At 61.4% G+C, this 56,423-nt stretch carries 55 protein-coding genes (2 of these 55 running past the window's edge); 21 read left to right on the forward strand and 34 right to left on the reverse strand.

Features of this window, described 5'->3' with window-relative positions; translation table 11 throughout:
* Together EPZ47_RS26410 and EPZ47_RS26415 are read right to left on the reverse strand one after the other, a co-directional pair.
* Positions 1–95 carry the 5' end (the start) of a DUF2138 domain-containing protein gene (locus EPZ47_RS26410; RefSeq protein WP_135847388.1) on the reverse strand. Its footprint begins 1,615 nt before the window's first position, so the window shows 95 of its 1,710 coding nt (coding positions 1–95); the start codon lies at positions 93–95; the stop codon falls past the left edge of the window.
* A gap of 35 nt (positions 96–130) precedes the next feature.
* On the reverse strand, positions 131–919 hold the full coding sequence (locus tag EPZ47_RS26415; RefSeq protein ID WP_135847389.1) for a YfaP family protein: 789 nt from the start codon (positions 917–919) through the stop codon (positions 131–133).
* Between the two features lie 524 nt (positions 920–1,443).
* Here EPZ47_RS26415 and EPZ47_RS26420 point away from each other — a divergent pair.
* The 4 genes from EPZ47_RS26420 (at position 1,444) to EPZ47_RS26435 (ending at position 6,609) form a co-directional block, all read left to right on the forward strand.
* Positions 1,444–1,686, forward strand: a complete 243-nt coding sequence (locus EPZ47_RS26420; protein ID WP_003185917.1) for an exodeoxyribonuclease VII small subunit — start codon at positions 1,444–1,446, stop codon at positions 1,684–1,686.
* Complete coding sequence (ispA, locus tag EPZ47_RS26425; protein WP_135847390.1) at positions 1,683–2,570, forward strand: (2E,6E)-farnesyl diphosphate synthase; 888 nt, start codon at positions 1,683–1,685, stop codon at positions 2,568–2,570. Before EPZ47_RS26420 ends, ispA begins: the two co-directional genes overlap by 4 nt.
* A 114-nt stretch (positions 2,571–2,684) precedes the next feature.
* Positions 2,685–4,583 carry a 1-deoxy-D-xylulose-5-phosphate synthase gene (gene dxs, locus EPZ47_RS26430; protein WP_135847391.1) on the forward strand — a complete coding sequence of 633 codons (1,899 nt, stop codon included), beginning with the start codon at positions 2,685–2,687 and terminating at the stop codon, positions 4,581–4,583.
* Positions 4,584–4,728: 145 nt separating this feature from the next.
* Complete coding sequence (locus tag EPZ47_RS26435; RefSeq protein ID WP_135847392.1) at positions 4,729–6,609, forward strand: TonB-dependent receptor domain-containing protein; 1,881 nt, start codon at positions 4,729–4,731, stop codon at positions 6,607–6,609.
* Positions 6,610–6,717: 108 nt separating this feature from the next.
* On the opposite strand, the gene EPZ47_RS26440 is transcribed toward EPZ47_RS26435, so the two are convergent.
* The 12 genes from EPZ47_RS26440 to nrdR form a co-directional block, all read right to left on the reverse strand.
* A complete protein-coding gene (locus tag EPZ47_RS26440) occupies positions 6,718–7,515 on the reverse strand; it encodes a cobalamin-binding protein (protein WP_135847393.1) in 798 nt (265 codons plus the stop codon).
* On the reverse strand, positions 7,515–7,934 hold the full coding sequence (locus tag EPZ47_RS26445) for an MFS transporter (RefSeq protein ID WP_135847394.1): 420 nt from the start codon (positions 7,932–7,934) through the stop codon (positions 7,515–7,517). The genes EPZ47_RS26440 and EPZ47_RS26445 overlap by 1 nt, the downstream gene beginning before the upstream one ends.
* Positions 7,931–8,548, reverse strand: coding sequence for a GTP cyclohydrolase II (gene ribA / locus EPZ47_RS26450; RefSeq protein WP_135847395.1), 618 nt, complete (start codon positions 8,546–8,548; stop codon positions 7,931–7,933). Before ribA ends, EPZ47_RS26445 begins: the two co-directional genes overlap by 4 nt.
* A gap of 109 nt (positions 8,549–8,657) precedes the next feature.
* Positions 8,658–9,416 (reverse strand): substrate-binding periplasmic protein, encoded by a 759-nt coding sequence (locus EPZ47_RS26455; protein WP_135847396.1) that lies wholly within the window; start codon positions 9,414–9,416, stop codon positions 8,658–8,660.
* Between the two features lie 11 nt (positions 9,417–9,427).
* Positions 9,428–9,931 carry a phosphatidylglycerophosphatase A family protein gene (locus tag EPZ47_RS26460; RefSeq protein WP_003206020.1) on the reverse strand — a complete coding sequence of 168 codons (504 nt, stop codon included), beginning with the start codon at positions 9,929–9,931 and terminating at the stop codon, positions 9,428–9,430.
* The gene (gene thiL / locus EPZ47_RS26465) at positions 9,928–10,893 is read right to left on the reverse strand and encodes a thiamine-phosphate kinase (protein ID WP_135847397.1); all 966 of its coding nucleotides are present in this window, start codon (positions 10,891–10,893) and stop codon (positions 9,928–9,930) included. Before thiL ends, EPZ47_RS26460 begins: the two co-directional genes overlap by 4 nt.
* 16 nt (positions 10,894–10,909) lie before the next feature.
* Positions 10,910–11,410 (reverse strand): transcription antitermination factor NusB, encoded by a 501-nt coding sequence (gene nusB / locus EPZ47_RS26470; protein WP_135847398.1) that lies wholly within the window; start codon positions 11,408–11,410, stop codon positions 10,910–10,912.
* Positions 11,407–11,883, reverse strand: coding sequence for a 6,7-dimethyl-8-ribityllumazine synthase (gene ribH, locus EPZ47_RS26475; RefSeq protein ID WP_047229743.1), 477 nt, complete (start codon positions 11,881–11,883; stop codon positions 11,407–11,409). The genes nusB and ribH overlap by 4 nt, the downstream gene beginning before the upstream one ends.
* A gap of 90 nt (positions 11,884–11,973) precedes the next feature.
* On the reverse strand, positions 11,974–13,065 hold the full coding sequence (gene ribBA, locus EPZ47_RS26480) for a bifunctional 3,4-dihydroxy-2-butanone-4-phosphate synthase/GTP cyclohydrolase II (RefSeq protein WP_135847399.1): 1,092 nt from the start codon (positions 13,063–13,065) through the stop codon (positions 11,974–11,976).
* Positions 13,066–13,081: 16 nt separating this feature from the next.
* Positions 13,082–13,756: a riboflavin synthase gene (locus EPZ47_RS26485; RefSeq protein ID WP_135847400.1), complete on the reverse strand. Its 675-nt coding sequence runs from the start codon at positions 13,754–13,756 to the stop codon at positions 13,082–13,084.
* 45 nt (positions 13,757–13,801) lie between these two features.
* Positions 13,802–14,935 (reverse strand): bifunctional diaminohydroxyphosphoribosylaminopyrimidine deaminase/5-amino-6-(5-phosphoribosylamino)uracil reductase RibD, encoded by a 1,134-nt coding sequence (gene ribD, locus EPZ47_RS26490; protein WP_135847401.1) that lies wholly within the window; start codon positions 14,933–14,935, stop codon positions 13,802–13,804.
* Positions 14,932–15,396, reverse strand: a complete 465-nt coding sequence (nrdR, locus tag EPZ47_RS26495) for a transcriptional regulator NrdR (protein ID WP_024778359.1) — start codon at positions 15,394–15,396, stop codon at positions 14,932–14,934. The genes ribD and nrdR overlap by 4 nt, the downstream gene beginning before the upstream one ends.
* 127 nt (positions 15,397–15,523) lie before the next feature.
* Here nrdR and EPZ47_RS26500 point away from each other — a divergent pair, with 127 nt between their 5' ends.
* From EPZ47_RS26500 to trxA, 3 genes are all read left to right on the forward strand, one after another.
* Positions 15,524–15,988 carry a YbaY family lipoprotein gene (locus tag EPZ47_RS26500; RefSeq protein WP_135847403.1) on the forward strand — a complete coding sequence of 155 codons (465 nt, stop codon included), beginning with the start codon at positions 15,524–15,526 and terminating at the stop codon, positions 15,986–15,988.
* The gene (locus tag EPZ47_RS26505) at positions 15,985–16,641 is read left to right on the forward strand and encodes a class I SAM-dependent methyltransferase (RefSeq protein WP_135847404.1); all 657 of its coding nucleotides are present in this window, start codon (positions 15,985–15,987) and stop codon (positions 16,639–16,641) included. Before EPZ47_RS26500 ends, EPZ47_RS26505 begins: the two co-directional genes overlap by 4 nt.
* 200 nt (positions 16,642–16,841) lie before the next feature.
* Positions 16,842–17,714, forward strand: a complete 873-nt coding sequence (trxA, locus tag EPZ47_RS26510; protein WP_135847405.1) for a thioredoxin — start codon at positions 16,842–16,844, stop codon at positions 17,712–17,714.
* On the opposite strand, the gene EPZ47_RS26515 is transcribed toward trxA, so the two are convergent.
* Complete coding sequence (locus EPZ47_RS26515; protein WP_135847406.1) at positions 17,711–18,064, reverse strand: hypothetical protein; 354 nt, start codon at positions 18,062–18,064, stop codon at positions 17,711–17,713. The two genes, trxA and EPZ47_RS26515, sit on opposite strands and share 4 nt — an antisense overlap.
* Positions 18,065–18,194: 130 nt before the next feature.
* Between EPZ47_RS26515 and EPZ47_RS26520 the strand changes: the two genes are divergently transcribed.
* The 5 genes from EPZ47_RS26520 to EPZ47_RS26540 all read left to right on the forward strand — a co-directional run bounded on the left by EPZ47_RS26520 (position 18,195) and on the right by EPZ47_RS26540 (position 22,369).
* Positions 18,195–18,776, forward strand: coding sequence for a DUF2796 domain-containing protein (locus tag EPZ47_RS26520; RefSeq protein WP_135847407.1), 582 nt, complete (start codon positions 18,195–18,197; stop codon positions 18,774–18,776).
* Positions 18,777–18,938: 162 nt separating this feature from the next.
* Positions 18,939–19,649: an ABC transporter ATP-binding protein gene (locus tag EPZ47_RS26525; protein WP_053187667.1), complete on the forward strand. Its 711-nt coding sequence runs from the start codon at positions 18,939–18,941 to the stop codon at positions 19,647–19,649.
* A gap of 1 nt (position 19,650) precedes the next feature.
* Positions 19,651–20,916: an ABC transporter permease gene (locus EPZ47_RS26530; RefSeq protein ID WP_135847408.1), complete on the forward strand. Its 1,266-nt coding sequence runs from the start codon at positions 19,651–19,653 to the stop codon at positions 20,914–20,916.
* Positions 20,917–20,927: 11 nt separating this feature from the next.
* The gene (locus EPZ47_RS26535) at positions 20,928–21,446 is read left to right on the forward strand and encodes a DUF3299 domain-containing protein (RefSeq protein ID WP_135847409.1); all 519 of its coding nucleotides are present in this window, start codon (positions 20,928–20,930) and stop codon (positions 21,444–21,446) included.
* A 224-nt stretch (positions 21,447–21,670) separates the two neighbouring features.
* On the forward strand, positions 21,671–22,369 hold the full coding sequence (locus tag EPZ47_RS26540; RefSeq protein WP_135847410.1) for an OmpW/AlkL family protein: 699 nt from the start codon (positions 21,671–21,673) through the stop codon (positions 22,367–22,369).
* A 67-nt stretch (positions 22,370–22,436) separates the two neighbouring features.
* Here the strand turns inward: EPZ47_RS26540 and EPZ47_RS26545 are convergent, their stop codons facing one another.
* Both EPZ47_RS26545 and EPZ47_RS26550 read right to left on the reverse strand, forming a co-directional pair.
* Complete coding sequence (locus EPZ47_RS26545) at positions 22,437–23,366, reverse strand: NAD-dependent epimerase/dehydratase family protein (protein WP_135847411.1); 930 nt, start codon at positions 23,364–23,366, stop codon at positions 22,437–22,439.
* A complete protein-coding gene (locus EPZ47_RS26550) occupies positions 23,359–24,243 on the reverse strand; it encodes a sugar nucleotide-binding protein (RefSeq protein WP_135847412.1) in 885 nt (294 codons plus the stop codon). The genes EPZ47_RS26545 and EPZ47_RS26550 overlap by 8 nt, the downstream gene beginning before the upstream one ends.
* 282 nt (positions 24,244–24,525) lie before the next feature.
* Between EPZ47_RS26550 and EPZ47_RS26555 the strand changes: the two genes are divergently transcribed.
* Positions 24,526–28,839 carry a DEAD/DEAH box helicase gene (locus EPZ47_RS26555; RefSeq protein ID WP_135847413.1) on the forward strand — a complete coding sequence of 1,438 codons (4,314 nt, stop codon included), beginning with the start codon at positions 24,526–24,528 and terminating at the stop codon, positions 28,837–28,839.
* A gap of 55 nt (positions 28,840–28,894) precedes the next feature.
* On the opposite strand, the gene EPZ47_RS26560 is transcribed toward EPZ47_RS26555, so the two are convergent.
* Positions 28,895–30,985, reverse strand: a complete 2,091-nt coding sequence (locus EPZ47_RS26560) for a mechanosensitive ion channel family protein (protein ID WP_135847414.1) — start codon at positions 30,983–30,985, stop codon at positions 28,895–28,897.
* A 222-nt stretch (positions 30,986–31,207) separates the two neighbouring features.
* Here EPZ47_RS26560 and EPZ47_RS26565 point away from each other — a divergent pair, with 222 nt between their 5' ends.
* From EPZ47_RS26565 to EPZ47_RS26580, 4 genes are read left to right on the forward strand one after another with little or no spacing between them, the layout of a single operon-like run.
* Positions 31,208–32,134, forward strand: coding sequence for a DUF72 domain-containing protein (locus tag EPZ47_RS26565; protein WP_135847415.1), 927 nt, complete (start codon positions 31,208–31,210; stop codon positions 32,132–32,134).
* Positions 32,131–32,943, forward strand: coding sequence for an endonuclease/exonuclease/phosphatase family protein (locus tag EPZ47_RS26570; protein WP_135847416.1), 813 nt, complete (start codon positions 32,131–32,133; stop codon positions 32,941–32,943). Before EPZ47_RS26565 ends, EPZ47_RS26570 begins: the two co-directional genes overlap by 4 nt.
* The gene (gene clsB, locus EPZ47_RS26575; protein WP_135847417.1) at positions 32,940–34,238 is read left to right on the forward strand and encodes a cardiolipin synthase ClsB; all 1,299 of its coding nucleotides are present in this window, start codon (positions 32,940–32,942) and stop codon (positions 34,236–34,238) included. Before EPZ47_RS26570 ends, clsB begins: the two co-directional genes overlap by 4 nt.
* Positions 34,225–35,226: a lysylphosphatidylglycerol synthase domain-containing protein gene (locus EPZ47_RS26580; protein ID WP_135847418.1), complete on the forward strand. Its 1,002-nt coding sequence runs from the start codon at positions 34,225–34,227 to the stop codon at positions 35,224–35,226. Before clsB ends, EPZ47_RS26580 begins: the two co-directional genes overlap by 14 nt.
* Before the next feature lie 132 nt (positions 35,227–35,358).
* Here the strand turns inward: EPZ47_RS26580 and EPZ47_RS26585 are convergent, their stop codons facing one another.
* From EPZ47_RS26585 to EPZ47_RS26595, 3 genes are all read right to left on the reverse strand, one after another.
* Entirely contained in the window at positions 35,359–36,117 is a 759-nt protein-coding gene (locus EPZ47_RS26585) for an alpha/beta hydrolase family protein (RefSeq protein ID WP_135847419.1), read from the reverse strand.
* Complete coding sequence (locus tag EPZ47_RS26590) at positions 36,107–37,216, reverse strand: DUF3182 family protein (protein WP_135847420.1); 1,110 nt, start codon at positions 37,214–37,216, stop codon at positions 36,107–36,109. The genes EPZ47_RS26585 and EPZ47_RS26590 overlap by 11 nt, the downstream gene beginning before the upstream one ends.
* A 223-nt stretch (positions 37,217–37,439) precedes the next feature.
* A complete protein-coding gene (locus EPZ47_RS26595) occupies positions 37,440–38,438 on the reverse strand; it encodes a GlxA family transcriptional regulator (RefSeq protein WP_135847421.1) in 999 nt (332 codons plus the stop codon).
* A 98-nt stretch (positions 38,439–38,536) separates the two neighbouring features.
* On the opposite strand from EPZ47_RS26595, the gene EPZ47_RS26600 reads away from it, so the two are divergent.
* Both EPZ47_RS26600 and EPZ47_RS26605 read left to right on the forward strand, forming a co-directional pair.
* Positions 38,537–39,091, forward strand: coding sequence for a cysteine hydrolase family protein (locus EPZ47_RS26600; protein WP_135847422.1), 555 nt, complete (start codon positions 38,537–38,539; stop codon positions 39,089–39,091).
* A gap of 150 nt (positions 39,092–39,241) precedes the next feature.
* Positions 39,242–39,865 carry a hypothetical protein gene (locus EPZ47_RS26605; RefSeq protein WP_178084286.1) on the forward strand — a complete coding sequence of 208 codons (624 nt, stop codon included), beginning with the start codon at positions 39,242–39,244 and terminating at the stop codon, positions 39,863–39,865.
* Positions 39,866–39,970: 105 nt separating this feature from the next.
* Here the strand turns inward: EPZ47_RS26605 and EPZ47_RS26610 are convergent, their stop codons facing one another.
* Both EPZ47_RS26610 and EPZ47_RS26615 read right to left on the reverse strand, forming a co-directional pair.
* Positions 39,971–42,355, reverse strand: a complete 2,385-nt coding sequence (locus EPZ47_RS26610; RefSeq protein WP_135847423.1) for a glycoside hydrolase family 31 protein — start codon at positions 42,353–42,355, stop codon at positions 39,971–39,973.
* Positions 42,352–43,668 (reverse strand): MFS transporter, encoded by a 1,317-nt coding sequence (locus EPZ47_RS26615; protein WP_135847424.1) that lies wholly within the window; start codon positions 43,666–43,668, stop codon positions 42,352–42,354. Before EPZ47_RS26615 ends, EPZ47_RS26610 begins: the two co-directional genes overlap by 4 nt.
* 211 nt (positions 43,669–43,879) lie before the next feature.
* Here EPZ47_RS26615 and EPZ47_RS26620 point away from each other — a divergent pair, with 211 nt between their 5' ends.
* Positions 43,880–44,947 carry a LacI family DNA-binding transcriptional regulator gene (locus EPZ47_RS26620; protein WP_135847425.1) on the forward strand — a complete coding sequence of 356 codons (1,068 nt, stop codon included), beginning with the start codon at positions 43,880–43,882 and terminating at the stop codon, positions 44,945–44,947.
* A gap of 77 nt (positions 44,948–45,024) precedes the next feature.
* Here the strand turns inward: EPZ47_RS26620 and EPZ47_RS26625 are convergent, their stop codons facing one another.
* Complete coding sequence (locus EPZ47_RS26625; protein ID WP_003206078.1) at positions 45,025–45,546, reverse strand: single-stranded DNA-binding protein; 522 nt, start codon at positions 45,544–45,546, stop codon at positions 45,025–45,027.
* A gap of 9 nt (positions 45,547–45,555) precedes the next feature.
* On the reverse strand, positions 45,556–46,953 hold the full coding sequence (locus tag EPZ47_RS26630) for an MFS transporter (protein ID WP_135847426.1): 1,398 nt from the start codon (positions 46,951–46,953) through the stop codon (positions 45,556–45,558).
* A gap of 179 nt (positions 46,954–47,132) precedes the next feature.
* Between EPZ47_RS26630 and uvrA the strand changes: the two genes are divergently transcribed.
* Entirely contained in the window at positions 47,133–49,967 is a 2,835-nt protein-coding gene (gene uvrA / locus EPZ47_RS26635; protein ID WP_135847427.1) for an excinuclease ABC subunit UvrA, read from the forward strand.
* Between the two features lie 72 nt (positions 49,968–50,039).
* Here the strand turns inward: uvrA and bfr are convergent, their stop codons facing one another.
* The 9 genes from bfr to secY form a co-directional block, all read right to left on the reverse strand.
* The gene (gene bfr, locus EPZ47_RS26640; protein ID WP_135847428.1) at positions 50,040–50,504 is read right to left on the reverse strand and encodes a bacterioferritin; all 465 of its coding nucleotides are present in this window, start codon (positions 50,502–50,504) and stop codon (positions 50,040–50,042) included.
* 158 nt (positions 50,505–50,662) lie between these two features.
* Entirely contained in the window at positions 50,663–52,111 is a 1,449-nt protein-coding gene (locus EPZ47_RS26645) for a catalase (protein ID WP_135847429.1), read from the reverse strand.
* Between the two features lie 237 nt (positions 52,112–52,348).
* Positions 52,349–52,735, reverse strand: a complete 387-nt coding sequence (gene rplQ, locus EPZ47_RS26650) for a 50S ribosomal protein L17 (RefSeq protein WP_003176402.1) — start codon at positions 52,733–52,735, stop codon at positions 52,349–52,351.
* Positions 52,736–52,777: 42 nt separating this feature from the next.
* Entirely contained in the window at positions 52,778–53,779 is a 1,002-nt protein-coding gene (locus tag EPZ47_RS26655) for a DNA-directed RNA polymerase subunit alpha (RefSeq protein WP_003186012.1), read from the reverse strand.
* Between the two features lie 22 nt (positions 53,780–53,801).
* Positions 53,802–54,422 carry a 30S ribosomal protein S4 gene (gene rpsD, locus EPZ47_RS26660; RefSeq protein WP_003176404.1) on the reverse strand — a complete coding sequence of 207 codons (621 nt, stop codon included), beginning with the start codon at positions 54,420–54,422 and terminating at the stop codon, positions 53,802–53,804.
* An 18-nt stretch (positions 54,423–54,440) separates the two neighbouring features.
* Complete coding sequence (rpsK, locus tag EPZ47_RS26665; protein ID WP_002555466.1) at positions 54,441–54,830, reverse strand: 30S ribosomal protein S11; 390 nt, start codon at positions 54,828–54,830, stop codon at positions 54,441–54,443.
* 30 nt (positions 54,831–54,860) lie between these two features.
* A complete protein-coding gene (rpsM, locus tag EPZ47_RS26670) occupies positions 54,861–55,217 on the reverse strand; it encodes a 30S ribosomal protein S13 (protein ID WP_003186020.1) in 357 nt (118 codons plus the stop codon).
* A 130-nt stretch (positions 55,218–55,347) separates the two neighbouring features.
* Positions 55,348–55,464: a 50S ribosomal protein L36 gene (rpmJ, locus tag EPZ47_RS26675; protein ID WP_002555468.1), complete on the reverse strand. Its 117-nt coding sequence runs from the start codon at positions 55,462–55,464 to the stop codon at positions 55,348–55,350.
* 30 nt (positions 55,465–55,494) lie between these two features.
* Positions 55,495–56,423, reverse strand: the 3' portion of a protein-coding gene (secY, locus tag EPZ47_RS26680) for a preprotein translocase subunit SecY (RefSeq protein ID WP_015097035.1). It continues 400 nt past the right edge of the window; 929 of the gene's 1,329 nt are visible here — the last part of the coding sequence; the start codon falls outside the window, past its right edge; its stop codon occupies positions 55,495–55,497.

Raw genomic sequence — 56,423 nt, forward strand, 5'->3', positions numbered from 1 at the left:
ACCACCAGGCACAGCCCGATCAGCAGCGCCGGCCAACGGCGTACAGGTTTGGCGAGAGGTGTCGGCGTGGTCGGGGAAGCAGTGTTGTCGCTCATATTCACAAGGGCCTGTTCATCCGTGGAGCGGATACTTAGTAGTTGAAAGTCTTGACCAGCAACAGATCGCCAATGGCGCGCAGGGGCACGACAAAGGTTTCGCGTTTTTCATCGACGGTGTTTTCGTTGAGCACCAGGTTGATCTGCGAGGTGATCACCTCCTTCTCGTTACTGGTTTCCTCGAAGTTGTAGCCGCCGCTGCCGTAGTTGCCCCAATAGTTCACGTAGACCAGATAGGTGCCGTGCATAGGCGCGGTCATGGTGAACATTTCCGGGCCGGGGCCATCGACCCCATCCGGGTCGAGGCCGCCGCCGTTGGTCAGCGCCGGCTGGCCGAAAAACGCATGTTGGCCGTCGGGTGTGACGATATGCAGATCGAGTTCGGCCTTGGGATCGTCCCAGCCCAGCACCACGCGGATCTGCGCGGGGGTGCGCAGGTTGTTGGCCTCATAGAACTGCACGCGCTTGAGGGACTGGCCCTCGGAGCTGCGCACCTCGACGCTGTTGGAACCGGCGCCGAACGCATACGGCCGGGCGAAACGCCCTTCGTCGTCGGTATAGAGATTCAATGGATTGCCGTTGACCGCCAGGCTGTGGGGCGGACGGGCCGTGCCCATGGCCTTGAGCCGACCCTCGATCATCGTGCGATTGCGCTGCACGCCACGGTCGATGGGCGGTGTGGGATAGGCGACCCGAGGGTTTTCAGTACGATCGAGCAAGCCGCTGTAGCGCCAGCCGCCCACCGGCTCCGACATCTCAGCCGAAGGCTGCGCCCACGCCAGCGGCGCACCGAGCAACACGATCAATAAAGAAAGAAAACGCACGTATGCCTCCTGCCATGCATGACGCAACCCGGCGCCCTTCCTCGGCGCTGCTTGTCATTATTCGGGTTTCGTCTGAAGGCCCCGTCGCAAGGGGGCCGTAGATGGCGCGAAGAGTATCGATTTGACGGTTTTTTCACAATCGGGGAACGCGCGATTCTGTGTGGGAAATCACGTACTGAGGGGTGCGTGAGCCGAATAGACGATTTATTCGGCTCACCAAATGAGCCGAATATGAAAAACGATCCCAATTGCTCCCGTGTGGCGAGGGAACTTGCTTCCGCTCGACTGCGCCCTGTAGGCGCTGCCGGAGGCTGCGATCTTTTGATCTTTCGCTTGGGACTCAAATGCCTGGAGAAAGATCGCAGCCTCGTTGCACTCGACAGTCCCTACACAGCCCAGCGGGAGCAAGCTCCCTCGCCACAAAAGCAGTGGGTCACGGGCCGCGTTTGCCCTGCCCTGATTTGCCCCAAAACCCCATGTCTGCTAGTGTCGCGCCGGTTTAACAGTCAACCGGAATAGCCGCCATGGCCCGCAAAAAAGCTGCACTGGATTTCGAACAATCTCTGGCCGACCTGCAAACGCTGGTCGAACGGCTGGAGAACGGCGAATTGTCGCTGGAAGACTCGCTGACCGCCTTCGAGCAGGGTATCGGCTTGACTCGCGACTGCCAGGCGGCGCTGGCCCAGGCCGAGCAGAAGGTGCAATTGCTGCTCGAGCGTGACGGTGAACTGACCGAAGAGCCTTTCGACGCGGAACAGCCTGAATGATCGGCGCCTATCAGGCCAGCAGTCAGGCCCGGGTCAATGCTGCACTGGACACTTTGTTCACCGCGCCAAGCCCGGAGCTGGCGCGCCTGTACGAAGCCATGCGCTACAGCGTGATGAACGGCGGCAAGCGCGTGCGCCCACTGCTGGCCTACGCCGCGTGCGAAGCCTTGGGCGGCCAGGCCGAACAGGCCAACGGCGCGGCGTGCGCGGTGGAGCTGATTCACGCTTATTCGCTGGTTCACGATGATTTGCCGGCCATGGACGACGACGACCTGCGTCGCGGCCAGCCCACCACCCACAAGCAATTCGACGAAGCCTGCGCGATCCTCGCCGGCGACGGCTTGCAGAGCCTGGCCTTCAGCGCCCTGCTGGACCCGACCCTGAGCGATTGCCCGGCGCAAATTCGCCTGGACATGGTCAGTGCCCTGGCGCTGGCGGCGGGCCCCGCCGGGATGGTCGGTGGCCAGGCCATCGACCTCGGTTCGGTGGGCCTGAAGCTGAACCAGAGCGCCCTGGAATACATGCACCGGCACAAGACCGGCGCCTTGATCGAGGCCAGCGTCAAACTCGGCGCCCTCGCCAGCGGCCGGGCGACACCCGCACAAATACAAGCCTTGCAAACCTATGCCCGGGCTATTGGCCTGGCATTCCAGGTGCAGGACGACATCCTCGACGTCGAAAGCGATACCCAGACCCTGGGCAAACGCCAGGGCGCCGACATCGCCCGGGATAAACCGACCTACCCGGCCCTGCTCGGCCTCGACGCCGCCAAGGCTTATGCCCTGGAGTTGCGCGACCAGGCCCTGGCCGCGCTGCGACCCTTTGACGCGCCGGCCGAGCCGTTGCGCGACTTGGCGCGCTATATCGTCGAACGACGCAGTTGATACGGGGTCAACCCCTTTAGACTGCGTATCGGCCAAGTTCCGGCCAACGCGTGGGCAGCTTGCGATGCATAAGGTAAACTGCCGCCTCTTTCTATACCTATAACGATTCGCCTGATGCCCACGACGTTTCAAGAGATTCCCCGCAAGCGCCCGACCACGCCCCTGCTGGACCGCGCCAACACGCCGGACGGCCTGCGTCGCCTGGGTGAAGCCGAGCTGGAAACCCTGGCCGATGAGTTGCGCCTAGAACTGCTCTACACGGTCGGCCAGACCGGTGGGCACTTCGGCGCGGGCCTGGGCGTCATCGAGCTGACGATCGCGCTGCATTACGTGTTCGATACTCCAGACGACCGCCTGGTGTGGGACGTCGGGCATCAGGCCTATCCGCACAAGATCCTCACCGGCCGTCGCGAGCGCATGGGCACCCTGCGCCAGAAGGACGGCATCGCGGCCTTCCCACGTCGTTCCGAGAGCGAGTACGACACCTTTGGCGTCGGTCACTCCAGCACGTCCATCAGCGCCGCCCTGGGCATGGCGATTGCCGCCCGCCTGCAAAACAGCGAGCGCAAGGCCATTGCCGTGATCGGCGACGGCGCACTGACCGCGGGCATGGCCTTCGAGGCGTTGAACCACGCGCCGGAAGTCGACGCCAACATGCTGGTGATCCTCAACGACAACGACATGTCGATCTCGCGCAACGTTGGCGGGCTGTCCAACTACCTGGCGAAAATCCTCTCCAGCCGCACTTACGCGAGCATGCGCGAAGGCAGCAAGAAAGTGCTGTCACGCCTGCCCGGCGCCTGGGAAATCGCCCGCCGCACCGAAGAATACGCCAAGGGCATGCTGGTGCCCGGCACGCTGTTCGAAGAATTGGGCTGGAATTACATTGGCCCCATCGACGGCCATGACCTGCCCACGTTGATCGCCACCCTGCGCAACATGCGCGATCTCAAGGGCCCGCAGTTCCTGCACGTGGTCACCAAGAAAGGCAAAGGCTTCGCCCCGGCGGAAGTCGACCCGATCGGCTACCACGCCATCACCAAGCTCGAGCCCCTGGACGCTCCGGCTGCCACGCCAAAAAAGGCCGGTGGACCGAAGTATTCCGGCGTGTTCGGCCAATGGCTGTGCGACATGGCCGCCGCTGACCCGCGCCTGGTGGGCATCACCCCGGCAATGAAGGAAGGCTCGGACCTGGTGGCCTTCAGCGAGCGCTACCCACAGCGCTATTTCGACGTGGCGATTGCCGAGCAGCACGCTGTGACCCTCGCGGCCGGCATGGCCTGCGAAGGCGCAAAACCGGTGGTGGCGATCTATTCGACGTTCCTGCAACGCGCCTATGACCAGTTGATCCATGACGTCGCGGTGCAGAACCTCGACGTGTTGTTCGCCATCGACCGCGCCGGTTTGGTCGGCGAAGACGGCCCGACCCACGCCGGCAGCTTTGACCTGTCGTTCCTGCGCTGCATCCCCGGCATGCTGGTGATGACCCCGAGCGATGAAAACGAGCTGCGCAAAATGCTCACCACCGGCCACCTGTTCAATGGTCCGGCGGCGGTGCGTTATCCCCGCGGCACGGGTCCGAACGCCCCCATCGAAGCCAACCTCGAGCCGATCGAAATCGGCAAGGGCGTGATCCGCCGCCAAGGCAAGCAGACCGCCCTGCTGGTGTTCGGCGTGCAACTGGCCGAGGCCCTGAAAGTCGCCGAGACCCTGGACGCCACCGTGGTGGACATGCGTTTCGTCAAACCCCTGGACGAAGCCCTGGTGCGCGAGATGGCCGGCAGCCACGAACTGCTGGTGACCATCGAGGAGAACGCCATCATGGGCGGCGCCGGTGCGGCGGTCAGCGAATTCCTGGCCCGGGAGAACATCCTCAAGTCGGTGCTGCACCTGGGCCTGCCGGACAGCTACGTCGAACACGCCAAGCCAGCACAGATGCTGGCTGAGTGTGGGTTGGATGAGGTCGGGATCGAAGCGTCGGTGCGCCAGCGGTTGCAGCTGCTGGGCCGCTGATCCAGACAACACCCAACCCTGTGGGAGCGAGCTAGCTCGCGATGGCAGCAGATCAGTCAGTAAATTATTGGCTGACACACCGCTATCGCGAGCAAGCGCGCCCCCACAGGGGGTTCTGTACGAACCAGAAATTTGCGGAACGCCCATGAAACTGCGCCTCACCCTCGCCCTTTCCCTACTCCCCGCCACCCACCTGCTCGCCGACACCTTCGAACGCGACCAAGCCCTGAAGCTGCCCGACATCGTGATCAGCGCCAACCGCCAGGTCGAGGCCCGCAACGACAGCAGCGCGGCCAATACCGTGTTCACCCGCGACGACATCGAGCGCCTGCAACCGGCCAGCGTCACCGACCTGCTCAGCCGCGTGCCGGGGGTGCAGGTGGCGCCGTTGGGCGGTCGCGGCAGCTTGCCGGGAATTTACATTCGCGGCACCAAATCGGCCCAGAGCCTGGTGCTGGTGGACGGCCAGCGTATTGGCAACGCCACCTCCGGCGACAGCAACCTGCAACGCCTGAACATCAACCAGATCGAACGAGTGGAAGTGCTGCGCGGTTCGCGTTCGGTGATCTACGGCGCCGACGCGGTGGGCGGGGTGATCCAGATTTTCACCCGTCGCGCTAGCCAACCAGGCCTGCAACCGCGCCTGCACCTGGGTTTCGGCAGCCACCAGACCTGGGAGCGCAGCCTGAGCCTGTCCGGTGGCGACGAGCAGACGCGCTTCAACCTCGGCGCCAGCCTGGACGAAAGCGCCGGGGCCAATCGAACCCAGGAGTCCTACGCCAGTGACCGGGACAACGATGCCAACCGCAACCAGTCCGTCAGCTTGAGCGCAAGTCATGCCATCAACGATGACCTGGAGGTTGGCCTGAACCTGCTGGATAACCGTGGCAAGAGCGAATACGACAACCCGTTCGGCCGCTTCGACCCGAGCACGTTCGAATCACTGCCCCAGCAGCCCTACAGCGACTTTGCGGTGAGCAGTTTCAGCACTTATGTAGACGGCCGGATCAACGATACCTGGAAATCCCGTCTCGAACTGGGCCACAGCGAAAACCGCGAGAAGACCTTCGACAAGCTCAGCGATGTCCGCGAAGTGTTCAACACCTACCGCGACTCGCTGACCTGGCAGAACGATGTGAAACTGGACGAGCGCAACAGCCTGATCGTCGGCGGCGACTGGTACCAGGATCGGGTCAACAGCAGCACACCGTTCGACGAAGGCAGCCGCTGGAACCGCGCAGCGTTTATCCAGCACCGCTTCCAGGCCGAAACGTTCTCCACCGAACTGGGCCTGCGCCGCGACCAGAACCAGCAATTCGGCGGCCAGAACAGTTGGAGCGGCACCCTCACCCTGCCGGTGAACGCCGACAACGACCTGCTGCTGACCTACAGCGAAAGCTTTCGCGCCCCCACCTTCAACGACCTGTACTACCCGGACTTCAGCAACCCGGACCTGAAACCCGAAACCGCCAAAAGCTACGAACTGCAATGGCGCAGCCAATTGAGCGACAACGCCCGCCTGGAGACCTCGCTGTACCGCACGGACCTGGAAGACGCGATCATTTTTGGCAGCCACTCACGTCCGCAGAACGTCGCCTCGGCGCGGATCAACGGTTTTGAGATGGCCCTCATGCAGGATATGTTCGGCTGGCAGAGCAACCTGGGCCTGGCCATCATCGACCCGCGTGACCGTGACAGCGGCCACACCCTGGCCCGCCGCGCGCGCCGGACCGTGAGCATGGACCTGGACCGGCAATTCGACCGCCTTGGCCTGGGCGCCACCTGGCAAGCAGTGAGCGGCAGCTACGACGATGAAAACAACCGCAATGCCCTGGGCGGCTATGCCCTGCTCGGGTTGCGCGGCAGTTGGGCGCTGACCCGCGAGGTGAAGCTAGAAATGAAGGTGGATAACCTGCTGGACAAGGGGTACAGCCGGGCGCTGTATAGCCATGATGGTCAGCAGTATGGGTATCGGGAAGAGGGGCGGAGCTGGGTGTTTGGGGTGACTTGGACACCGGATATCTGATGCAGGATGTGTGATGTTTGAGCGGGCCTCTTCGCGAGCAAGCCCGCTTCCACAGTAGGAATGCGTACCCTGTGGGAGCGGGCTTGCTCGCGAAGGGCGCACCGCGGTCTACCTGTCCGGCGCAATCAACCCACACAACCCAGCCGTCGCCTCGATCATCTGCCCACTGGGCCGCTCCAGCCCCTTGTCACGCACTAACAACAACCGGCCCTGCGCCACTGCCGGCAACTGCGGCCAGGCTTTCCAGGCGTCGAGCTGGGCCTGCTCGGTGGCGAGGATGACCTGCGGATTGCGCTGCAACACTGACTCCACGCTCACCTGCGGCGCCGGCAGACTCAGGTCGGCAAAGACGTTCCGCGCCCCGCACACCGCCAGCGCATCGCTGATGATCTGCCCGCCACCGACGGTGTACAACGGCCGGTCCCAGACCTGATAGAACACCGGCAACGGCGTGTCACGCCGGTAACGCTGGCGCAGCTCTTCCAGACGCACGCGCAACTGCGCCGCTCGCTGCACGCCTCGCGCCGGGCGACCGAGTTGTGCGGCGATGTCTTCGATTTGGCTGATGAGTGGGTCGAGGCCATGGGGCTCGGCGACGTAGGTGGGGATGTTCAAGCCCTTGAGCTGTTCGCGCTGGGCCGGCCCAACACTGCCGGGCCAGAGCAGCAGCAGATCAGGCCGCAGGCTGAGCAAGCGCTCCATGTCCAGTTGCCCGTAACGGCCTACCGAGGGCAGCTCTTTGAGCCCCTGCGGACGATCACCGGCATCCAGCACGCCCACCAGCAGGTCGGCGGAGTCCAGCTCAACAACAATTTCCGTAAGCGACGGCGCCAGACTGACGACCCGCGGGGCCGCCGTCGTCGAGGCGCTGAGGGCCAGCAGCAGGACCGCCAGCCAGCGGTTCATCAGCCGAGCTGACGCGGGATGCGATACAGGTAGAACAACACCGTGGAGGATAAGGCCAGCAACATCAGCGGCACCGCCTCCAGGCCCACGAACACCCCCAGGGCGCCGATCCAGGCCGGCAGCCCGGCGACCAGGAACGCCACACGACGGCGGGCCGCCAGGGCGATCCAGGCCTGGGGCTCTTCCGGGGTGTCGAGGGCGTTCTGGGTGGCGATCAAGGCGTGTTTATAAGGCCCGAAGAATCGCAGGCTGACAAACATCGACGCCACGCCCGCGATAAACAGCGGCATCGCCAGCACCGGCAGAATCGCTTCGCCCTGGCCAAACACCGCGTTGATCACGAACAGCGGCACCAAGGCCAGCGCCAGGTACTGCCACCAACTGACGGCCAGTCGCCGCCGAACCTGGCCACGCGTCACGCCCGGTCAACCTCGCCCTGGTGCTCGTTGCCCATCATGTGGTCGAGCTTGCTGGCCTTGGTCGCCAGATAGAGTTTGTTATGCGGATTATGGCCGGTGTGCAGCGGCACCCGCTCAGCAACCACGATACCCATGTCGGTCAGCGCCTTGACCTTGCGTGGGTTGTTGGTCATCAGCCGCAGGGACTTGATACCCAGGTGTTCGAGCATCGGCAAGCAAATGCTGTAGTCACGCAGGTCGGCGGCAAAGCCCAGGCGTTCGTTGGCTTCCACGGTATCGGCGCCGCCATCTTGCAGTTCGTAGGCGCGGATCTTGTTCAACAAGCCAATCCCACGCCCTTCCTGGCGCAGGTACAGCAACACACCACGGCCTTCGCGGGCGATGGCTTGCAGCGCGGCCTCAAGTTGCGAACCGCAATCGCAGCGTTGGCTGAACAGGGCGTCGCCCGTCAGGCATTCGGAGTGCAGGCGGCCGAGTACCGGGCTACCGTCGGCGAAATCACCCAGGCTCAGCACGACGTGCTCGCGACCGGTGGCTTCATCGAGAAAACCATGCATGGTGAATTGCGCAAAAGGCGTTGGCAGCTTGGAAGCGGCAACAAAAACGACAGGCACCGGTGTGCTCCTGATCTAGTACTGGAGTTTCGCAGAGGCGGGCATTGTAACAGCACGTCCCGACAGACGCTTAGGCTGAATTGTCGGCTATAACCATCGAAAAGTTTGATTACGGCTTCGGTGGCTTGCCATGCTCGTCGAAGGGATAGGGTTGCTTCCAGCGTTCGAAAATCGGTTTGAGCTGGCCAGTTTTCACCAGTACCTCCATGCGCCGGTCAAACAGATCAAGTAGCGCCTTTCCATTTGCAGTGTTGGCAAAGCCCAGGTACAGCGGCAAATTGATCAGCGGCGAGAGTTTGAACTGCTTGGGATTATCGGCCTTGGCCAGTAGCTCTTCGATTTCCATCGACGCATCGATGTAATAATCCGCACGCTCATGGATCAGCATCGGCAAGATACCCACCGAACGATGGACTTCATTGAAACGGCGAATGTTGGGCAGGTAGTTGTTGTATTCGTATCCGCGCATCCATACCAGGCGGTAATTGCCAATCGTCGCCAGCGTCGGCGTCGGTTTGGAGGTCAGTCCCAAGGCATAGATGTGATCGACGTCGTAGTGCCACTCGGGGTAAAGCACGCCTTCGGACTCATCCCGATAGGCACCGACCTGCACGTCGACTTCGCCGCGCTGCACCAATCCGATCGAACGGGTGTACGGCACGCTGCGGATCTCCAGCTTGACGCCTTCGGGTTCGAACACCTCACGCAAGATGTCCCAGCCCATGCCCTCGCCATTGGCCTGGGTGTAATCGGCCCACTCCTCACTGGCCGCGCGGACCTTGCCCGGCAGCTGCGCCGGGTCGGCCGCCCGTACGCCGAGACAGGCCCCTAGACACAGCAACAGCAGTAGTGCACGGCTTACGCCCATTCCTGGCTCCCTCAGGTGAAACACCACACTAATCCTTGCATTGCCAACCAGGCAAAGACCCCGGCCAATACATCGTCGAGCATGATCCCGACGCCTCCATGCACGTGCCGATCGATCCAGCGAATCGGCCACGGCTTGAGAATATCGAAGAAGCGGAACACCAGGAAACCCGCCAACAGCCAGTACCAGCCTTCTGGCACCAGCCACAGGGTGATCCACATGCCGACCATTTCGTCCCAGACGATACCTTCATGATCGTGCACCCGCAGGTCATCCGCCACTTTGCCGCACAGCCAGAAGCCGAACAGCATGGTGATGCCCAGCATCAGCCAATAGCCCCAATCCGGCAACATCTGCCACAACGGTATAAAGGGTAGCGCAACCAGCGAGCCCCATGTGCCCGGTGCTTTAGGCAAAGTACCCGAACCGAAGCCAAATGCCAGGAAATGCCAGGGATTACGCCAGACCGAGGGCGGAACGAATTCTGCCGGGACCTGGTTGGGATGATCTGTCACGGTGTCTCCCGAAAATGTTGATAGCCCCGGATTTGCGGGGTGATGTCGCGTCCTTCACTGTCGAGCAGCGTGACGCCTTGCCCGGTCATGACGGAGCCGATCACGTGGACAGGCCAGCCGTCGGCCTGCAACGTCGCCAGTCGAGTCGGTGGCACGGTGAATAACAACACATAATCGTCGCCACCACTCAGGGCGGCGTGTGCGGCACCCGACGGGCCGAGGAACGTTACTAGAGCGTTGGACAGCGGCAGTCGGTCCCGTTCAACGTGTAATGCCACGCCAGACGCCAGAGCGATATGCCCGCAATCGGCCAGTAGCCCATCGGAAATGTCCATCGCCGCACTGGCCTTGCCCCGCAATGCCAGGCCCAAGTCGATCTGCGGCTGGGGTGACCAGTAGTGGGCCAGCAGTGGCTCGGCGACCGCAGGTTCGGCGTCGCGCTGGCCGAGCACCAGCGGCAATGCGCCGGCGGCATTGCCTAGCTCGCCGCCAACACACAGCAAATCGCCAGGCTGCGCGCCGCCTCGGGTCAGGGCCTGGCCGGATGGCACACTTGCGAACACGGTCATGGTCAGGCTCAGTGGGCCACGGGTGGTATCCCCTCCCACCAGTGCTACACCGCAAGCCTGGGCCATCTGATTCAAACCACGGGCATAGGCTTGCAGCCAATCGGCGGTCACCGTCGGCAAGGTCAGGGCAAGGGTAAATGCAACAGGGGTGGCGCCCATGGCAGCCAAGTCACTGACCGCCACGGCCAGCGAGCGCTGGCCGAGCAGGAACGGGTCGCACGGGTCTGGAAAATGCACACCGGCCACGAGGGTGTCGGTGGACACCGCCAGCTGTTCCCCGGGAGGAACGGCCAGCAAGGCGCAGTCGTCGCCGATCCCCAGCACAACGCCCTCGCCGCCTTGGGCGCAAGGCGCGGCGGCGAAGTAATTACGGATCAGCTCAAACTCACCCATGGGATTTCAAGCGCAATCAGCGCTTGAACGCCTTCACTTCAGCTTCACGCAGACGCGGGGCCAGCTTGTCGAGCACGCCGTTGACGAACTTGTGGCCATCGGTGGAACCGAAGACTTTCGCCAGCTCGATCCCTTCGTTGATCACCACGCGGTACGGCACGTCGGCGCGCTGCATCAGTTCCCAGGTAGACAGGCGCAACACCGCCAGTTCAACCGGGTCCAGCTCTTCGATGGTCAGGTCCAGGCAAGGGGCCAGGGCGATGTCGATCTCGGTCTTGTGGGCCGGCACGCCGTGGAGGATCTCGCGGAAATACGCGCCATCGACATCGCTGAAATCGTTGTCGACCCGAAACTGCGCTTCGATCTCGTTCAGCGATTGCTTGGCCATGTGCCATTGATACAGCGCTTGGGTCGCGAGCTGGCGGGCTTCGCGACGCTTGACGCTTTTCGAAGGCTTGCCGGCATCGGCAGGCTTGGGATCGCGCGGGTTGAAACGATCGCTTTCGTCGCTAATCACTTGGCCTCCAACTGCGCCAGCAGGCTGACCATTTCCAGGGCGGACAGGGCAGCTTCGGCGCCTTTGTTACCGGCCTTGGTGCCGGAACGTTCGATGGCTTGCTCGATGGAATCAACGGTCAGCACGCCGAAGGCGACCGGAACGCCGAACTCCATGGACACCTGGGCCAGGCCCTTGGTGCATTCGCCGGCCACGTATTCGAAGTGCGGAGTACCGCCACGAATGACCGCGCCCAGGGCGATGATCGCCGCATACTCGCCCTTTTGAGCGACTTTCTGCGCAACCAGTGGAATTTCGAAGGCGCCAGGCGCACGGATGATGGTGATGTCGCTTTCGCTCACGCCATGGCGAACCAGGGCATCGACCGCACCGCCGACCAGGCTCTCAACCACGAAGCTGTTGAAACGGCCCACTACCAGAGCGTAGCGGCCTTGAGGGGCGATGAAGGTACCTTCGATGGTCTTCAGGGTCATTCGTCAGATCTCTTAAAGAGCCAGAGCGCGTTCAATACGCGCTCCTTAGTGATATTAGCCACGAATACAGGGCCGGAAAATCCCGGGTGATTATTCGGAGGGCACGTATTCTACAACTTCCAGATCGAAACCGGATATCGCATTAAATTTCATCGGTGCGCTCATCAGGCGCATTTTACGCACGCCCAGGTCGCGAAGGATCTGCGAACCGGCACCGACGATGCTGTAGGTGGTCGGTTTTTTCACCACGGCCTGATCGCCGGTTTCGCGGATGTGCGCCAGCAGCACGTCGCCGTCGAGCGGGTGACCGAGCAGCAGCACCACGCCGCTGCCAGCCGCGGCCACCGCGACCATGGCGGCCCGCAGGCTCCAGCGGCCGGGCTGCTTGACCATCAACAGGTCGCGCAGCGGGTCCATGTTGTGTACGCGCACCAGGGTCGGTTCCTCGGCGCACACGGTGCCCAGGGTCAGCGCCATGTGCACGTCGCCTTCCACCGAGTCGCGGTAGGTCACCAGGTTGAACTGGCCCAATTCGCTGTCCAGCGGCTGCTCGGCAATCCGCTGAACGGTACGTTCGTGGATCATCCGGTAGTGAATCAGGTCGGCGATGGTGCCGATCTTGATGTTGTGTTCGGCGGCGAACGTTTCCAGTTCCGCGCGACGGGACATGGTGCCGTCGTCGTTCATCACCTCGCAGATCACCCCACTGGGTTCGAAACCGGCCATGCGCGCCAGGTCGCACGCCGCTTCGGTGTGGCCGGCACGGGCCAGGGTGCCACCGGCCTGGGCCATCAACGGGAAGATGTGGCCGGGGCTGACAATGTCTTCGGCCTTGGCGTCTTTCGCCGCGGCGGCTTGCACGGTGCGCGCACGGTCAGCGGCGGAGATACCGGTGGTCACGCCCTCGGCAGCCTCGATGGACACGGTGAACTTGGTGCCGAAACCGGAGCCGTTGCGCGGCGCCATCAGCGGCAGCTTCAGCAGCTCGCAGCGCTCGCGGGTCATCGGCATGCAGATCAGGCCACGGGCGTGCTTGGCCATGAAGTTGATGTGTTCGGCCTTGCAGCACTCGGCGGCCATGATCAGGTCGCCTTCGTTCTCGCGGTCTTCGTCATCCATAAGGATGACCATCTTGCCTTGGCGGATGTCTTCAACCAGTTCTTCGATGCTATTGAGCGCCACGCGGCACCCCCTTGGGTCAGGATTTGAGGTAGCCGTTGGCGGCCAGAAAGCTTTCAGTGATGTTACCCGGCTTTTGTGGGGAGCCAGGCTCTGCGGCCTTGTCTCCCATAAGCAGGCGCTCCAGGTAACGGGCCAGCAAGTCGACTTCCAGGTTGACCCGGCGACCCGGCCGATACGAGGCCATGATGGTTTCGCTCAGGGTGTGCGGGATGATGGTCAGCAGGAATTCGGCGCCATCCACCGCATTGACCGTCAGGCTGGTGCCGTCGACGGTGATCGAGCCTTTATGGGCGATGTACTTGGCCAGTTCCTTCGGCGCACGGATGCGAAACTCCACGGCCCGGGCGTTATCGCTGCGCGAGACCACTTCGCCGACGCCGTCGACATGGCCGCTGACCAGGTGTCCGCCCAGGCGAGTGGTGGGGGTCAGGGCTTTTTCCAGGTTGACCGGGCTGCCGCTCTTGAGATCGTTCATGGCGGTGCAGTCGAGGGTTTCGCGGCTGACGTCGGCCAGGAAACCGTTGCCCGGCAGCTCCACCGCGGTCAGGCACACGCCGTTGACCGCAATGCTGTCGCCCAGTTTGACGTCGCTCAGGTCGAGCTTGCCGGTTTCGACATAAACCCGCACATCGCCGCCCTTGGGGGTGAGTGCGCGGATGCTGCCGATGGATTCGATGATGCCGGTAAACATGGAGTCCTCCTCGAGAACAGGCCGCCGCTTAGCGAAAGCCGGGAATTATACGCTCGCCGGCGAAACGGGGACGGCGATGACTCGCCAGTCATCGCCCACGGCGCGGATTTCGGTAATTTTCAGCGCTGGGGCATCTTTCATCTGCGCCAGCGGCCAATCCAGCAACGGTCGCGCCGTAGAACCGAGAAACTTGCCGGCGATGAAAATCTGGAATTCGTCCACCAGACCTTGCCGGGCAAATGCCCCCGCCAGGCGCGGACCGGCCTCCACCAACACCTCGTTGACGCCACGGCCCGCCAGCTCCACCAGCAGGCGACGCAGATCGACCTGGCCGTCATCGCCCGCCACAATCATGCATTCAGGGCCGTTGGCGTACTGTTCTTCCACCGCCATGCAGGTAGCGACCAACGCCGGGCCGGCCTTGAAGAACGCTGCATCCAGCGGCACCCGCAGGCGCCCGTCCACCAGCACCCGCAGCGGTGGACGGCTCATGACCAGCGCGGTCTGCTCCGGGTCCAGCCCGAGTTCATCGGCGCGCACGGTCAGCCGGGCGTTGTCCGCCAGCACCGTATCGGCGCCGGTCAGCACCACGCTGGCCTGGGCCCGCAGGCGTTGCACCGCCGAGCGTGCGGCCGGGCCGGTGATCCATTGGCTTTCGCCACTTTCCATGGCGGTGCGACCATCCAGGCTCATGGCGAGCTTGACCCGCACGAACGGCAGGCCGTGTTCCATGCGCTTGAGGAAGCCCTGGTTGAGCTGGCGCGCCTCGCCTTCCAGCACGCCGCTTTCAGTGGCGATGCCAGCCTGGGCCAGCCGTTGCAGACCCCGACCGGCAACTTCCGGGTTCGGGTCCTGCATTGCCGCCACCACCCGCGCCACGCCGGCGTTGACCAGCGCGTCGGCACACGGCGGCGTGCGCCCGTGATGGCTGCAGGGCTCGAGGGTCACGTAGGCCGTGGCGCCCCGGGCCTGTTCACCGGCGGCGCGCAGGGCATGGACTTCGGCATGGGGTTCGCCGGCGCGGATGTGCCAGCCTTCGCCGACAATCTGTCCGTCACGCACGATCACGCAACCGACCCGGGGATTGGGGTGGGTGGTGTAGTGACCGCGCCGCGCCAATTCCAGGGCACGGGCCATGTAGTGGGCGTCGAGGACGGCCTGCTGCGCCGAAACGGTCATTCTTTCACCGGTTCGCGGGCCAGGCGGTCGATTTCTTCGCGGAATTCGTTCAAGTCCTGGAAGCGCCGGTACACCGAGGCGAAACGGATGTAGGCGACTTCATCGAGCTTCTGCAGCTCGGCCATCACCAGCTCACCGACCACCAGGGATTTGACCTCACGCTCGCCGGTCGCCCGCAGCTTGTGCTTGATGTGCACCAGCGCCGCTTCCAGGCGCTCGACACTCACCGGGCGTTTTTCCAGGGCGCGCTGCATGCCGGCGCGCAGTTTGTCTTCGTCGAACGGCTGGCGGCTGCCGTCGGTTTTGATCAGGCGCGGCAACACCAGTTCAGCGGTCTCGAACGTGGTGAAACGCTCGCCGCAGGCCAGGCATTCGCGGCGGCGGCGGACCTGTTCGCCCTCGGCGACCAGTCGCGAGTCGATGACCTTGGTGTCGTTGGCACCGCAGAAGGGACAGTGCATGGTGGCAGGCAACAAAAAAAGGGAGGGCCATGGTAGCGCATCCCACTGGCAAGACAAGCCATAGGGTTTACGGTATACAGACGGGCATACCGTCAGATCCATGGAATTCACCTTGCTGGAGCCACACATGCCGTTACGATCACTCGTTTTGCTCAGTCTTTTCAGCCTGCTGATGGCGTGCAGCAGTGACGCTCCCAAGCCCGCCGCCCCCGCACCGGCCTCGGCGCCGAAACAGGCCCAGGAAAAAGCCCGCCAGGCCGCCGAACTGGGGCCACTGCCGGCGTACCAGCGGGAATTGAGCGGCACCTTGCAAGGCGTACCGGTTGGGGCCGAGGTCGAATTGGCGCTGCTGGTGATCGATGACAAGGACCGCCCGCAGCAACTGCTCGCCAGTTCCAGCCTGATCGGCACCAACCAGGTCCTGCCCTTCCGCCTGCGTTTCAACCCCGATGCCTTCCCGGTCGGCGCCCGGGTAGAGCTGCGCGGTCGTGCCAGCCAGTCCGGCCAGTTGATCCTGCACCTGCCGGAACAACGTATCAGCCAACCGACCACCCAGGCGTTGGGCGCCCTGCAATTCGTCAAAGCGCCATGAATGCACCGCAAGACCTGCAACACGCGTTGGCCGAGTTGCTGGGCGACGCGCGCCTGGTGGCCTGTCCGCTGCCCGACACCGAGCTGAAACTATGGCTGATCGACGGCGACAACATGGACCGCGCCTTCAGCCCGGAAGAAACCCGGCGCATCCTCCACGAACCGCCTTACTGGAGCTTCTGCTGGGCCAGCGGCCTGGCGATGGCCCGCTACCTGGCCGAACGGCCGCAATGGGTCGAGGGTAAGCGGGTGCTGGATTTCGGTGCCGGCTCGGGTGTCGCTGGCATTGCAGCGGTCAAGGCCGGCGCGCTGGAAGTGGTGGCTTGCGACCTCGATCCGCTGGCGATTGCCGCATGCCGGGCCAATGCCTTGCTCAATGACGTGGCGCTGAGCTATTCGACGGATTTTTTCGCCGAGGCCGATCGCTTCGACCTGATCCTGGTCGCCGATGTGCTCTACGACCGCGCCAACCTGCCGCTGCTCGACCACTTCCTCAGCCGCGGCCGCGAGGCCCTGGTGGCCGATTCCCGAGTGCGGGATTTCCAGCATCCGCTGTACCGGCGCATCGAAATGCTGGAAGCCATGACGTTGCCGGACTTGGCTGAGCCTGAAGAGTTTCGGCATGTGAGCCTGTACCACGCGCGGCGCGACTAGATAAAAGCTTCGCGAGCAAGCCCGCTCCCACAGTCGATCTCCAGTGGATACAAAATGCATGTTCACCGCAGACCCCATGTGGGAGCGGGCTTGCTCGCGAAGGCGTCCCATCAGACACCACAAGACGAAAGCCCCCCCGCTTTCAGCCACCCCCACCAAGCCGTATAGTTGCCCCATTCAAGCGCTCTACGAGATCCCCCATGACCCAGGACACGCCCTACATTTTCGACGCCACCACCGCCGATTTCGACCAATCGGTGATCGCCAACTCTTTCCACAAACCGGTGCTGGTGGATTTCTGGGCCGAGTGGTGCGCGCCATGCAAGGCGCTGATGCCGATGCTGCAAACCATTGCCGAGAGTTATCAGGGCGAACTGCTGCTGGCCAAGGTCAACTGCGACATTGAGCAGGACATCGTCGCCCGCTTCGGCATCCGCAGCCTGCCCACCGTGGTGCTGTTCAAGGACGGCCAGCCGGTTGACGGTTTCGCCGGGGCCCAGCCGGAATCGGCGGTGCGCACGATGCTCGAGCCCCATGTGCAAATGCCGCCACCGGCCGCGGCCGACCCGTTCGAACAGGCCCAGGCGCTGTTCGATGACGGTCGTTTCGCCGACGCCGAAGCCGTGCTCACGGTGTTGCTGGGCGAAGACAATACCAACGCCAAGGCCCTGATCCTGTACGCCCGCTGCCTGACCGAACGCGGCGAACTGGGCGAAGCGCAAACCGTGCTCGACGCGGTGAAAAGCGACGAGCACAAGGCCGCGCTCGCTGGAGCCAAGGCGCAGATCCAGTTCCTCGGCCTGGCCAAAAACCTGCCGGATGCCGCCGATCTCAAGGCCCGCCTGGCGAAAGACCCGCAGGACGATGAAGCGGTGTATCAACTGGCGATCCAGCAACTGGCCCGCCAGCAGTACGAAGCGGCCCTCGACGCACTGCTCAAGCTGTTCGTGCGTAACCGCAGCTACAGCGAAGGCCTGCCCCACAAGACCTTGCTGCAGGTGTTCGAACTGCTGGGCAACGATCATCCGCTGGTGACGACCTATCGCCGCAAGCTGTTCGCCGCGCTGTATTAAGCCTCGGGCCCGACCCAGCTATAGAGCGGCGTGTCGCCGCCGCTCAACACCTTGACCTCGGCGCTATGGCGCAAGCGCACCAACAACCGCTTGCCCGCCGAGGCGCTGCCGGTGAGGCCTTCGAGCTGCTCCAGCAAATCCGGGCCGCTCAACTGCCCGGCCTTGCGCAGCAGTTCCTTGGCGATCTGCCACGGGGCATCGTCCTGATTCGCCGGTTTGGCCACCGGTGCCGCCACGCCCTCGGACTTGGCCACTTGTAACTGCGCGCCGAGCTGCGCCCAGTCGCCTTCATCCATTTCGATCGACAAGTCCACCGGCCAATCGCCGACGGTTCCGCGTATCCGCAACATTACTGTGCTCCTGAAGATTTCATGTCCCCATGCTCCCATGGGCCTTGCGCGACGCCAAGCAGACGGTCAAACTCTGCGCACTTTCGTTATAAGATTACATAACACAACTCGTACTTTCTGGAGACTCGTCATGCGTCGTCTGCTTCTTGCCCTGCCGTTCGCCCTGCTGCCATTGGCTGTCGCTCATGCGGCGGTCGAACACGATCATGACCACGAGCACGGCAGCCTCGGCGCCCACGAACACGGGGTTGGCCGATTGAACGCTGCGTTGGACGGCCAGACCCTGGAGCTGGAACTGGAAAGCCCGGCGATGAACCTGGTGGGCTTCGAACACGCCGCCACCAGCGATGCCGACAAAGCCAAGGTCGCCGCCGTACGGGCACAGTTGGACAAGCCGCTGGCACTGTTCAACTTGCCGGCCGCGGCCCAATGCACCGTGGCCCAGCAGGAACTGGAAAGCCCGTTGTTCGGCGACGAACCGGACCACGAAGACCATGATGAAGATGCCGACGGTGACGAACACCACGAGCACAGTGAGATCCACGCCCACTACCAGTTCACTTGCGCCGCCCCAGGTGCGCTGAAGAACCTGGACCTGGCAACACTGTTCAAAACCTTCCCGGCCACCCAGAAAATTCAGGTACAACTGATCAGCCCGAGCGGCCAGCAGGGCGTGGAAGTGACGGCCAAGGTGCCTACCCTGAAGTTCTGACTCACCGCAAAACCCATGTAGGGGCGAGCCTGGTGGGAGCAAAGCTTGCTCGCGATAGCGGTCCGACTGTCGACATCCAAGCTGAATGTTACGGCCTCATCGCCAGCAAGCTGTGCTCCCACAGATATCCCACAGGTGCTCCATTACCTTGAAGCGGCAAACATGACCCAAGCACTCATCGAACTCTCCGACCTGGGCTTCAGCTGGCCCGGGCATCCGCCGTTGCTGGATATCCCGGCGTTTCGCCTGGAAGCCGGCGAGACGTTGTTCCTCAAAGGCCCGAGCGGCAGTGGCAAAACCACGCTGCTGGGGCTGCTGGGCGGTGTGCAGACGCCGGACCGGGGCAGCATTCGCCTGCTCGGCCAGGAACTCACCGAACTGGGCGCTGGCAGCCGCGACCGCTTTCGCGTGGACCACACTGGCTACATCTTCCAGCAATTCAACCTGCTGCCGTTTCTCTCGGTGCGCGAAAACGTCGAACTGCCCTGCCACTTTTCCAAGCTGCGTGCGCAACGGGCCATCCAGCGCCACGGCAGCGTCGACCAAGCTGCCGCCACGCTGCTGGCTCATCTGGGGCTGACCGATCCAAACCTGCTGGAACGCCGCGCCGACTCGTTGTCCATCGGCCAGCAGCAACGGGTCGCCGCAGCCCGGGCGTTGATCGGTCAACCGGAACTGGTGATCGCCGACGAACCAACCTCGGCCCTGGACTACGACGCGCGGGAAAACTTCCTGCGGCTGTTGTTCGCTGAATGCCGCGAGGCCGGGTCGAGCCTGTTGTTTGTCAGCCATGACCAGAGCCTGGCGCCGCTGTTTGACCGTAACCTCTCGCTGGCCGATCTCAATCGCGCCGCCACGCCACTCGAGGTCTGAGATGTATTTGTTCCGTCTAGCCATGGCCAGCCTGGCGAACCGCCGCTTCACCGCGATCCTCACCGCTTTCGCCATCGCCCTTTCGGTGTGCCTGCTACTGGCGGTGGAGCGGGTGCGCACCGAGGCCCGGGCGAGTTTCGCCAGCACCATCAGCGGCACCGATTTGATCGTCGGCGCCCGCTCAGGTTCGGTAAACCTGCTGCTGTATTCAGTGTTTCGCATCGGCAATGCCACCAACAACATACGTTGGGACAGCTTCGAACACTTCGCCAGCAACCCGAAAGTGAAGTGGGCGATCCCGATGTCCCTCGGCGATTCCCATCGCGGCTACCGGGTGATGGGCACCACCGAAGCCTACTTCGAGCACTACCAGTACGGCCGCCAACAACACCTGGAGCTGGCCGATGGCCGGGCCTTCGCCACCGACCCTTTCGAAGTGGTGCTCGGTGCAGAAGTGGCCGAGGCGTTGCACTACAAGCTCGGTGACAAACTGGTGCTGGCCCACGGCGTGGCAGTGGTCAGCCTGGTCAAGCATGACGACAAGCCCTTTACCGTGGTCGGTATTCTCAAGCGCACCGGCACGCCGGTAGACCGCACGCTGCACATCAGCCTCGGTGGCATGGAAGCGATCCACATCGACTGGAAAAACGGCGTGCAGGCCCAGGGCAACGGTCGCATCAGTGCCGATCAGGCGCGCAACATGGACCTCACGCCCCAGGCGATCACCGCGTTCATGCTCGGCCTCAACAGCAAGATTTCTACGTTTGCCTTGCAGCGCGAAATCAATGAGTTCCGCGGTGAACCGTTGCTGGCGATCCTGCCCGGCGTGGCGCTGCAGGAGTTGTGGAGCCTGATGGGCACGGCGGAAAAAGCCTTGTTCGTGATTTCATTGTTCGTGGTACTCACGGGGTTGATCGGCATGCTCACGGCGATCCTCACCAGCCTCAACGAACGCCGCCGGGAAATGGCGATCCTGCGTTCGGTGGGCGCGCGGCCGTGGCACATCGCGACGCTGCTGGTGCTCGAAGCCTTCGCCCTGGCGCTGGCCGGGGTCGTCTCCGGGCTGGCCTTGCTGTACATCGGCATCGCCGCCGCCCAGGGTTACGTGCAGTCGGCCTATGGCTTGTACCTGCCGCTGGGCTGGCCAAGCGAATATGAATGGACGCTGATGGCTGGCATCCTGGTCGCCGCCCTGTTGATGGGCAGCGTGCCGGCCTGGCGCGCCTATCGCCAATCGTTGGCCGATGGCCTGTCGATCCGTTTATGAGGACCTTGAAGATGCCCCGCGCCCTGCTTGCGCTGTTGATGTTGGTCGCCCTGCCGCTGTGGGCGGCCGAACCAAGGGACCTGGCCTGGTCGGAAATGATCCCGCCGGACGCGCCGCCGGAAGTGCCAAACATGACCCCACTGCACGACCTGTCGAAGATGAGCGATGCCCTGGCCGCCGAATCCGCCCCGGCGGCCAAGCAGGATTTGCCCAACGCCCCGGTGGTCAAGGCCCTCGACGGCCAGCAGATCCGGCTGCCGGGCTACATCGTGCCGCTGGAAGTCAGCGAGGAAGGCCGTACCACGGACTTTCTACTGGTGCCGTACTTCGGCGCCTGCATCCACGTGCCGCCACCGCCGTCGAATCAGATCGTGCATGTGAAAAGCGAGGTTGGGGTCAAGCTCGACGAGTTGTACCAGCCGTACTGGGTCGAAGGCCCGATGCAGGTCAAGCCGTCCACCAGTGAACTGGCCGATGCCGGGTATCAGATGGAGGCGCAGAAGATTTATGTGTATGAGCTGCCGGAGTGAATCCCGGGGTTATGTATCGCCTTTGAAATAGCTTTCGCGAGCAAGCCCGCTCCCACAGTTGACCGAGTTCCGTCAGAAGGAATGCGGTCGAATGTGGGAGCGGGCTTGCTCGCGAAGGGGGCCTCAAGGTTGCTCATCGCATTTTCATTGAGCTGAGTCAAAAGCCGCCTACATACGCCTTCGTACCATAGGACATCAATTTTGAAATGTCCTCTGGAGCCCCCATGCACAAGTCCTTGCTCAGCGCTTCCCTCGTTGCCCTCGCGCTCTCTACTCCGCTCGCCCAGGCCCATACGGCCGGCGACATCATCGTTCGCGCCGGCGCCATCACCGTCAATCCAGAAGCCGACAGTTCCAGCGTCAAGGTCGACCGTGGTCCGCTGGCCGGCACTGATCTGGGCGGCAAGGCGACCATGAGCAGCGACACGCAATTGGGCCTGAACTTCGCCTACATGATCACCAATAACCTGGGTATCGAATTGTTGGCGGCCTCGCCGTTCGAGCATGACGTGAAAATCAAAGGCACCGCCCTGGGCGCGGCCAATAACAAGCTCGGCACCCTCAAGCACCTGCCGCCGACCTTGAGCCTGGTCTACTACCCGCTCGATGCCAAATCCACCTTCCAGCCTTATGTCGGCGCCGGCATCAACTACACCTGGATCTACGACGAGCACGTCGGCAGCGAAGCCAGTGCCAACGGTTTCAGCAACTTCCGGGCGAGCAACAGCTGGGGCATGGCGTGGCAAGTGGGCGCCGACTACATGCTGACCGACAACGTCATGATCAACGGCCAGATTCGCTACATCGACATCGACACCACCGCTTATGTGGACAACAACGCCGTGGCCGGCGGGACTCGCGCCAAAGTGAATGTCGATGTGGATCCGTGGATCTACATGGTGGGGTTGGGTTACAAGTTTTAAGTGAAGACGCTGTAGGACTCACGAAAAAGGCGCCCCGAAAGGCGCCTTTTTTGTGGCTGGTGGAAACTCAGCGCCCCAACAACCGCGCCAGCCCCACGCTCATCGGCGTTTGCGTTGGAAAGCTGAAACGCTCCAACAGCCGACTGTTGTTGGCCCGCGAATGGCGGATGTCGCCGGAACGCGCCGGGCCGTAGCTGATCGGCGGCAGGTCACCCACCACCGCAGCCAAGGCCTGGAGCATCTGCTTGAGGGTCGTGGCCTGGTTCCAACCGATATTCACCGCGCCTACTTCCACCTCGGGTTTCTCGATGGCCTGCACCAGCAGGTCAACCAGGTCTTCGACGTAGACAAAATCCCGGGTCTGCTCGCCGTCGCCGAACACAGTGATCGGCAGGCCTTTCTGCACCCGTTCGCTGAAGATGCTGATGACCCCGGAATACGGCGAGGACGGATCCTGGCGTGGACCGTAGATGTTGAAGAAGCGGAATACCACCGGCTCCAACGCGTGCTGGCGGCGATAGAAGTCCAGGTAGAACTCGCTGGCCAGTTTGTCCGAGGCATACGGCGTGAGCGGGGCCTTGGGCGTTTCTTCGTCGATGGACTCGCCTTCGCCGTTGTTGCCGTAGACCGCTGCGCTGGAAGCGAACAACACCCGTTTTACCCCGGACTGTCGCATGGCTTCGCAGACATTCAGGGTGCCGATGAAATTGCTCTGGTGCGTGCGCACCGGGTCGTCCACCGACGCTTGCACCGAGGCCACCGCCGCCAGGTGCGCCACGGCGCTGCAACCGGCCATGGCCCGGGCCACCAGCGCGGCATCGGCGACATCGCCTTCGATCAGTTCGACAGCGGGGTTGTCCAGCGGCAGGTTGCTGCGCTTGCCGGTGGACAGGTCATCGAGGATGCGCACCGTGTGTCCCTTGGCGAGCAAAGCGTCGGTCAGGTGCGAGCCAATGAAACCGGCGCCGCCGGTGATTAAAACAGGGCCTTCAGCCATGACGATAAAACCTATCCAGTAAGCCCGGGAGTGCCGCGCGCCAGGCGCGGGGCTTGATCCCGAAAGTGTGCAGAATTTTCTTGCAGGCCAGTACCGCGTGTTGCGGTTCTTCGGCGGCGTCCGGCCGTGCGGCGTGAGCCTGGGCCGTGGGCGCTTCAATCGCCAGCGGATGCAGGGCGCGGGCTTCGGTAAGGATCGCCTGGCCCAGCGCCAGTGGCGTGGTCGCCTCATGCCCGGCGTAATGATAGGTGCCCCACAGCGGCGCCGCGCAATCGAGTTGCTTGAGCACCGAGATGATCACCCGTGCGGCGTCGTCCACCGGCGTCGGATTACCGCGTCGGTCGTCGGCCAGCAGCAACTCTTCAGGCTGCTCGGCCCGGGCCAGGAAACGGCCGAGGATACCGTCGGCGCTGTCGTCCAGCAGCCAGCCGAAACGCAGCAACACATGCTGCGGACAGGTGGCACGCACGCTTTGCTCGATCCGCCACAACGCCTGGCCACGCAGGCCCAGGGGCACGGGTTCGTCCTTTTCGCTGTAGGCGGTGGCGCGGGAGCCGTCGAACACCCGATAGCTGGACGGTTGCAGCAAGACGATGTTGTGGTGCTGGCACAACTCGGCCAGACGCTCGACAGCGCGCTCCTGATTGGCCAGGCGCTGCTCGCTGACGACCTCGGCCTGGAACCAGTCGAAGTAGTACGCCAGGTTGATCAAGGCGTCCGGCCGGGTGTCGTCGAGCAACTGAGTCAGGCTCGCGGCATCCCAACCGTCTTCGGGGGGGCGGGGGGCAAGAAAACCGATGTCTTCTTCTGCACCGAGGCGAATCAGCGCCTGCCCGAGGGCATTCCCGCCGCCCAGTAACATAAGGCGCATTCGCATAAAGTCAGCAGGCCCAGTCTGTTGGCACAAGAATTTGGTCGACAACGCCCGCAGGCGTTGTCGGAATCGTTGCATTTTGCGGGTTTAGTGCGCAACCGTCATCCGTAAAGTGCAGATCCGGCATTTGTACTGTTCTTTAGGGCCCGTTCGCGAGCAAGCCCGCTCCCACATGAGAATGCCTTCCAAATGTGGGAGCGGGCTTGCTCGCGAAGGGGCCCTGCCAGGCGATGCATAGCTCAGAGGTACTTGCATCTTCCCCCTCCCACCCGCATAACTGCCCCCATGAATCTGCCCCTTGCAGCCGACCACGCCATGGCAGGCTTTCACCCCGCCGTTCGCGCCTGGTTCAGCCAGACATTCCCGGCGGTCACGGCCGCCCAGGCCCAGGCGTGGCCGTTGATCGGCCAACGCCGCTCGACCCTGGTGGCGGCACCCACCGGTTCGGGCAAGACCCTGACTGCGTTTCTCGCCGTGCTCGATGACCTGGTGCATCGCGGCCTGGAACAGGGCGGCCTGCCGGACCAGACCCTGGTGGTCTACGTCTCGCCGCTCAAGGCCTTGAGCAACGACATCCAGATCAACCTGCAAAACCCGCTGGCCGGCATCACCGAACAGCTGCGACAAATGGACCTGCCGCCCCTGCACATCACCACCGCCGTGCGCACCGGCGACACGCCACAGAAAGAACGCACGGCGATGCGCAAGAGCGCGCCGCACATCCTGGTGACCACGCCTGAGTCGCTCTACGTGCTGCTCGGTTCCGATTCCGGGCGGCAGATGCTCGCCAGCACCCGCACGGTGATCGTCGACGAAATCCACGCCATCGCCGCCAGCAAGCGCGGCAGTCACTTGGCCTTGAGCCTGGAACGCCTGCAAGCCCTGTGCGCCGAACCGCTGATGCGCATCGGCCTGTCCGCCACGCAAAAACCCATCGAAGCCGTGTCGCGCTTCCTCGTGGGCCAGGGACGCACCTGTGCAATCGTCGACATCGGCCACGCTCGCCCGCGCGACCTGGACATCGAGGTGCCGCCGGTGCCGCTTTCGGCGGTGATGGCCAACGACGTGTGGGAATTGGTCTACAACCGCCTCGCCGAGCTGGCCCGGGAACACCGCACCACGCTGGTGTTCGTCAACACCCGGCGCCTGGCCGAGCGCCTGAGCCGGCACCTGAGCGAGCGTTTGGGCAAGGACGCGGTGGCGGCCCATCATGGCAGCCTGGCGAAAGAGTTTCGCCTCGACGCCGAACAACGCCTCAAGCGCGGCGAATTGCAGGTATTGATCGCCACCGCGTCCCTGGAGCTGGGCATCGACATTGGCGACGTCGACCTGGTGTGCCAGATCGCCTCGCCCCGTTCGATCTCGGCGTTCCTGCAAAGAGTGGGTCGCTCCGGGCACCAGGTCGGCGGCACGCCCAAGGGCCGTTTGTTCGCCACTACCCGCGATGATTTGCTCGAGTGCGCCGCCCTGCTCGATTGCGTGCGTCGGGGCGAACTCGACACCTTGCACATCCCTATCGCCCCACTGGATGTGCTGGCCCAGCAGATCGTCGCCGAGGTCAGTTGCCAGGAATGGCAGGAACAGGCGCTACTGGACACCTTCCGCCGAGCCTCCCCCTACGCCGAACTGGACGACGGCCACTATCAGGCGTTACTGCGAATGCTCGCTGAAGGCTTCAATGGCCGCCAGGGCGTGCGCAGTGCCTACCTGCACCGGGACGCCGTCACCCGTACCCTGCGCGGGCGCCGGGGCAGCAAGCTGACCGCCGTGACCAGCGGCGGCACCATCCCGGACAACGCCGACTACAGCGTGCTGCTCGAACCCCAAGGGCTGAACATCGGCAGCGTCAACGAAGACTTCGCGGTGGAGAGCATTGCCGGCGACGTGTTCCAGCTGGGCAATACCTCCTACCGCATCATTCGCGTCGAGACCGGCCGCGTGCGGGTCGAGGACGCCCAGGGCCAGCCGCCGACCATCCCGTTCTGGCTCGGCGAAGCCCCCGGGCGCAGCGCCGAATTGTCCCTGGCCGTGGCCCGCCTGCAAGCCCAGCTGGACGATTTGCTCGGCGCCACGCCGGGCAATCTGCAACCAGCCCTCGACTGGCTCACCGGCACCTTGCAACTGAACCTGGCCAGCGCCGAACAGCTGGTGGATTACCTGGCCCCGGCCCGCCTGACCTTCGGCGCCCTGCCGTCCCAGGACACCTTGCTGATGGAGCGGTTTTTCGACGAGTCCGGCGGCACGCAACTGATCATCCACACGCCGTTTGGCAGCCGTATCAACCGCGCCTGGGGCCTGGCCTTGCGCAAGCGCTTCTGCCGCACGTTCAATTTCGAATTGCAGGCCGCCGCCAGCGAAGACGCCATCGTGCTGTCGCTGTCCACCAGCCACAGCTTCGAGTTGGACGAGGTCTGGCGTTACCCCAACAGCCACAGCGCCGAGCAGATCCTCGTCCAGGCAGTGCTGGATGCGCCGTTGTTCGGCGTGCGCTGGCGCTGGAATGCCGGCGTGGCCCTGGCCTTGCCGCGTTACAGCGGCGGGCGCAAAGTCGCCCCGCAAATCCAGCGGATGAAAAGCGAAGACCTGATCGCCAGTGTGTTCCCGGACCAGATCGCCTGCCTGGAGAACCTCGCCGGCGAGCGCGAGATCCCCGATCACCCGCTGGTGGAACAGACCCTCGACGATTGCCTGCACGAAGCCATGGACAGCGAAGGCTGGCTGACGCTGTTGCGGCGCATGGAAGCCGGCGAGGTTCGCCTGATCAGCCGCGACCTGCCGGCGCCCTCGCCCCTGGCCGCGGAAATTCTCAGCGCCCGCCCCTACACCTTTCTCGACGATGCACCGCTGGAAGAACGGCGGACCCAGGCGGTGATCAACCGGCGCTGGAGCGACCCACAAGCCACCAACGACCTGGGCGCGCTGGACGCCGAGGCCATCCAGTCGGTGCGAGACGAAGCCTGGCCGACGCCCGCCAACCTCGATGAAATGCACGAAGCACTGATGAGCCTGGCCTGCATCGCCGACAGCGAAGCCGACACCCATCCGTCATGGCGGGGCTGGTTGCAGAGCTTGGCCGATGGCGGTCGCGCCAGTCATGTGCAGATCAGCAGCGAACGTGGCCTGTGGGTGGCGCTGGAGCGATTGACCTGCCTGCAAGCGATTTATCCACAGGCCCGATGGCAGCCGCCACTGACGCCCTTGGCCGGTTTTGATGAGGCCTGGGCCAGCGACGAGGCCGTGGTGGAAGTGCTTCGCGCCCGGCTCAGCGCCTTCGGCCCGCTGCCGTTGCCGGCCATCGCCTACCCGCTGGGGTTGTCGACCCCGCAAGTCACCCAGGCCCTGGCGCACCTGGAGCGGCAAGGCTACGTGTTGCGCGGCCGATTCACGCCGGGCACCGCGCAAGAGGAATGGTGCGAGCGGCATTTACTGGCGCGCATCCATCGCTACACGGTCAAGCGCCTGCGCCGGGAAATCGAGCCGGTGATGCTGCAGGACTTCATGCGATTTCTGTTCGACTGGCAGCATCTGTCGCCGTCCACCCAAGGCCGCGGTAGCGCCGTACTGCCATCGATCATCAACCAGTTCGAGGGCTACCCGGCTGCTGCCTCGGCTTGGGACAGTGACCTGCTGCCGGCGCGGATAAAAGACTACACGCCGAGCTGGCTTGATGAGTTGTGCCGCAGCGGCAAGCTGGTGTGGACGCGCCTGAGCGCCCGCCAGAAAGCCTCTGCAAGTGCACTGCGCAGCACGCCGATTGTGTTGCTGCCGCGCAGCCAGGTGGCGCTGTGGAGCAGCCTGGCCGAGCAAACGCCCCCCGGCGAGCTGTCGCTCAAGACGCAAAAAGTCCATCAGGCCCTCAGCGAACACGGCGCGCTGTTTTTTGACGAGTTGCTGCACGAAGCCCACCTGTTGCGCAGCGAACTGGAAATCGCCTTGCAGGAACTGGTGGGCGCCGGGTTGGTGAACGCCGACAGTTTTGCCGGCCTGCGCGCGCTGATCACCCCGGCCAGCAAACGCCAGGCCCGCAGCAGTCGGCGCGGACGCGGTGCGTTTGTCGGAGGCATGGACGACGCCGGGCGCTGGGCCTTGTTGCGCCGCAGTTCTCCCGCGCCCGTGGAGAGCAACCGCCCCACGCCCACAGCACCCGAGACCCTGGAACACATCGCCATGACCCTGCTGCGTCGTTACGGCGTGGTGTTCTGGCGCTTGCTGGAGCGGGAGGCCGATTGGTTGCCGAGTTGGCGCGAGTTGCTGCGCACCTTTCATCGGTTGGAGGCGCGGGGCGACATTCGCGGTGGGCGTTTCGTCAGCGGCCTGGCGGGCGAACAGTTCGCCCTGCCCGAAGCCATCCCGCTGTTGCGCGAAGTGCGCCGCCGCCCCAGCGACGGCAGCCTGGTCGCGGTCTGCGGCGTCGACCCGCTGAACCTGGCCGGTACTTTGCTGCCAGGGGCGAAAGTGCCGGCGCTGGCGAGTAATCGGCTGGTGTATCGCGATGGATTGCCGGTTGCGGCGCAGATTGCCGGCAAGCAGCATTTGTGGGTGGAGTTGGATGGACAGGGGATGGCAGAGGTGAGGAACAAGCTCATCCAGAAAGGTTGAAGGTGTCTGGGCTTGCTCGCGAAGGGGCCATAAGCCTCTCGACTAAACTCAGTAGCTACTGAGATTGACCAGGCGCCTCCTCCCCCTCTTCTTTCGCCTCCTCCACCAACCGCCGCGGCATCACCACCTGCTGTGGATAAGTCTGCGCAAAATGCACCGTCGGGTCGTTATCCACAAGCTTCTTCAGGTGCTGGTTGAACGCCCGGCTCACCGCATATTGCCCACCGGACACCGTACGAAACTGCGCCGTGAGCACCACGCCGTTGAGGTCCATCTTGTCCACGCCGAACACATCCAGCGGCCCTTGCAGGTTGAACTTGAGGAACGGGTCTTCGGCGATCGCGCGCCCGGCCTCGCGAATCAACTCGATGGCCTGGTCGACATCGGTGTCGTAAGTGAATTGCACAGAGAAAAACGCAAAGGCGAATTGCCGGGATTGGTTGGTCACGGCCTTGATCTGGCCGAACGGCACCGAATGCACGAAACCCTTGCCATCGCGCAGGCGCAGGGTACGGATGGTCAGGCCTTCGACGGTGCCGGCGTGGCCGGAACTGAGCACCACCCAGTCGCCGATCGACAGCGTGTCCTCGATGATGATGAACAGCCCGGTGATCACGTCCTGCACCAGTTGCTGCGAACCAAAACCGATCGCCAGCCCCACCACCCCGGCACCGGCCAGCAACGGTGCGACGTTGATGCCCAGGTTGGCCATGGTGGTGATTGCGCAAATCACCACCAGAATGATTTTCGCCGCGTTGCGCAGCAGCGGCAGGATGGTCTTGATCCGGGTGCTCGGCTGGCGAGCCCCGCGCTTGTTCAAAGGGGGTTTCAAGGCTTCCTGGATCGCCGTGTCGAGCACCACCCACATCAGCCAGGTCACCAGGAAAATCAGGCCGATGCGGCTCAAGGAATCGCTGATCGCCCGGCCCACGGCATTGCGCGAGGCGAATTCGAACAGCGAAATCCCCCAGATGCGCCCGAGGATCTCAATGAACGCCACCGCCATGACGATCCGCAACAACGCATGCAATAGGCTCAGCAAACGGCCCTTGTACGCGCTGTTGCGCTGGATAACCTCGACCTTGGGCGACTTGAAGACGTGCTGGAACACCGTGCAGAGAAACACCATCGCGATCAACAGGATGGTCGTAAATATCGCGCAACGCAGGGCCTTCTGGTTGTCCTCGCCAACGCCGATCAGGCTCACCGCCGAGACCAACACCATCAACAGGATCGGCCAATACCAGAGCCCGGAAAAAATCCGCAGGGACTCTTGCAGGGCCGGTTGTTTCAAACGTTGGGCCAACGGTCGGTTGCGGATCAGGTGCGCCACCGGCCGGCGCATGCGAATCACCAGCCAGGCAAAGATCATCGAGGCGAACAAACCGGTGAACACCGCGATGCTGCTGGTGATGTTGCCGCCCAGTTGCCGAGCGATCTGCGGGCTGGTCAGGGCATCGCTGAGGGCCGCGAGAAAGCCGATCATGAACAGCGGCCGGGGGCTGAACCGCCGGATCATCGCCACCGCCCGGCGTTTGTGGCCGGCGTTGAACATCACGATGACGCACAGCAACACCGAGGTGGAGAAAATACCGCTGCTGGTGGCGTAGGCGAAACACAGCGCCAGGGCACGCCCGACCGAGACTTGCAGAAAGTGGCTGACGTACAGGGTCAGCGGCAGACAGACCAGCGCCGGCACGGTGTAGGGCAGCAGATAGCCGAGCAAGCCCCGCAGGCGCTGGCGGGTGCGCAGCCAGCGGCCCTTGCCCAGGCGTCGCACCAGCATGCGCGCGCCTGCCCAGATCAACGCAAAAGTCCCCAGCCAGACGCCGGAAAGCAACAGGAAATCTCCCGCCACCCGCCAGGACGAGCGGGACGTCTGGTCCACCAGCCGGTCCACCTCATCCGCAGCCCGATCCGCCCGCAGGCGCCAGGCGTCCACCAGGCTCTGGTTGAGGTCGAGTTTTTCCTGGACGTCATCGATGCTCGAACTGATCGCCCCCAGCAAGCCGCCCTGGACCAGCGGTGCGGGTTCGGCGGGCGGTTCGTCGGGCTTGGAGGTGCCGGGGACAGCGGCGGTCCCATAGGCGCTGGTGCCGGTCATCGCCAGCAAAAACAGCAGCAATACAGTGCTCAATCGAGACAAAACGCGAGGCTCCTTCACACGGGATCGGTAAAGAACTGATCAATTACGGGCGGGCAAGTTCGCTCCAAAGGTCAATACAACACCTGTGGCGAGGGGATTTATCCCCTCGCCACAGTCACCTCACACATTTCCACCGCTGGTAAGCCCATCGAAACTTTCCGGGCCGCGCAACAGTCATCACAAGACACAGGCGGTACGAGGTCATTGGCACGGGAGGGACACATGACGGCGATCCACATTGGCATTTCCGGTTGGCGTTACACGCCTTGGCGGGGGGATTTCTACCCCAAGGGGCTGACCCAGAAGCGGGAATTGCAATTCGCCTCGCGCGCGGTCAACAGCATCGAAATCAATGGATCGTTCTACGCCCTGCAACGCCCCGAACGGTATGCCCAGTGGTACGCCGAGACGCCGCCTGGCTTTGTATTCAGCGTCAAGGCCCCGCGCTTCATCACCCACATCAAGCGCCTGCGGGATGTCCACAAGCCGTTGGCCAACTTCTTCGCCTCCGGGGTGCTGGAACTCAAGGAGAAACTCGGCGCGATCCTCTGGCAGTTTCCCCCCAGTTTCAAATTCGACCCCGAGCTGTTCGAAGACTTCCTCAAGCAACTGCCCCACGACACCGAAGGCGCCGCCGCCCTGGCCCGGGAGCACGAACCGCGCCTGGACGGCCACGCCAGCACCAGGACCGATAAAAAGCGCCCGCTGCGTCACGCCGTGGAGATTCGTCACGAGAGCTTCGTCGACCCGCGGTTCATCACCTTGCTCAAGCGCTACGATGTCGCCCTGGTGATCGCCGACACCGCCGGCAAATGGCCCTATCGCGAAGACGTCACCAGCGATTTCGTCTACTTGCGCCTGCACGGCGCCGAGGAGTTGTACGCCAGCGGTTACACCGACGCGGCGCTGCAACGCTGGGGCGAGCGGATCGAGGCCTGGAGCCACGGCAAGCAGCCCAGCGACGCCCACCTGATCGCCCCGAAAAAGAAGCCTCGGGCGCGCAAGAGCCGGGAAGTGTTCTGCTATTTCGACAACGACATCAAAGTCCGCGCGCCCTATGACGCACGGCACTTGCTGGAGCACTTCGACCTGGACAAAGACCTCGCTACCGCACCCGGTGTGCGCCCGGCCGAGGGAGTATTGCCATGAGCACTCCACAATCCCCCGACGCGACCCGCGACCCGACCCAGCACCTGGCCCAAGACCTTGACCGGGTCAGCCGCTTCACCGTCCTGACGGTCAACACCCACAAAGGGTTCACGGCGCTGAACCGCCGCTTCATCCTGCCGGAACTGCGCGAAGCGGTGCGTAGCGTGTCCGCCGATGTGGTGTTTTTGCAGGAAGTGCATGGCACTCACGAACACCACCCTCAGCGCTACAGCAACTGGCCAAGCATGCCGCAATACGAATTCCTCGCCGACAGCCTCTGGCCGCAGTTCGCCTACGGGCGTAACGCGGTCTATCCGGCGGGCGACCATGGCAATGCGCTGTTGTCGAAATTCCAGATCATCCGCCACGACAACATCGACATGTCCATCAGCGGCCACGAAAGCCGCGGCATGCTCCACAGCGTGCTGCGCTTGCCGGGCGCCGACAGCCCGCAAATCCACGCCATTTGCGTCCACCTGGGGCTACGCGAGGGACATCGGATCGAGCAATTGCAGCTGCTTTGCCAGCGCTTGAAGGAACTGCCGCCCGAGGCGCCAGTGATCGTCGCCGGGGACTTCAACGACTGGCGCGGCAAGGCCAGTGAGCTGCTCGAGCCCTGCGGCTTGCGGGAAGTGTTCGCCGAGCGGTTGGGCAAACCGGCCCGCAGTTTTCCGGCGCGCCTGCCCATCCTGCGCCTGGACCGCATCTACGTGCGCAACCTCAAGGCCCATCACCCCAAGGTGTTGAGCGTACGTCCCTGGTCGCACCTTTCCGACCATGCACCACTGTCGGTGGAGATCGAATTATGAACACGACGGTGAACAAGGAGACGGTGCAGCAAATTGAAGTTCCACCCACCGAGCGCAACCCGGCACCGGCCGATATCGAATACAGCTGGCACGGCAACAACCGCGTCACGCTCCTGGAAAACGGCGAGGAGTATTTCCCCCGGGTGTTCGAGGCCATTCGCCGGGCCGAGAGCGAAATCCTCCTGGAGACCTTCATTCTGTTCGAGGACAAGGTCGGGATCGAACTGCGGGACCTGCTGGTGGACGCCGCCCACCGTGGCGTGCGCATCAGCGTCAGCCTCGACGGCTTCGGCTGCGGTGAGCTGACCACTGAATTCCTCGCATCGTTGAGTGATGCCGGGGTGCGGCTGCAGATGTTCGATCCCGCCCCCCGGCTCCTGGGGATCCGCACCAACTGGTTCCGCCGCCTGCACCGCAAGATCGTGGTGGTGGACGGGGTCATCGCGTTTATCGGCGGGATCAACTTTTCCGCTGACCACCTGGGGGATTTCGGCCCCGAGGCCAAGCAGGATTACTCGGTGGAGGTCAAAGGCCCGGCGGTGGTGGATATCCATCACTTCGCGCTGGTGCAGAGCGGCCGCCCTTCGCGGGCCAAATACTGGTGGCAACGGCGGCGCAGTCGGCGCAATGAGCTGGCCTTCAACGACCATGACGGCCAGGTGCGCCTGGTCTATCGCGATAACCACGAACATCAGACCGACATCGAAGAGGTCTACCTGCAAGTGCTGCGCAGCGCCCAGCGCCGTGTAGTGATCGCCAACGCCTATTTCTTCCCCGGCTACCGGTTGCTGCGCGAAATTCGTAATGCGGCGCGCCGTGGCGTGGAGGTGCGACTGATCCTGCAGGGTCAGCCGGACATGATGATCGCCAAGCTCGCCGCGCGAATGCTCTACAACTACCTGCTCAAGGACGGCGTGGTGATCTACGAATATTGCGAACGGCCGCTGCACGGCAAAGTCGCGCTGGTGGATGAGGACTGGAGCACCGTCGGTTCGAGCAATCTCGACCCGCTGAGCCTGTCCCTGAACCTGGAAGCCAACGTGCTGATCCGCGATCGGGCGTTCAACCGCGAACTGTTCCAGCGCCTCGATCATTTGAGCCGCAATCATTGCACGGTCATGCCCGAAAACCACGCCCCTCGGGGCCGGCTGTGGCGCATGACCGTCGGTTTCATGGTGTTCCACTTCCTGCGCCACTTCCCGGCCTGGGCCGGCTGGCTGCCGGCCCATAAACCGCGCCTGAAACCTTTTTCGCCGCCGACGGCGGTTCGGAGCGAACCCCATGAACCACTCTGACGCGCAGACCGCACCCCATGACGCCCACGCCCACGAGCAGGGTAAACCCAAGTCACGCTGGAGCCGCTGGAAAAGACCGCTGACCCTGGCTTTCTTCCTGCTGCTGATCGTGCTGTTCACGACCCTGGCCCGGCGCATCGATTGGTCGGAAGTGTTCGCGACCCTGGCGGACTTCAAGGTACGCACGTTGATCATCGCAGTCGCATTGACCATCACCAGTTTCATCACTTACGCCTGCTTCGACCTGATTGGCCGCACCTACATCCGTCAGAAACTCAGCTGGCGGCAAATCCTGCCGGTGGGGGTGATCAGTTACGCCTTCAACCTCAACCTCAGTGCCTGGGTCGGCGGCATCGCCATGCGCTACCGGCTGTATTCGCGGCTGGGGGTCAGCACCGGCAACATCGCCAAGATCCTCGGCTTGAGCCTGGCCACCAACTGGTTCGGCTACATGACCCTGGCCGGCGTGGTGTTCAGCAGCGGTCTGGTGACGATGCCGCCGGGCTGGAAACTCAGCAGTAATGCGCTGCAAGGCGTGGGTGTGCTGTTGCTGTTCGTCAGTGCGGGTTATCTGCTGGCCTGTCAGTTTTCCAAGCGCCGGGCCTGGACCATTCGGGGTATGGAAATCAACCTGCCGTCGCTGCGCATGGCCGTGTTGCAACTGGCGCTGGGGGCATTGAACTGGTCGCTGATGGCGGCGGTGATTTTCACTTTGCTGCCCAGCAAACTGGATTATCCGATGGTGCTCGGGGTGTTGCTGATCAGCAGCATTGCCGGGGTCATCACCCACATTCCGGCGGGCCTTGGGGTGTTGGAGGCGGTGTTCATTGCGCTGCTGCAGCACGAGGTGTCGCGGGGCAGCCTGCTGGCGGGGTTGATCGCCTACCGGGCGATCTACTTCATTTTGCCGTTGCTGATCACGGTGATGATGTACCTGGTGATCGAAGCGAAGGCCAAGGCGTTGCGGGTCAAGCCTGGGCTTAAATAACGGGGAGGTAGTGGCCCATCGCGAGCAAGCTCGCTCCCACAGGGATTTATTGCGGCCGGAATATCATGTTCACAACAGATCCAATGTGGGAGCGAGCTTGCTCGCGATGAGGCCCTCACCCACACCACACAATCACCGCTCCTGAATAATGCTCAACCGCTCACCCACCACCATCTCCGTGATCCAGCCCACCAGGATCGAGGTGTAGGCCTGTTGTGACACTGGGTCGCTCAGGGCATGGTCCGCGCCGTCGATGATCCGGTGGGTCAGCGAGTGGGTCTGCTGGCACGCCGCTCGGTAGCTCATGATGGTGGCATGGGGCACGTGGTCGTCGGTCTCCGATTCCACCAGCAACACATCACCGGTGAACTGAGAGCAGGCATGCAAGGCGCGATTGGTGTCGGCATGCACCAGGGTGCTGCGGTAATCGAGCAAGTCGCTTTTGTCCAGGTCGCGCTTGGGCGTGTGCCATTGCTCATCGCGGTACAGCGCCGGCACCCGCAAGGCCAGCCAACGCACCGGTCGCAGCGATGTCAGGATCGAGGCCAGGTAACCGCCATAGCTGGTGCCCACCACGGCAATCGCCGACGTGTCCAGGGCCGGGTGGGCAAGCAGCCGGTCGTAAGCCGTCAGCAGATCCCGCAGGTTGTCTTCCCGACTCACCCGCGATAGCGGAATGCCCGTCCCGCCGGTATGCCCGCGCAAGTCGAAGGTCAGGCACACGCAGCCCAGGCCGGCAATGCCTTTGGCCCGCTCCAGGTCACGCTCCTGACTGCCGCCCCAACCGTGCACGAACAATACGCCGGGCACCTTCGACTTGGGGCTCAGGAAGGTCCCGTTCATGTGTTCATCGTCGATCTCGATCTGTATGGTTTCGCTTCTAGCCGTCATAGGAATGAACCGTTACGTATTTAAGAAGGAAGTCCCCATTGTGCGCCGCGCCGCGATAGACCTCTTTGGCGCCGGGGGGCAGCGGTTGGTCGGTGTAGGTTTCCACCGAGGACACGCGCACCGCGCTGGTCGACGGGGCCTCGACGAACACCTGCAACGCCGCAAGCTCGGCACTGCTGGCCCCACCCATGCGCCACGACTGCTCCAGCACACCGCCACGGGGCTGGCCGGCGGCATCCAGGCCCTGGGCAATGTCGTAATTGCGCCGCGAGGCGAAGAAGCCGGGGTAAGCCTGGTGGGCGGCGTCATCAAACACTTGGGCCAGGCGTACCGCTTCACGGACATCGTCGGCCAGCTCAAGCCTGAGCAATTCGATATAGCCGCCCTGCACCACCAACAGATCCGAGCCGCCGTAGACCTCCAAGCCCTCGCTGTCCTGGGTCAGGTGTTGCACGCCGCAATAGCTGAGGACTTTGCCGCTGATGAAGCTCTGGCCGACGCTTTGGGTCTGGACCTCACTGAGGTTTTGCTCCAGCACCACCCCATCACGAAAAAGCGTCTGGGCGTCAGGCGCGGCGGCAACTTCATCGAACTGCGCAAGGCTCTTGATCACTCGTTGATCGCGTCCAGCGCAAGCATGGATCGGCTTGAGGCGGATCGGCCCGGTGTAAAGCAAATGCTCCGCGGCCGGGCGCGCGTCCTTGAGCGCAAAGACACTCACGCCATCGAGCACCGCGCCTCGGGTGAGCTTGGCAAACAGCGGCGACCAACCCTCGGGGGCCACGGCATCCTTATTCAGCAGACCGTGGGCGATCGCCTTGGTGCAAATAAAATCATGCTCGACGTAACCGCCCCACAGGTCCTCGGGCCCCTTGACACCCAGGCGCAACGCGGCCTCGGCGCCGATCAGGGTTTGCGTAGGCACCCAATACAGATCAAGCCCGGCATGTTGCTGTTCATCATAACTGCCGCCGTACGCCAGCCCGAGGATCTGCGCCAGCCAGCGGGCCAGCGCACGATTGGTTTCCACTTCATGGAGCGGCGCGTGGGGGTTGACCGAGTGGGCCACTACGGTTTTGTTGCGATTGACTGGCGTCATGCGTTGCCCTTTACCTGTGCTCGATGGCTGTGGGTTAAGGGGTGCAGAGATCAGGCCAACGATGGAAGCCGCCAGGACGGTCAAGCAAACGGGGGAATCGCGAGGAGTTGATAGCAACGCGCCTGTTTCATTCTGCACGACCTGCGGTTGATATCCGGCAAATTGCACGATACTCGCACCGTCTCCTGTGGCGAGGAGGTTTATCCCCTCGCCACAAAAGCACTCACTGCGGCCTTGAAACACCCGGCGGACTCACCCCAAACCTCGCCCGATAATCACTCGGCGCCAGCCCGGTAATCTTCTTGAACGTCGCCCGAAACGCACTCGGATCCTGATAACCCACGGTCCAGGCGATGTGGTCGATGGTGCCATTGGTGAACTCCAGCATTTCCCGGGCCTTGCCGACTCGCAGGTGCTGGCAGTATTCGGTGGGTTTTAGCCCGGTGGCGGCGCGGAAGCGGCGCAGGAAGGTGCGCTCTTCCAACCCAGCCCGTTCGGCCATCGCGCCAAGGGAAACGTCCACCGCACCGCTGCTTTGAAGCCAATGCTGGACCTTGAGAATCGCCGCGTCGCCATGCCCGAGAATCGGCGCGAAGTTACTGCCGCATTGGCTGGCGCTGTCGCTGTGCTCGATCACCAAAAATTGCGCCGTGCGCGTGGCAATGCTCGGCCCGAGAAGGCGGTCCACCAGACGCAGCCCCAGCTCCGACCAGGCCATCAACCCGGCCGTGGTGATCAGGTCGCCGTCGTCGACGATGGGTTTGTCGGCGTTGAGTTTGATCTTCGGGTAACGCGCCGCGAAGGACTTGGCCGAGGTCCAGTGGGTGGTGGCGCTGCGCCCATCGAGCAGGCCACTTTCGGCCAGCAGAATCGAGCCTACGCAAACCCCACCCAACACCGTGCCACCGGCATGCTGCGCACGCAGCCAATCCATCAATCCTTGGGAGGCCTGCTCCTCATCGAAACCGGCGAGGGATGGCGGAATCAGCAACGCAACCAGTTTGCCCGCCGGGCCGGCTTCGCTGTCGAACACCCGCAACGGCGCTTCGTCATTTTCCGTTTGCCAGTGACTGACCCGCAGCCGTGGCAACTGCGCACTGCCATGCTCGGCCGCAATTCGCTGCGCCACGGCAAACAGATCGGTCAACCCATGCACCGCCGCCAATTGCGCGCCGGGATAGATGAGCACCCCGAGCTCGGCGACTGCCCTTTGCTGCGTCATTGTCAGTTTTCCCTCGCCTATTGTCGTTGTGGCCAATCCTCGAACCTGCGGCAAAAGCCAATACTGGCGCCATACCCAACCTGATCAAGGAAACCCTCATGCCCAAGCAAGCGCTCATCGTAGTCGATATCCAGAACGACTACTTCCTCCAAGGGAAATGGCCACTGGTCGGTGCCGACGCCGCCGCCGACAATGCCGCAAAGTTGATCGAAGCCTTTCGCCAGGCCGGGGATCAAGTGGTGTTCATCCGCCATGAGTTCACCTCCGACGACGCGCCGTTCTTCACCCCAGGCTCCGAAGGCGCGCAACTGCACCCCAAAGTGCTCAACCGCGACGACGAGCCGGTGGTGCTCAAGCACTTCGTCAATTCGTTTCGAGAGACCGAACTGCAAGCCCTTCTCGACCACCACGGCATCGAGCAACTGGTGGTGGTCGGCAGCATGAGCCACATGTGCGTCGATGGCGTCACCCGGGCTGCGGCGGATTTGGGCTATGACGTCACAGTGATCCACGATGCCTGTGCCACCCTCGACCTGGAATTCAACGGCGTCGTGGTCCCGGCCGCCCAAGTACATGCGGCCTTCATGGCGGCGCTGGGGTTTGCTTATGCGAGTGTGGTGAGCACTGAGCAATTCCTGGCAGCCAACCGCTGAGGTGCAATCCAGCCCCCAATGGCGGGCAAAGAGAACCGCGCTTCGAGCACCGCAGCGCGGTTTTTTATTTGCTTGCGACTGCTGACTGCTACTAGTCGCCGTTGAGCCATAACGATAAGAATGGCCGGTCAGTTCCCAAGAGCCTGCCGCATGAAACGCAAACGCCCGCCGCGCCTGGTCGACTCGCCCTTCCCGACCGACACCGCCGCCTCAGCGTCATGGCATCCGCCCACTTGGGATTGCTCAAGCGACGTACCCAGGCCGGGATACCTGGGCACCATGCTGTACGCCGTGGCGGTATTGCTGGCCTTGCCGGTCTACGGACTGGCAGTCCTATCGATGAAGCTGTTTCATGTCGGACAAAGCCTGTCGCCCATTCATACAAGAGTGATCGAAGATCCCCTGTTTTTAACGCTCATGTTCATCAGCACATTCGTGGCCGTCTGCATCCTCAAATGGCTCGCCTGTGCGCCTGAAGTGCTCGGTTTCTGCTTTGACGAGCGCCAGCAACGCCTCACCTTCACCCAGCGCCGCCGTGCCCGACAAAGCACCGAAGAATGCGTGCCGTACAGCGACATCCATTCCATCCGGCCTTACATAACGACCGCTTCCGCCAATGTTTGTCACTTTGAGGTGTGCTTCGCCGGGGCCAATGGCAAGCCGATCGCACTGCGGTTTGGGGATGTAACCGTGCGGGACATGGCGTTCCATGCCGCGTGGTTGAGACAGTCGATTGGCGAGAGGATGCAGGAGGTATTGGATCTGGATTTGTGAGCCGAGGCAGGGAAACTCGTATGCACGGTTCTTAGGAGAGATGAAAGCCTCCGATGCCCCTTGAACCTGCCCTCCCGGACTGGGAGGGCAAGACTTCTCAGGGGATCAATGAAGTTCATGCTCCGCAATGTCGGCCAACGTTAAAGCGCAGTCGCTATGGCCGTTGATTCTCAGGGTTCTCGCATCCGTTCCCTTCAAGGACACCTCGAGCTGCTCCCACGCCGGACAAAAAACCCCTGTTTTAGAGATCTTCAAATCAATGAAGTCCAGGCCATATTCAATGGTCCATCTGATCACCAGGCTATTGCCGTTCTTCCAGCCATGACTGATGCCGTCATCTTCAAATAACACGCCGCTGGAGGTGCCTGAAGGTGCAGGAAAAATCACCAGCTCGCGACGCCGATCAAGCGAGGGATCATTAAGCTTGTGGCACTCACCGGTCGCTATCGCAGCGCCCCCTCGTACCAACAATGGCAAACGTTCCAAAGGCGCATCCAGAGAAACGTATTGGCCGCCTTCGTACCAGCCACCGGTATGCCAGTCGCACCATCCTGTCGCGTTCAGGGGCAGCCACACCTCGCGCTCGCGTGCGCCTTCCTCTACCACGCTGGCGACGAGAACGTCTCGGCCCAGAAGGAACTCGTCGTTTTCCTCGAACGTTTGAAAGTCGTGCTCGTGGTCAAGAAACGTGGGTCGCAAAATGGGCTCATCTTCGTGACTGGCTTGCCACAGCAAGGTATAGAAATAAGGCATCAACCTGTATCTGAGCGCAATAGCGTCACGGACCGCATCGGTGACCGTTGGATGCATCCATGGCTCATTGACGGTGCCATCGTCGTTCCAGGAGTGAATGGTGAAGCGCGGGTGCATCACACCATTCTGGACCCAACGGACAAACAGTTCGGGGTCCGGTTTATTACCGGAGAACCCACCCACGTCATGCCCCACGTTGTACAACCCCGACAGGCTCATGCCCAGGCCCATGCGGGTGTTGTAGCGGAGTGTTTTCCAGTTGGTTCGGTTATCACCGCTCCAGGTCTGAACATAGCGCTGCATGCCGGCGCAACCTGAGCGTGAGATGAGGTAGGGCCGCTCTGACGGTGAGAAGCGCTGTTGTGCCTCTAAAGACGCTCTCATCATCAGCAATGCCATGACGGGCCGGATATGTTTGATGGCTATCTCGCGCCCGAAGCCTTGGCAGCGCGCCTCGCCATCCCACACTTCGAATTCATTGTTATCGTTCCACGTAGATTCAATGCCCAGTTCCAAAAGCTGTGACCTGACATTTGATTGCCACCAACTGACAGTGTCCGGGTTGGTGAAGTCCAGATGAGAGCCCTCATCGTCCCAGAAGACCGACCGCTCTGGCCTGTCGTGTTCAGAGTCGGTAATGAACATCTTTTGATTGGCCACCTCGGCGTAGCGCGGGTGGTCCTGCAGCAGACAAGGCTTTATGTTGGCAATCAGTCTGACGCCGGCATCACGGTAGGCCTGGGCAAGCGCCTTGGGGTCCGGGACTTTTTCATGGTTCCAGTTGAACACATAGCGTTTTTCGCGAATGGAGGTGTACCCGGATGACAGTTGAAAAGAGTCACAGGGAATATCGTGCCGACGGCACAGATCAAGAAACTCCAGCAACTGTTCCTGGGCATTTTCGGCATCGGTGTAACGCATGGTTGAGCCGCTGTAGCCCAGGCTCCATTTAGGTAGAAACAAGGTGCGTCCGGTCAGGCGAACGAAAGCCTTTGTCACATCCAGTATGCGCGGGCCTGCCAGTACCCAGTAGTCGAGGTCGCCGGCCTCCGCTTTGTACCGACGATAGGGCCGGTGATAATTATCCAGCTCGTTACCCAGATCAAACAGGCTGGTGTTCAGGTTGTCATAAAACATCCCAAAGCTGGCGTGTTCCTGGTGCGTGATGACAAAAGGAATGTGCTTGTACAGCGGGTCGGTGCTCGCAGCGTCATATCCCATTGCATCCAAGTTACGCATTTCAAAACGCCGGCCGGTGCGGTTCAAGTCGCCGGTTTTTTCGCCGAGCCCGTAGTAGCGATGTTCGGGCGCGCGAAGCTGGTAGTGCTCCAGGCCTTCACCATGAGCGTCAAGCGAATAGGCACCGGTGGGCCGATCCGAGACCAACGGCTTCCAGCGCTGGCCATCATGGTATTCCCACTGTAACCACAGCGGCTGATTCACAGTGATGCGGAGTTTTTTGGTGGTGAGCACCAACCGGTCCTGAAACGCTTCGACCCGGTACGCGGGCAAAGAGAAATCCGCTACCGACTCGCGGGACCGGCCCTCCCAGGCGACGTCCTCCCGGGGTGCAATGCTCCAGGTCCGATCCAGTGCCAACGCCCCTGCACGCAGAAGCAGAACACGCGCCAAACCGTCTTCAAGAATATAGATTCGGAATAGATGTCGGCCCTCAACCAGCAGCTCGATATAACCTTTTTCCTGGGCCTGTAACGTCCAGACTTTAAGTGATTTCATTGTGCACGCACCGCTTTAGGTTTGGACGCTCTGTCTGCGATAAACAAGATCATGAAAAACGCACCTATAAAATCAAAGAGCCCCATTGCAATGAACAATGGGTTGAATCCTATTTTGTCCACGCTGACACCGATGATCAGCGAGAAAATAAAGCTGGCAATCCAGGCACAGGAGCCTCGCATTCCGTTAACCGTCGCCAACTCATCCCGATCAAACGTTTCGACGACCAGCGCACTTAACATGCAAGAAATAATCTGGTGGCCAAAACCGCCGACTGAAATAAGCGCAATCGCAACATAGGGGTCTTGCACCTGAGTCATCACGGCCAACGAAAACATCAGGAACGCGCCGGTGATTGAACTGGCGACTATCGAGTTCACCCGGGTGCATTTGAAAAAACGATGGTAAGCGCGTGACAGATAACCGCTGGCGATACTGCCCAAGTCCGCGGCCAGAAACGGAACCCAGGCAAACAGTACGATTTGCTTAAGGTCCATTCCTCTTTCATTGGCCAGATACAGCGGCACCCAAAAACTCATGACCGCCCATGCCGGTTCTGCCATGAAGGCGGGAAGCGCGATACCGTAAAACCGCTTGTCCCGGCCAATCTTTTTCAACGCTTTAAAAAAGGGCATTTGCTGGCCGATTTTTTCGCCGTCTTGTTGGATATGCTTCAACTCATTGGGCGATAAGCGCGGGTGGATATTGGGGGCGTGGTAGAGCCATGCCCAGACGGCGGCCCAGACCAGGCCGATCCCCCCGGAGATTAGAAATGCGCCCTGCCAGCCCAGAGATACATGAGCCAGATAGATGATGGGAGGGGCGAGCATGGCCCCCAAGGAAAAGCCAACCCCTGCCCAACCTGCGGCGATAGGTCGTTCTTTTTTTGGAAACCAGTCCCCTATCGCCTTGGCATTGGCTGGTGTAGCCGCAGCCTCCGAAGCGCCCATAAAAAAACGCAAAATCGCCAGATGCACCCAACTCGCGGCCCCGGCATGCAGAAGGCACATCACCGACCATATGACGGCGCATACCACAAAGCCGAGCTTGAGCCCGATCGCATCGATCAGCCATCCGCAGATGGGTTGGAAAACGGTATAGGCAAGTTGGAAAGAAGCGACCACCCACGAGTATTGTTCAGTGGACATGTTGAACGTGGTTTTTAGTTCCGGCGCCAATATGCCTAATGAATTGCGGGTTATGTAGTTTACGGTGACGCCGAGCAAAAACAGGGAAAGCATCCACCAACGCAGATGTGGGATGAATGTTCGCTTGGCCGAAAGTCGAGCATTGCGTTCGATATCGATAGTCATCAATTCTTCGCCTGTCGCCGGATTTTCCGGCGTTTTGTTTTTATTTGAGGCTTGACGCTATGGCAACGGCTCATGACTCGTACAGAAGTAAGCGTGTATAAACTTACATTCTCTTTCACCCTGGCTCGGCAAAGACCCAAGGACGCTAGGCTTGCTGGCCCTTTTCTGCTATGAAAGCTTTTACATAAATTGTCTCAATGGATAAGCCGCGGTGGGGAAATTACACATTGCTGAAATCGCGGCACAGACTGGCCTGTCCATAGCGACGGTGTCCCGGGTGCTTGCAGGCAAATCAAATACCCGCCCGGCGACGAGAGAAAAAGTGCTGGCGGCGGCTCGTCAGAGGGGCGTGATGGAAGACCTCGCCCATGGTCGTTTCCTGCTCAACGGGCTGACCCTCTTCGCGCCCTCGCGGGCCTTCAACGTACGCTCCGATATCTTCTACTACAAAGTTATCCAGGGCATCACGCAGGCGGTCGCGCAGCATGATGTTCGAGTCCGCTACTGTGAGCTCGAAGAGGTCGATAGCGACGCATTATTGTTTTTGGAAAAGATGAATCAGAAGGACACCGATGCGGCGATCCTGATTGGTATTGATGATCCGCACATACACCAACTTGCGGCCGACCTCAGCAAGCCGACGGTGTTGATCAACTGCATCGATCGCAGCATGCGCCTGCCCTCGATATCACCCGACCACTTTTTAATCGGTCATTATTCGATGAATTATCTATTTCAGATGGGCCATCGAAATGTACTGACCCTCCAGTGTCTCAGGCGGTACACGATGGACCTTCGAATACGTGGAATTCGTGACGCATGGAAGGAGCAAAATCTCGAGTTTGTCGAAGCGAAACACCTAATAATTTCCGAAGGTTTCGGCAGTGCTGAATCTGAAGCGCAGGTGGCGGCCTTCATGGAAAACTGCGCACCCGAAGACCGACCGACTGCCATCCTGGCCGGGGGCGACTTTATGGCAGCCGGGGCAGTTAAAGCGCTCCAGAATGCTGGCCTGAGGGTTCCTCACGATGTTTCAGTGATGAGCATGGACGGGTTCAACCTGGCGGACATCAACGATTTACCGCTCACGACGCTTCACGTGCCCCGCGATGAATTGGGTGCAGAAGCGATAAGGGTATTAAGACAGCAGCTTTTCGAACCGCGATCTCCTCGTGGCAATCTTCTGCTCGGTGGACAACTCATCACCGGCAGCTCAGTGCGACGCATCAAGCACAGCGCCAAGCAAACGCCGGTCTATCAGAAGATTATTTATGACTGATTTTACACTGCCAAAAACGCGGAACCCCCGCATGGCGGGGGTTCCTTAGTCAAACTTTATAAAAAGTCTGAGTAGACTCAGAACGGAATATCGTCATCAAAGCTGTCGAAATCCGGAGCCGGTTGCGGCGCGGCTTGTTGCGGGGCCGGGCGCTCGCGTTGTGGCTGTGGCGCCGACTGTGGACGAGGCGCCTGCTGACGCGGGGCCGGAGCCGACTGCTGGTAGTTGTTGCCACCTTGCTGTTGGTCGCCCTGTGGACGACCGCCCAGCAGTTGCATGGTGCCTTGCATGTCGACCACGATTTCAGTGGTGTAACGCTTGATACCGTCTTTTTCCCACTCGCGGGTCTGCAGCTTGCCTTCGATGTACACCTGCGAACCCTTGCGCAGGTATTCGCCGGCGATCTCCGCCACTTTGCCGAACATGGACACGCGGTGCCATTCGGTCTTCTCGACCTTCTGGCCGGTCTGCTTGTCGGTCCACTGCTCGCTGGTCGCCAGACTCAGGTTGGTCACGGCGTTGCCGTTGGGCAGGTAGCGAACCTCAGGATCCTGGCCGCAAGTACCGACCAATATGACTTTGTTAACCCCACGGGCCATAACGTTCTCCTAGGCTTCGCACGTGGTCGGGGCCGGGTTGTTCACCAGGCGCTCGAGCGTCGCGCGATCCAATAATTCGGTGTCGAGTTTGATATACACGGCCGCCTCGTCGGCGACCACCACTGCATCGGTTACTCCAACGACGGCCTTCAGACGCTCGGTCAGGCCAGCCTCACGAATCGCCTCGGGCGATAAGGGCAAGCGCAGGCTCGTCACATAGGGAGGTTCGCGCATGGTAACAGCAAAAAGCAGCCAAAGTGCAGCCAGCGCGGCGCAACCCAGGAACACAACCGACAAACCGCCATGCTGGAACAGCCAGCCGCCGAGGATCCCGCCCAACGCCGAACCCAGGAACTGGCTGGTGGAGTAAACCCCCATCGCCGTACCTTTGCCGCCCGCCGGTGAAACCTTGCTGATCAGCGACGGCAGCGATGCCTCCAGCAGATTGAACGCGGTGAAAAACACCACCGTGCCGATCACCAGGGCCCGCAAGCTATCGCCGAACTGCCAGAAGAATAGCTCAGTGAGCATCAGCGTCATGACGGCGCCGAGCAAAACTCGTTTCATTTTGCGTCGCTTCTCGCCATAGATGATGAACGGGATCATGGCGAAGAACGAAATCAGCAGCGCGGTCAGGTACACCCACCAGTGCTGCTCCTTGGGCAGGCCGGCTTTTTCCACCAGCGCCAGGGGCAAGGCCACGAAACTGGACATGAGCATGGCGTGGAGCACGAAAATTCCCAGGTCCAGGCGCAGCAGATCCGGGTGCTTGAGCGTTGGGATCAGCGCCTGGCGGGCCACCCCGGATTCGCGGTGCTGCAACGGCCCGGTGGAGTGCGGCACCATGAACGCCACGATCAGGATGCCCACCAGCGCCATGGCCCCGGTGGCCAGGAACAGCCCCGACAAGCCAAAGGCACGGGTCAGCAAGGGACCTACGACCATGGCGACAGCGAACGACAGACCGATTGTCATGCCGATCATGGCCATGGCCTTGGTCCGGTGCTGTTCGCGGGTCAAGTCCGACAGCAGCGCCATGACAGCGGCGGAAATAGCCCCGGCACCTTGCAGGATTCGTCCGGCGATCACCCCCCAGATCGAATCGGCATTGGCCGCCAGCACACTGCCCAGGGCGAAGACGATCAACCCCAGGTAGATCACCGGACGCCGGCCGATGCGGTCGGAAATGACCCCGAACGGGATCTGGAAAATCGCCTGGGTCAGGCCGTAAGCGCCAATCGCCAACCCGATGAGGGCCGGGGTCGCGCCCGCCAGGTCCATGCCATAGGTCGCCAACACCGGCAACACCATGAACATGCCCAGCATACGGAAGGCGAACACCAGGGCAAGGCCGCTTGCCGCGCGGGTCTCACCGCTACTCATGTGTTCGCTGTGGGGATCTTGCATGGAAAAACCTCATGTGAACCGGCGGCGATTCTACCAGTCCCATCGATTGAGAGGGTATATGGCGACCGTTTGCCGCGCAGTCTTCATGTATGGCTGCAAACTCACTTTCAATAGTGTGCATCCATCCAGTATTTGCCCGTATACTCCTACGTTTTCGACGCCCGCCGAGCGAGGCCACTTTGGACAAGATCCTGATTCGTGGGGCCCGTACCCACAACCTGAAGAACATCGACCTGACCCTGCCACGGGACAAACTGATCGTCATCACCGGCCTGTCCGGATCCGGCAAATCATCCCTGGCCTTCGACACCCTGTACGCCGAAGGCCAGCGACGCTATGTCGAATCGCTGTCGGCCTATGCCCGGCAGTTCCTGTCGATGATGGAAAAACCCGACGTCGACACCATCGAAGGCTTGTCGCCGGCGATCTCCATCGAACAGAAGTCGACCTCCCATAACCCACGGTCGACAGTCGGCACCATCACCGAGATCTACGACTACCTGCGCCTGCTGTATGCGCGAGTGGGCATCCCCCGCTGCCCCGACCACGACATTCCCCTGGAAGCCCAGACCGTCAGCCAGATGGTCGACCTGGTGCTGGCGCAACCGGAAGGCAGCAAGCTGATGCTGCTGGCGCCGGTGATTCGCGAGCGCAAGGGCGAGCACCTGATGGTCTTCGAGGAACTGCGCGCCCAGGGCTTCGTGCGGGCCCGGGTCAACGGCAAGCTGTGCGAGCTGGACGAACTGCCGAAGCTGGATAAACAGAAGAAGCATTCGATCGACGTGGTGGTCGACCGCTTCAAGGTTCGCGCCGACCTGCAACAGCGCCTGGCCGAATCCTTCGAGACGGCGCTGAAGCTGGCCGATGGCATCGCCCTGGTGGCGCCGATGGACGACGAACCCGGCGAAGAGATCATCTTCTCCGCGCGCTTCGCCTGCCCGATCTGCGGTCATGCCATCAGCGAACTGGAACCCAAGCTGTTTTCCTTCAACAACCCAGCCGGCGCCTGCCCGACCTGCGATGGCCTGGGGGTCAAGCAGTTCTTCGACACCAAACGCCTGGTCAACGGCGAACTGACCTTGGCCGAAGGCGCGATCCGCGGCTGGGACAGGCGCAACGTCTATTACTTCCAGATGCTTGGGTCGCTGGCGGCCCACTACAAGTTCAGCCTGGACGAGCCGTTCAACGAACTGCCCGCCGACCAGCAGAAATTCATCCTGCATGGCAGCGGCTCGCAGAATGTCGACTTCAAATACCTGAACGACCGCGGCGATATCGTCAAACGCTCCCACCCGTTCGAAGGCATCGTGCCGAACCTGGAGCGGCGCTACCGCGAGACCGAGTCGGCGAGCGTGCGCGAAGAGCTGGCCAAGTTCCTCAGCACCCAGCCCTGCCCCGATTGCCGTGGCACCCGCTTGCGTCGCGAAGCGCGGCATGTGTGGGTTGGCGAAAAGACCTTGCCGGCGGTGACCAACCTGCCGATCGGCGATGCCACCGATTACTTCGGCGGCTTGAAACTCACTGGTCGTCGTGGAGAAATCGCCGACAAGATCCTCAAGGAAATCCGCGAGCGCCTGCAGTTCCTGGTAAACGTCGGCCTGGATTACCTGACCCTCGATCGCAGCGCAGACACCTTGTCCGGCGGTGAAGCCCAGCGTATCCGCCTGGCCAGCCAGATCGGTGCTGGCCTGGTCGGGGTGATGTACATCCTCGACGAGCCGTCGATTGGCCTGCACCAGCGGGACAATGATCGACTGCTCGGCACCCTGAAGCACCTGCGGGACATCGGCAATACTGTGATCGTGGTCGAGCACGATGAAGACGCCATTCGCCTGGCCGATTACGTGGTGGACATCGGCCCGGGCGCAGGGGTGCATGGCGGGCATATCGTTGCCCAGGGCACTGCTGCCGAGGTCATGGCGCATCCCGATTCCCTGACCGGTAAATACCTGTCGGGCCGGGTGAAGATCAAGGTGCCGGCCAAGCGCACACCGCGCAACAAGAAGCTGTCGCTGACCCTCAAGGGCGCCCGTGGCAACAACTTGCGCAACGTTGACCTGGAAATCCCGATTGGCCTGCTGACCTGCGTCACCGGCGTGTCCGGCTCCGGCAAATCGACGCTGATCAACAACACCCTGTTCCCCCTCAGCGCCACGGCCCTCAACGGCGCCACCACCCTGGAAGCTGCCGCCCACGACAGCATCAAGGGCCTGGAGCACCTGGATAAGGTCGTCGATATCGACCAGAGCCCGATCGGTCGTACACCGCGCTCCAACCCGGCGACCTACACCGGGCTGTTCACACCGATCCGCGAACTGTTCGCCGGCGTGCCGGAATCGCGCTCCCGGGGCTACGGCCCTGGTCGCTTCTCGTTCAACGTCAAGGGCGGGCGCTGCGAAGCCTGCCAGGGCGATGGCCTGATCAAGGTGGAGATGCACTTCCTGCCGGACATCTACGTGCCGTGCGACGTGTGCAAGAGCAAGCGCTACAACCGCGAAACCCTGGAGATCAAGTACAAGGGCAAGAACATCCACGAAACCCTCGAGATGACCATCGAGGAAGCCCGGGTGTTCTTCGACGCGGTGCCGGCACTGGCGCGCAAGCTCCAGACGCTGATGGATGTCGGCCTGTCGTACATCAAGCTGGGGCAGTCGGCAACGACCTTATCCGGCGGCGAGGCCCAGCGGGTCAAGTTGTCCCGTGAACTGTCCAAGCGCGACACCGGCAAGACCCTGTACATCCTCGACGAGCCGACCACTGGCCTGCACTTCGCCGATATCCAGCAATTGCTCGACGTGCTGCATCGCCTGCGCGACCACGGCAACACCGTGGTGGTGATCGAACACAACCTGGATGTGATCAAGACCGCTGACTGGCTGGTGGACCTGGGGCCGGAAGGCGGCTCCAAGGGCGGTCAGATCATCGCGGTAGGCACACCGGAGCAAGTGGCCGAGATGAAGCAGTCATACACCGGCTACTACCTCAAGCCGTTGCTGGAGCGTGATCGGGACTGATTCCTCCCCGAACACGAAAAAGCCCCTGTCATCTCATCAATGACAGGGGCTTTTTGTTTTTCTGTGGGAGCGTCAGAACTGCGACTGCAGGTAGTTCTCCAACCCGATCAACTTGATCAAGCCCAACTGCTTCTCCAGCCAGTAGGTATGGTCTTCTTCGGTATCGTTGAGCTGAATGCGCAGGATCTCGCGAGTCACGTAGTCGTTGTGCTGCTCGCAGAGTTCAATGCCTTTGCACAGCGCAGCGCGGACTTTGTATTCCAGGCGCAGGTCGGCGGCGAGCATGTCAGGCACGGTGGCGCCGATGTCCAGGTCATCCGGACGCATGCGCGGTGTGCCTTCAAGCATCAGGATCCGGCGCATTAGCGCATCGGCGTGCTGCGTCTCTTCTTCCATCTCATGGTTGATACGTTCGTAGAGCTCGGTAAAACCCCAATCCTCGTACATCCGCGAGTGGATGAAATATTGATCACGGGCTGCCAGTTCGCCTGTCAGCAGCGTGTTGAGGTAATCGATTACGTCTGGGTGACCTTGCATCGCCCTACATCTCCACAAGCTTTGAAAGGCTCTAGTTTGAACCAAGCTGACTGCAAGGTCACGGGGACATCGCAATAAAAGCGAAGAAAATCCGAGAAAACCAGGCTAAATAACGCAAAAACCGCCCTAATGAGGGCGGTTCTGCTTCTCGTTTAGACTTAGTTAAGCTGTACGCCCAATGCCTTTGCGATACCTTCCCCATAAGCGACGTCCGCCTTGAAGAAATGCTGCAGTTGACGGTCAACGACATCCGCCGATACACCGCCCATCGCACCGGCGATGTTGCTGATCAGCAGGGCTTTCTGCTCATCGCTCATCAAGCGGAACAGCGCACCGGCGTGGCTGTAGTAGTCGGTGTCTTCACGATGATCGTAACGATCCGCTGCACCACTGAGGGCCAATGCCGGTTCCGCATAACGTGGAGCCTGCTTCGGCGCTTCCACGAAGCTATTGGGCTCGTAGTTCGGTGCTGCGCCACCATTGCTGCCGAATGCCATGGCGCCGTCGCGCTGGTAGCTGTTAACCGGGCTGCGCGGGGCATTCACCGGCAATTGCTGGTGGTTGGTGCCAACACGGTAGCGGTGCGCATCAGCGTAGGCGAATACACGGCCTTGCAGCATGCGGTCGGGCGAGAGACCAACACCCGGTACCATGTTGCTCGGCCCGAACGCCGCCTGCTCGACTTCGGCAAAGTAGTTCAGCGGATTACGGTTGAGTTCGAGTTCACCCACTTCGATCAACGGAAACTCTTTCTGCGACCAGGTCTTGGTCACATCGAACGGATTCTCGTAATGGGCCGCGGCCTGAGCCTCGGTCATGATCTGGATGCAGACGCTCCATTTCGGGAACTCACCGCGCTCGATCGCATTGAACAGGTCACGCTGGGCGTAGTCCGGATCGGTACCCGCCAGGCGTGCGGCTTCGGCCGGCGCAAGGTTCTTGATCCCTTGCTTGGTTTTGTAGTGCCACTTCACCCAGTGACGCTCACCCTGCGCACTGAGCAGGCTATAGGTATGGCTGCCGAAGCCGTGCATGTGACGGTAGCCGTCAGGAATGCCACGATCAGAGAACAGAATAGTGATCTGGTGCAGCGCCTCAGGCGAGTGCGACCAGAAATCCCACATCATCTGGGCGCTTTTCAGGTTGCTTTGCGGCAGACGTTTCTGAGTGTGGATGAAATCCGGGAATTTCAACGGATCGCGAATGAAGAACACCGGCGTGTTGTTGCCAACGATGTCCCAGTTTCCTTCCTCGGTGTAGAACTTCAGGGCAAAACCACGTGGATCGCGTTCGGTGTCGGCCGAACCACGCTCACCACCCACGGTGGAAAACCGCAGGAAGGTTGGGGTTTGTTTGCCAACAGACTCGAACAGCTTGGCGCTGGTGTATTGAGTGATGTCCCGGGTGACGGTGAATGTGCCATAGGCGCCCGAACCCTTGGCGTGCACGCGACGCTCGGGGATGTTCTCGCGATTGAAGTGAGCAAGCTTCTCGATCAGGTGGAAATCATCGAGCAGCAACGGGCCACGCGGGCCGGCGGAGCGAGAATTCTGGTTATCGGCGACAGGAGCGCCGCTGGCGGTCGTAAGCGTTTTGGTCTGGCTCATGCTCAATCTTCCTAGGTCGGTCTTCAAACTGCCGGCTAATCGGCTGGAAAGGAGTATTGATCAACAATCATGACGTCTACAAATTCATTAAATTGCGGACATCCATAGAAAATAACTACCAATACCTCCAACACCCATAGTGCCGCCCCTCTCCCGTGGAAGCTTGTACGAATAGACTTTTCTTACGCCCACAAAAAACCGGGCACTAGGCCCGGTTCTTCGTTACAGACTGTCGTCTTACTCGGCGCTTACAGCTTCGCCGGCAGTAGCACGATCAACCAACTCGACGTACGCCATAGGCGCGTTGTCGCCAGCGCGGAAACCGCACTTGAGGATGCGCAGGTAGCCACCCTCACGGGTAGCGTAACGCTTGCCCAGGTCGTTGAAGAGCTTACCAACGATAGCTTTCGAGCGAGTACGGTCGAAAGCCAGACGGCGGTTAGCCAGGCTATCTGTCTTGGCCAAAGTGATCAGCGGCTCAGCAACGCGGCGCAGTTCTTTGGCTTTCGGCAGTGTAGTTTTGATCAGCTCGTGCTCGAACAGCGACACCGCCATGTTTTGGAACATGGCCTTGCGGTGCGAGCTGGTGCGGCTCAGGTGACGACCACTTTTACGATGACGCATGGTTCATTCCTTACCAAACACAACGTTCGGTGATTACGACGATCAGGCAGTCGCCTTGTCGTCCTTCTTAAGACTTGCAGGCGGCCAGTTGTCGAGGCGCATGCCGAGGGACAGACCGCGGGAGGCCAGAACGTCCTTGATTTCAGTCAAGGATTTCTTGCCAAGGTTCGGAGTCTTCAACAGCTCTACTTCGGTACGCTGAATCAGGTCGCCGATGTAGTAGATGTTTTCCGCCTTAAGGCAGTTAGCCGAACGTACAGTCAGTTCCAGATCGTCAACCGGGCGAAGCAGGATCGGATCGATCTCGTCTTCCTGCTCGACAACCACTGGCTCACTGTCACCTTTGAGGTCGACGAACGCAGCCAACTGCTGTTGCAGGATGGTTGCAGCGCGGCGAATAGCCTCTTCAGGATCCAGGGTACCGTTGGTTTCCAGATCAATAACCAGCTTGTCCAGGTTGGTACGCTGTTCGACACGGGCGTTTTCCACCACGTATGCGATACGGCGAACCGGGCTGAACGAAGAGTCAAGCTGCAAGCGACCGATGCTGCGGCTTTCGTCTTCATCGCTCTGACGCGAGTCTGCCGGTTCATAACCACGACCACGAGCTACGGTGAGCTTCATGTTCAGGGCGCCGTTAGACGCCAGGTTAGCGATTACGTGATCGGGGTTAACGATCTCGACATCATGATCCAGCTGAATATCGGCAGCGGTAACCACCCCCGAACCCTTCTTCGACAAGGTCAGCGTAACTTCGTCACGACCGTGCAGCTTGATAGCCAGACCTTTAAGGTTCAACAGGATTTCAATTACGTCTTCCTGTACGCCTTCGATGGCGCTGTACTCATGGAGCACACCGTCAATCTCGGCCTCGACTACTGCACAGCCGGGCATTGAGGACAACAGGATGCGGCGCAGCGCGTTGCCCAGGGTGTGGCCGAAACCACGCTCGAGAGGCTCGAGTGTGATCTTGGCGCGGGTTGGACTGACAACCTGCACATCAATATGGCGGGGTGTCAGGAACTCATTTACCGAAATCTGCATGGATGCACCTATTTTCTAGCCCTTACTTGGAGTAGAGCTCGACAATCAGGCTTTCGTTGATGTCGGCGGACAGATCACTGCGAGCAGGAACGTTCTTGAAAACGCCCGACTTCTTCTCAGTGTCTACTTCTACCCATTCTACGCGGCCACGTTGGGCACACAGATCGAGAGCTTGGACAATGCGAAGTTGGTTCTTTGCTTTCTCGCGAACAGCAACCACGTCACCAGCACGAACCTGGTAGGACGGAACGTTTACGGTCTGACCGTTAACGCTGATCGACTTGTGCGATACCAGCTGACGGGATTCGGCACGAGTAGAACCGAAACCCATACGGTATACAACGTTGTCCAGACGGCATTCGAGCAGTTGCAACAGGTTTTCGCCGGTTGCACCTTTCTTGCCAGCAGCTTCTTTGTAGTAGCCGCTGAATTGACGCTCGAGAACGCCGTAGATACGACGGACCTTCTGCTTTTCACGCAGTTGGGTGCCGTAATCGGACTGGCGACCGCGGCGTTGGCCGTGGATACCAGGTGCTGCTTCAATGTTGCACTTCGATTCGATCGCGCGCACGCCGCTCTTCAGAAAGAGATCGGTGCCTTCGCGACGAGCGAGTTTGCATTTTGGACCAATGTAACGAGCCATTCTTTACAATCTCCTGGATTACACGCGGCGCTTCTTCGGCGGACGGCACCCGTTGTGCGGGATTGGCGTCACGTCGGTGATGCTGGCGATCTTGTAGCCACAGCCGTTCAAAGCGCGGACTGCGGATTCACGACCTGGACCTGGACCTTTGACATTGACGTCGAGGTTTTTCAGGCCGTATTCCAGCGCAGCTTGACCAGCACGCTCAGCAGCTACTTGAGCAGCGAACGGGGTGGACTTGCGGGAACCGCGGAAACCCGAACCACCGGAGGTAGCCCAGGAAAGAGCGTTACCTTGACGGTCGGTAATGGTCACGATGGTGTTGTTAAAAGAAGCATGGATGTGGGCGATGCCATCAACCACTGTCTTTTTAACTTTTTTACGAGGACGAGCAGCAGGTTTTGCCATGATTAAATTCCTGTCGATTCGCTGGGGCGATTACTTGCGGATCGGCTTACGCGGACCTTTACGGGTACGCGCGTTGGTCTTGGTACGCTGACCGCGTACTGGCAGACCACGACGATGACGCAGACCGCGATAGCAACCGAGGTCCATCAAGCGCTTGATTTTCATGTTGATTTCGCGACGCAGGTCACCTTCAGTGGTGAACTTCGCCACTTCGCCACGCAGCTGTTCAATCTGCTCGTCGCTCAGATCTTTGATCTTTGCCGCTGGGTTGACCCCAGTCACTGCACAAATTTTCTGTGCAGTAGTGCGACCAACACCATAGATGTAGGTCAGCGAGATAACAGTATGCTTGTTATCTGGAATGTTAACGCCTGCAATACGGGCCATTCAGTGGGACTCCAATTGACAGCTACCTACGCCCCGGAAGCCAAGAAATAGGGCGCGAGATAATATCGCTGTAATAACAAATAATCAACCCGGCAGCGCACTAGCTGCCGGGCTTAAAGCACAATCACACTCAGCCTTGGCGCTGTTTGTGACGCGGTTCCGCGCTGCAAATTACCCGAACAACACCTTCGCGGCGAATAATCTTGCAGTTACGGCACAGCTTTTTCACCGATGCACGAACTTTCATCACCAACTCCTCGAACCTTATGGACGCTACTCAGCGCAACATGCCGCTGCCGTAGCCCTTCAGGTTGGCTTTCTTCATCAGGGATTCGTACTGGTGCGAAACGAGGTGCGATTGTACTTGGGACATGAAGTCCATCACAACCACGACCACGATCAGCAACGAGGTCCCGCCAAGGTAGAACGGTACGTTTGCCGCAACCACCAGAAACTGGGGCAACAGACAGACGGCCGTCATGTAAAGAGCACCGAACATGGTCAAGCGAGTCAGAACGCCATCAATGTAGCGCGCAGACTGCTCACCTGGACGGATGCCCGGAATAAAGGCACCGGACTTCTTCAGGTTTTCCGCTACGTCTTTCGGATTGAACATCAACGCCGTATAGAAGAAGCAGAAGAAAATAATCCCTGCACTAAACAGCAGAATATTCAACGGCTGACCAGGAGCGATCGACTGCGAGATGTCCTGCAACCAGCCCATACCTTCAGACTGGCCGAACCAGGCACCCAACGAAGCCGGGAACAGCAGGATGCTGCTCGCGAAAATAGCCGGAATTACGCCGGCCATGTTCACCTTCAACGGCAAGTGGCTGGTCTGCGCAGCAAACACCTTGCGGCCCTGCTGACGCTTGGCGTAGTGAACAGCAATACGACGCTGACCACGCTCAATGAACACCACGAAACCGATAATCGCTACTGCCAGCAAACCGATGGCAACCAGGGCGAAAATGTTGATATCACCCTGACGCGCAGACTCGAAAGACTGCCCGATCGCTCTCGGAAGACCGGCGACGATACCTGCGAAGATCAACATCGAGATACCGTTGCCAACACCACGCTCAGTGATCTGCTCACCCAGCCACATCATAAACATCGCACCCGCCACAAACGTGGTTACCGCGACGAAATGGAAGCTGAAGTCAGCAGTGAACGATACGCCCTGCCCCGCCAGGCCAATGGACA

The organism is Pseudomonas viciae, from assembly GCF_004786035.1.
Taxonomy (GTDB): Bacteria; Pseudomonadota; Gammaproteobacteria; order Pseudomonadales; family Pseudomonadaceae; genus Aquipseudomonas; species Aquipseudomonas viciae.

Excerpts from the sequence above, each read along its gene's own strand:
- EPZ47_RS26440 (WP_135847393.1), bottom strand. The coding sequence starts at position 7,515 with ATGAACCGCTGGCTGGCGGTCCTGCTGCTGGCCCTCAGCGCCTCGACG.
- dxs (WP_135847391.1), top strand. The coding sequence starts at position 2,685 with ATGCCCACGACGTTTCAAGAGATTCCCCGCAAGCGCCCGACCACGCCC.
- EPZ47_RS26565 (WP_135847415.1), top strand. The coding sequence starts at position 31,208 with ATGACGGCGATCCACATTGGCATTTCCGGTTGGCGTTACACGCCTTGG.
- EPZ47_RS26595 (WP_135847421.1), bottom strand. The coding sequence starts at position 38,438 with ATGACGCAGCAAAGGGCAGTCGCCGAGCTCGGGGTGCTCATCTATCCC.
- EPZ47_RS26420 (WP_003185917.1), top strand. The coding sequence starts at position 1,444 with ATGGCCCGCAAAAAAGCTGCACTGGATTTCGAACAATCTCTGGCCGAC.
- EPZ47_RS26500 (WP_135847403.1), top strand. The coding sequence starts at position 15,524 with ATGCCGTTACGATCACTCGTTTTGCTCAGTCTTTTCAGCCTGCTGATG.
- EPZ47_RS26540 (WP_135847410.1), top strand. The coding sequence starts at position 21,671 with ATGCACAAGTCCTTGCTCAGCGCTTCCCTCGTTGCCCTCGCGCTCTCT.
- clsB (WP_135847417.1), top strand. The coding sequence starts at position 32,940 with ATGAACACGACGGTGAACAAGGAGACGGTGCAGCAAATTGAAGTTCCA.
- EPZ47_RS26630 (WP_135847426.1), bottom strand. The coding sequence starts at position 46,953 with ATGCAAGATCCCCACAGCGAACACATGAGTAGCGGTGAGACCCGCGCG.
- ispA (WP_135847390.1), top strand. The coding sequence starts at position 1,683 with ATGATCGGCGCCTATCAGGCCAGCAGTCAGGCCCGGGTCAATGCTGCA.
- EPZ47_RS26570 (WP_135847416.1), top strand. The coding sequence starts at position 32,131 with ATGAGCACTCCACAATCCCCCGACGCGACCCGCGACCCGACCCAGCAC.
- rpsM (WP_003186020.1), bottom strand. The coding sequence starts at position 55,217 with ATGGCCCGTATTGCAGGCGTTAACATTCCAGATAACAAGCATACTGTT.
- EPZ47_RS26610 (WP_135847423.1), bottom strand. The coding sequence starts at position 42,355 with ATGAAATCACTTAAAGTCTGGACGTTACAGGCCCAGGAAAAAGGTTAT.
- EPZ47_RS26530 (WP_135847408.1), top strand. The coding sequence starts at position 19,651 with ATGTATTTGTTCCGTCTAGCCATGGCCAGCCTGGCGAACCGCCGCTTC.
- EPZ47_RS26580 (WP_135847418.1), top strand. The coding sequence starts at position 34,225 with ATGAACCACTCTGACGCGCAGACCGCACCCCATGACGCCCACGCCCAC.
- trxA (WP_135847405.1), top strand. The coding sequence starts at position 16,842 with ATGACCCAGGACACGCCCTACATTTTCGACGCCACCACCGCCGATTTC.
- thiL (WP_135847397.1), bottom strand. The coding sequence starts at position 10,893 with ATGGGTGAGTTTGAGCTGATCCGTAATTACTTCGCCGCCGCGCCTTGC.
- rplQ (WP_003176402.1), bottom strand. The coding sequence starts at position 52,735 with ATGCGTCATCGTAAAAGTGGTCGTCACCTGAGCCGCACCAGCTCGCAC.
- ribH (WP_047229743.1), bottom strand. The coding sequence starts at position 11,883 with ATGACCCTGAAGACCATCGAAGGTACCTTCATCGCCCCTCAAGGCCGC.
- EPZ47_RS26525 (WP_053187667.1), top strand. The coding sequence starts at position 18,939 with ATGACCCAAGCACTCATCGAACTCTCCGACCTGGGCTTCAGCTGGCCC.
- EPZ47_RS26505 (WP_135847404.1), top strand. The coding sequence starts at position 15,985 with ATGAATGCACCGCAAGACCTGCAACACGCGTTGGCCGAGTTGCTGGGC.
- EPZ47_RS26520 (WP_135847407.1), top strand. The coding sequence starts at position 18,195 with ATGCGTCGTCTGCTTCTTGCCCTGCCGTTCGCCCTGCTGCCATTGGCT.
- bfr (WP_135847428.1), bottom strand. The coding sequence starts at position 50,504 with ATGCAAGGTCACCCAGACGTAATCGATTACCTCAACACGCTGCTGACA.
- EPZ47_RS26645 (WP_135847429.1), bottom strand. The coding sequence starts at position 52,111 with ATGAGCCAGACCAAAACGCTTACGACCGCCAGCGGCGCTCCTGTCGCC.
- EPZ47_RS26535 (WP_135847409.1), top strand. The coding sequence starts at position 20,928 with ATGCCCCGCGCCCTGCTTGCGCTGTTGATGTTGGTCGCCCTGCCGCTG.
- rpmJ (WP_002555468.1), bottom strand. The coding sequence starts at position 55,464 with ATGAAAGTTCGTGCATCGGTGAAAAAGCTGTGCCGTAACTGCAAGATT.
- EPZ47_RS26590 (WP_135847420.1), bottom strand. The coding sequence starts at position 37,216 with ATGACGCCAGTCAATCGCAACAAAACCGTAGTGGCCCACTCGGTCAAC.
- EPZ47_RS26435 (WP_135847392.1), top strand. The coding sequence starts at position 4,729 with ATGAAACTGCGCCTCACCCTCGCCCTTTCCCTACTCCCCGCCACCCAC.
- nrdR (WP_024778359.1), bottom strand. The coding sequence starts at position 15,396 with ATGCACTGTCCCTTCTGCGGTGCCAACGACACCAAGGTCATCGACTCG.
- rpsK (WP_002555466.1), bottom strand. The coding sequence starts at position 54,830 with ATGGCAAAACCTGCTGCTCGTCCTCGTAAAAAAGTTAAAAAGACAGTG.
- EPZ47_RS26555 (WP_135847413.1), top strand. The coding sequence starts at position 24,526 with ATGAATCTGCCCCTTGCAGCCGACCACGCCATGGCAGGCTTTCACCCC.
- EPZ47_RS26485 (WP_135847400.1), bottom strand. The coding sequence starts at position 13,756 with ATGTTTACCGGCATCATCGAATCCATCGGCAGCATCCGCGCACTCACC.
- EPZ47_RS26545 (WP_135847411.1), bottom strand. The coding sequence starts at position 23,366 with ATGGCTGAAGGCCCTGTTTTAATCACCGGCGGCGCCGGTTTCATTGGC.
- EPZ47_RS26615 (WP_135847424.1), bottom strand. The coding sequence starts at position 43,668 with ATGACTATCGATATCGAACGCAATGCTCGACTTTCGGCCAAGCGAACA.
- EPZ47_RS26605 (WP_178084286.1), top strand. The coding sequence starts at position 39,242 with ATGAAACGCAAACGCCCGCCGCGCCTGGTCGACTCGCCCTTCCCGACC.
- EPZ47_RS26585 (WP_135847419.1), bottom strand. The coding sequence starts at position 36,117 with ATGACGGCTAGAAGCGAAACCATACAGATCGAGATCGACGATGAACAC.
- EPZ47_RS26600 (WP_135847422.1), top strand. The coding sequence starts at position 38,537 with ATGCCCAAGCAAGCGCTCATCGTAGTCGATATCCAGAACGACTACTTC.
- rpsD (WP_003176404.1), bottom strand. The coding sequence starts at position 54,422 with ATGGCTCGTTACATTGGTCCAAAATGCAAACTCGCTCGTCGCGAAGGC.
- EPZ47_RS26625 (WP_003206078.1), bottom strand. The coding sequence starts at position 45,546 with ATGGCCCGTGGGGTTAACAAAGTCATATTGGTCGGTACTTGCGGCCAG.
- EPZ47_RS26550 (WP_135847412.1), bottom strand. The coding sequence starts at position 24,243 with ATGCGAATGCGCCTTATGTTACTGGGCGGCGGGAATGCCCTCGGGCAG.
- EPZ47_RS26455 (WP_135847396.1), bottom strand. The coding sequence starts at position 9,416 with ATGGGCGTAAGCCGTGCACTACTGCTGTTGCTGTGTCTAGGGGCCTGT.
- ribD (WP_135847401.1), bottom strand. The coding sequence starts at position 14,935 with ATGACCGTTTCGGCGCAGCAGGCCGTCCTCGACGCCCACTACATGGCC.
- EPZ47_RS26515 (WP_135847406.1), bottom strand. The coding sequence starts at position 18,064 with ATGTTGCGGATACGCGGAACCGTCGGCGATTGGCCGGTGGACTTGTCG.
- EPZ47_RS26655 (WP_003186012.1), bottom strand. The coding sequence starts at position 53,779 with ATGCAGATTTCGGTAAATGAGTTCCTGACACCCCGCCATATTGATGTG.